We start from the raw sequence: 57,671 nt of genomic DNA on the forward strand, positions 1-57,671 counted from the left end.
AGCGTGGCGGTGAGCAGGCTGGTGGCAACCAGTAGCTCAGCCAGCACGTTTTTGACCGGCTGCGGGTAAGTATGATTTTCGAGGATCTGTTGCAGGGTTTCCGAAACGGTCACCAGTTCACCGCGCACGGCAAAGTTTTCAAACAGATAACGATGTAATTGGTCATGTTGCGGCATAATCATCTCTCTTGCAGGTGACAGTCACTCGCTGTCGCCGTGTTTAAATCGTAACAGGTCGCGGCGCTCTTTTTTGTCCGGTCGCCTGTCCGGGTGCGGCATGGTTAACGCGTTAAGTTTACGCGCCAGCGCCACTTTTTCGCGTTTTTCCACGCTTTCCGCGGTTTCTTCATACAGCGTAACGGCTTCCGTTGCCGGGCGACGCTGCTCGGTAATGGCCTTGATAATGACCGTTCGCTCGTCATTTCCCTGGCGCAGGGTGAGGGTGGCGTTCAGCTCGACAATCTTGCTTGGCTTACTGCGCTGGCCGTTGTAGTGCACCTTACCGCCTTCAACCATTTCGCGGGCTAGCGCACGCGTTTTGTAAAAGCGTGCAGCCCACAGCCATTTATCCAGCCTGACTTCAGCAGAGGGCTTTTCTTTCATGGCGTCTCCTTCACATCAGTGAGGGGATCAGTCGGCGGTAGTCATTCAGTGACGGATGGCGTGCGTACTGTTTTTCGGCGATGCCGGAGTCGGGATTGGTCACGCCGAGGCAGTAACGAATACCGTACAGAGCAGCGGCGTCGAGAATGGGTTCGCTGTCGTCAATAAACAGCGTCTTCTCTGCACTCATTCCCGTTTCTTCAGCCACAGCGTGCCATAACCGCTGATCCTCTTTGGGATAACCAAATGTGTGGGTGGAAAGTAATAAATCAAGGTGTGAGGCCAGACCGGTATGCTCAAGCTTCACCGCCAGATTATGCGGATGCGCGTTGGTGAGCAAAATGCGGCGCTTGCCGCTGGCTTTTAAGGCATCAAGAAACGGTACGGTATCTTTGCGCAAAACGGCGCGCGGTCCCTGTTCCGTGGTCATGGCGCAAATATCCAGATCCAGGCACTCGCTCCAGTAATCCAGGCAATACCAGTTTAGCGTATGCTGCACGGCATGATACTGCTGACGAATATAGTCCTGAGCTTCCTGAGGAGAGATACCCTGCTTCGCGCCATAGGTTTCCGGCACCAATTTTTGCCAGAAATAGTTATCGAATGCCAGGTCGAGCAGCGTGCCGTCCATATCTAACAACACGGTGTCGACATCCTGCCAGGCAATATTGATATGCATGGAAACTCCCCAGAAGAAAACATGATGCGCGACAGGGTAGCATATCCTGTCGCGCGAGCGTGTTATCGAATCAGGCTTTCCGGGTTGTCAATCAGTGTTGGATTGAGACAACTTTCGTAGTAGCTCTGAATTTCCGCGATGCGGGTGCGGTGACGCTGGTAGCGTCTGAATGCCTGTATGCTGTTGTAGATAGCGCATCCGAGCATGGAGAACATCAGCAGCGTCGTGCCAAGGTAGCGCCATAATCCTGAACGATCCGGAATACGATGCAGGCCAATGTGCTGGGTGCCATTGGCGTCAGTCGAAATATTGGTGACGATCCCCTCCGCGCGAAATGGTGTCTGCATTAGCATCTGCGCCAGGCGCTGGAAGGCGTTCCACTGTTCCTGGGGAGGATAGTCATATAGCGAGGTCGTCGGCCACGGCTGATCGACCAGATCGCTGCCTTCGTCGCTGATAATCAGGAAACCGCCAGGGGCAGGGCTATTCAGCGCCTGGGCTGCTCGCGCAGTCTCGCGTGAAATAAACGGCGCCGTAGAGGTATTCACCAGATTATCCAACGACTCTGCGCTTACCGGACGTAGCAGCACGTTCACGCCATCCAGTTTGCCTGCGTTCGCTCGCTTCACCAGCGCGGCCCAGTCTTTACTGTTACCGAGGTTAACCAGCGCATTTTTTAAGCGTACACATTCATCTTTGGCTGCACACAGATCGGCCGTTTTAAGGACTATCTCACCAAAATCGTCCAGTAACACCATGCCGGACTTTTGGATTGCCGAGCGTAGCGATGCGCTGACGCGAGAGTCATCGTCAGGTTTGGGATGCAGCTGACGGCTCACGGCCTGCGTGAGCGCGGTGGCCTTATTCACCAGGTCAGACTCAGGCAGCGGTAATGCGCGCGCATCATTCCAGATAATTTGCGAGCAATCGAAAGGCATAAACGGCGTGGCAGGCTGCGCATTCCAGCTCCCTTGGGTATGAATGTTACACATACCCGTACCACTCAGGTGCAGCGTGTCACCCACGCGAACGCCCGCGTTTTCGAGCTGTTTAACGCTGGTGGCTTCGATAGTTTGCGCGCCCTTCATCCAGGAGAGCGTGACCTTTATTGGCATATCCAGCGGGATCCAAAACAGCAGCATCAGCAGTACCAGCAACGAGCCGCCCGCGATGACGGCGTTGCGCAGCCAGTGCTGTAATGGGAAGTTTTTCACTTCATCGTGCAGAGATAAAAAACGCCCCTGGCGGACAACGTGGCGATCGAGATAAATATCGATATCCGTTTGCTGGCCAAGGTCTTGGGCGATGTAAGGTTGCCAGTGAGGTGGGTAGATCAGATCAATAATACCCAGCGAGATATTATTAATTTGCTCCTGGTCGTTTTCGCCAAACAACCCCCAGCGACGCGGCGTACCGCGCAGACAATGAATTTCCCGCAGGGCGCTTTTGGACGGCGGAGCGAATAATCCCCACAGTCCCGCAGCTAACAGCAACACCGCGCCACCGACTGCCCACGGCACAAACGTATTCGGGATAACCAAACAGAAAAAGAACAGCAGGAATGATGCGGTTATCAGCAACGCCTCGCGCAATCCCGAAGGGCGGCTGAGCGCATATTCTTCATGGGTTTCCTGGCGAATATTCAGCAGTTCAATCTGCTCACTTTCTTCACCACGAATGGATGCCTGGGTAGAAGCGGTGTGCTGCAACGCATAGCCACGCGCTTCCTGCATATATTCCTGTAGCGTATGGCCGTTCAACGAGATAACCAGTGGTATTGTATTGGTGTGGATTATCTCAACGCTGTTTTCGTCATTGATGTATTGTTCCCAGAAAGGGGGAAGATGTACCTCAACGGAATCAAGATAGTAGCGCCATTTGTTAGGATCGTCGGTGGTAATGCCGTAACGTGTAATCGAACGAGTAAGCACGATGACGCTATTACTTTGGGCATTCAACGTTAATGAGACCGGCGCAGAACTGGCTCCCGTTGGACCAGGTACTTGCTGAATTTGACTAAGGCTTTCGAGATAGTTTTCGACTGCACTGCGTTCTTCAGGCGCGAGTTTACGTTTCGAGGCGTCTGAGAAGACACTGCTCAAGGGTAAATTTTTCTGCCTGGATTTTGATTTGAGTAGCCATCCTGCAAGCAATGAGCAGGCCAGCAAAGCAGCTAAAAAAATCAGAATGGTGCTCATGCTTTCCCCATCTTACTTAGTCTGTCAGGCGTGGTCAGTCGCACCCTGTTCAATATTCGTGATTCTGTGGTTGGCTATCGGCAAGTGTGGAGTCGAACTTGAGCATCTTTAAGTACAGCCCAGTAAATGCGAATCATAGCAAAATCACTAAAAATGGAATATCAGCAAATTCCTGGAGTTATTTCAACCTATTGACTTTTAATTTGAAATAGGGACTAACTTTTAGTACGTTACATAAATGTAAATAAACGGCAATTCACATTGCCGAAACCGTGCGGTATATCGCACAATAACCCCAGATTTCACAGCAAAGATCCTCACAATGAGCAAATCATTACAGAAACCCACGATTTTGAAAGTGGAAACCGTCGCCCAATCCCGGCTTTTTAAGGTCGAAAGCGTGGACCTTGAGTTCAGCAATGGCGTACGCCGCGTTTATGAACGTATGCGTCCATCCACGCGTGAAGCGGTAATGATTGTGCCGATTGTTGACGACCATCTGATCCTTATTCGCGAATATGCGGTCGGGACCGAGTCCTACGAACTGGGTTTTTCCAAGGGATTAATCGACCCTGGCGAAAGCGTGTTTGAGGCGGCGAATCGGGAGCTGAAAGAAGAGGTGGGGTTTGGCGCAAAAGATCTGACGTTTTTAAAGAAACTCAGCATGGCGCCATCTTATTTCTCCAGCAAGATGAACATCGTGGTGGCAGAGGACTTATATCCTGAATCGCTGGAGGGTGATGAACCTGAGCCATTACCGCAGGTGCGCTGGCCGCTGGCGCATTTGATGGACCTGCTGGAAGATCCTGATTTTCATGAAGCACGTAATGTCAGTGCGCTGTTCCTCGTACGCGAATGGCTGAAAGGGCAGGGGCGGCTTTAATTACGATTGCCAACTGATACCTTATCCAGCCTACAAAATTCCGGAAGATCAAATAATTGTACCGAAATTGTAGGCCGGATAAGCGAAGCGCTATCCGGCAATCGATCAGAACAGTTCGTGTGTCTCACCATTATCAATAATGGTTGTTCCCACCTCATGCACCGCTTGTTGCGTCGGTTGTGTGCCTTCAATGAAGTACTCTGCGCGGCTATTGCCACCGCTTGCCAGCTGTCCTGTGCTGCGATCGATATTGACCGTCACGATACCCGGCGGCGGCGTCAGCGGCTGCTCAGGCACACCTTCCAGCACGGACTTCATGTAGGCATCCCATGCAGGCTGCGCACTCTTCGCGCCACCTTCGTAGCCGGAGATTTGGTCTTTGATCGCGCCTGAAGCTGTCGTATGACCAAGGTTGCGGCGATGGTCATCAAAGCCGATCCATACCGACGTCACTACCCCTGGTCCGTAACCGGAGAACCACGCATCTTTTGAGCTGTTGGTGGTCCCGGTTTTCCCGCCGATATCATGACGCTGTAAATCGCGACCTGCGCGCCAACCGGTTCCCATCCAGCCTGGTTCACCAAAGATATTGGTGTTCAGCGCGCTTTTAATCAGGAAAGCCAGCGGTGTGTTGATCACGTGCGGAGCGTATTCCTGTGTGCCGCTTTGCGCGACCAGTGCCTGGTTAGCCTGCTCAAGCTGTGGCATAGGCACGGCGGAATTTTGCTGTTCCTGCGAGACGGCGACATCTTCTACGTTACTGTTTTCCAGCACATTAGATTTCTGGGTATCGCCATATATCACCGGAATATCGCATTCCGGGCAGGCAATTTTCGGCTTCGCTTCGAAGATAACGCCGCCCATATCGCTTTCAATCTTACTGATGAAATACGGATCGACCAGGAAGCCGCCGTTAGACATCACTGCGTAACCGCGTGCCACCTGCAACGGTGTGAACGAAGCAGAACCCAGCGCCAGCGACTCGGTATGCACAATGTTCTGTGCCGGGAAGCCGAAACGTTGCAGATACTCTGCCGCGTAATCCACGCCCATGGCGCGCATGGCGCGTACCATGACTACGTTTTTCGACTGACCCAGCCCCTGACGTAAGCGGATAGGGCCGGCGTACTGCGGCGGGGAGTTCTTCGGCTGCCAGTCGGAACCAGCACCGGCATCCCAGCGGGAGATCGGCACGTCGTTGAGCATGCTCGCCAGCGTCAGACCTTTGTCCATCGCGGCGGTATACAGGAATGGCTTGATGTTGGAGCCCACCTGGCGTAACGCCTGGGTTGCACGGTTAAACTTGCTCTGGTTGAAGTCAAAACCACCCACCAGCGCCAGCACCGCGCCGTTTTGCGGATTGATGGAGACCAGTGCGGAGTTGACGTCTGGTACTTGCGCCAGCCACCAGGCATCGCCCACCTGGCGTACCCAGATTTGCTGGCCAGTCTGTACTACGTCAGTCACTTTACGCGGCGTTGGGCCTTGTTGAGTATCCGAACGGTAAGGACGCGCCCAGCGCATACCATCCATCCGTAATGACACTGATGTACCATCCGCCAGCGCGGCAATGGCTTCCTGTGGATTGGCGCTGGTAACAACCGCCGGCAGCAGGGGGCCATAAGTCGGCAGCGCTTTCAGCGTATCGGTAATTTTCTTGCTGTCCCAACTGCTTTCGCCCACTTTCCACAGCACGTTCGACGGGCCGCGGTAGCCGTGGCGCATGTCGTAATCCATCACGTTGTTACGTACTGCCTGCTGAGCTGCCTGCTGTACTTTGCGCGTAATGGTGGTGGTGATGCGATACCCGTCTTCGTAGGCTTTCTCGCCATAACGGTTATACATCTCCTGGCGCACCATTTCAGACAGATACGGTGCAGAGAAAGCGATTTCCGGCGCGTGGTAGTTAGCGTCAATGGCCTCGCCGCGCGCCTGATCGTACTGGGCCTGCGTGATGTAGTTTTCGCTCAACATACGCGACAGTACAACGTTACGTCGCGCGGTTGCACGGTCCATCGAATAGAGCGGGTTGAAGGTTGACGGCGCTTTTGGCAAACCGGCAATCACCGCAATTTCACTTAAGCTGAGTTGATCCACTGTCTTACCGAAATAGACCTGCGCGGCAGCACCCACGCCATAGGCGCGATACCCCAGATAGATCTTGTTCAGATACAGTTCGAGGATCTCATCTTTACTCAGCAGTTGTTCAATGCGGATCGCCAGGAACACTTCTTTGATCTTACGCATCAGCGTACGTTCCGGGCTCAGGAAGAAGTTTCTCGCCAACTGTTGGGTAATGGTACTCGCCCCTTGCGACGCGTGACCGGAGAACAACGCGACGCTGGCCGCACGGAAGATCCCCACCGGGTCTACCCCATGGTGCTCATAAAAGCGGCTGTCTTCTGTGGCGATAAAGGCTTTAACCATTACCGGCGGCATCTGATCCAGTGTGACCGGGATTCGACGTTTCTCGCCATATTGCGCGATTAGCTCGCCGTCAGCGCTGTAAACCTGCATCGGGATCTGTAAACGCACATCTTTGAGCGTCGCGACGTCAGGTAATTGCGGCTCGATATAGCGATAAAGGCCATAAATCGAGCCTGCTCCCAGCAGGATGCAACATACTGCAAGGATTAATAAATACTTTACGAACTTCACTGGAGATTTCCCATTTAGTGGCATTTGGGCAGTTTATAAACAAACGCGCGGTAGTATAAAGGCAAGCCAGACGCATTGATATACCCGTTAAAGCGACGGGTGATAAGGAGATCATCAGCAATGGCTTTCAATATCTGGAAAATTGGTCTGCATATTCAGCAACATGAAGCGCTGGCTGTCGCTATCGTTCGCGAAGCATCAGGTTGGTATCTGCAACGCTGGTGGCGTATACCGCTGACGCCTCAGGTTATCGTCGATGGCCACATTCGCGAGCCTGAACAGCTGGTCGCCGCGCTACTGCCGTGGAGCCGGGAGCTCCCTCGCCGACACCATATTCATCTCTCTTTTCCCGCCAACAGGACGTTACAAAAAAAGTTTCCTCGTCCGACAATGACGTTACGCGAGCCAGAGCAAACCGCATGGTTGTCCGGTTCGATGGCGCGTGAACTCGATATGGCGCCGGATGCGCTGCATTTTGATTATAGCGAAGACACGTTGAGCCCGGCGTTTAACGTCACTGCTGCGCAAAGCAAAGAGATTTCAGCGCTTCTGACGCTTATCCAAACCCTGAAGGTGCAGGTTACGGCGATTACACCGGATGCCAGCGCGTTACAGCGATTTATTCCCTTCTTGCCAGAGCATCAGCAGTGTCTGGTATGGCGTGATGACACCCAGTGGTTATGGGCGACCCGTTCGGCATGGGGACGTAAATCAACGGGCGATATTGGCAGTATCGATGAGCTTGCCACGACATTATCTCTGCCCACGACAGCCATTGCGCAATGCTCCCCTGGCGGCTTCGACCCTTTGAGCGCCGTGTCTGTACGCCAGCCGCCCATTCCAACGCAAAGCCATCACTTCGCCATTGCGCTGGGACTCGCTATGGGAGGCGCGTACTGATGATAGCGACCATTAATCTTCTGCCCTGGCGTCAGACTCGGCGTTACGCTTGCCTGCGCTTCTGGGGCATCTTATTTAGCGCTTCGCTACTGCTTAGTATTGGCGTGTTGTTGCGCTATTACAGCGTGTTGAGTGTAGAAAATCGGGCTGAATTGTTGCTGGCAGACGCCGAAAAGACGCGTGTCGAGGCCTTAATGGCGCTAAAGCCGCGTATGCAGCAGCGCCAGCAACGATGGCAACAGGTGCAGGCACGGAACAAACAGCGTGAGCAGACCCGAAGCTGGCAGTCGGTATTGCAAGAGCTGGCGGAATTTCTGCCTGAGCAGGCGTGGTTAACAAAAATGGCCTGGCAACAGGACACGCTGGAACTGACGGGAAACACGCTGAACTTTGCCGCGCTGCAGGCGCTGGAGGCGCAATTACGCCAGCAGCCATTGTTTCAGTTGAGCAGCCCCGGTGAAACGCAGCAGGATGCGCAGGGACGCTGGCAATTCCACTATCGACTGACACGGAGCGGTGCGCATGATAACGCTCTGTGATGTCTGGTTAGCGCAGTCGCCGCGCTTTCGACTCATCTGCTGGTGCGGCTGGATGTTAGGGCTACTCATACTGGTGACGTTATGTCTTTATCCCGTCGCGCGGGAGCGGACGATGCAACGCGAGACGCTGGTCCAACAACGGGCAGCTATTCAGATGCAATGGCGAGATGTCTATCTGCTGGCGGCATCACCAGCAGAGCCGGAAGAGAAACTGACCCTGTTCTCCCCGCTGCTGTTTCAGACTTCACTTACTCGTCTTATCCACTGGCAACCCTCCGCGCAAGGCGGAGAGATGGCGCTGATATCGGCCTGGGATGCTATCCCGCAGACGTTTGTCCAGTTGGCGGATCAGGGGATGAACGTCAGCCGATTTTCGCTTAGCGCAGAAGACACGGAGTTGCTGCTAACGCTACAGCTGGAGCGTCTGAATGACGGTTGAACGCTGGCTGTTGGCATGTATGAGCGTACTGATGCTCACCGGTATGCGTAATCCCTTCCTGCCGCCGGAGGACCGCTGCCAAATTGCTGAGATGTCGATATGGCGCTTTCAGGGCATGGTGAGCCAGGGCACGCGACCCATCGGCATCGTTCAGGATAGCCAGAAAAAATGGCGGCGGGTTAAGCCAAATGACGTCCTGAAAAACGGTTGGACGATTACGCAGATAACGGCCCAGAACATAACCCTCGATACAGAAAAAAACTGCGAACCGCCGCGATGGCAGTGGCAACGACAAGGAGCGGTAAATGAAGCGATGGATAGCGTGGATAGTAATAGCGCTGGCGGTCGGGATAACGAGCGCGCTGGCGACGAAACCGCAAAACGTGACGCTGGTGCTCGATGATGTGCCGGTTACGCAGGTATTGCAGGCGCTGGCTGAACAGGAACAGAAAAACCTGGTGGTTTCGCCAGATGTCAGCGGTGTGCTGTCGTTGCATTTGACGGATGTCCCCTGGAAGCAGGCATTGCAGACGGTGGTAAAAAGTGCCGGGCTGGTATTACGCCAGGAGGGCAATATCCTGCATGTGCATTCTGTTCAATGGCAGAGTGAAAATGCGGCCCGCCAGGACAATGAACAGGCGCGGATTCAGGCCAGTATGCCGCTGGAGCAGCGCAGCATTATTTTGCACTATGCCGATGCTGCCGAGCTGGCAAAAGCAGGAGAAAAGCTGCTCAGTGCCAAGGGAAGCATGACGGTGGATAAACGGACCAACCGCTTACTGCTGCGTGATAATAGCGTTGCGCTTAACACCCTGGAAAAGTGGGTATCGCAAATGGATTTGCCGGTTGCCCAGGTCGAACTGGCGGCGCATATCGTCACCATAAATGAAAAAAGTTTGCGCGAGCTGGGGGTGAAGTGGTCGCTGGCTGACGCACAACAATCGGGGGCGGTTGGGAATGTCACAACGCTTGCCAGCGATCTCTCTGTAGCCACCGCCACATCCCGAGTGGGATTTAACATTGGCCGTATTAACGGTCGTTTACTGGAACTGGAGTTGTCTGCGCTGGAGCAAAAACAGCAACTGGATATCATTGCCAGTCCACGATTACTGGCATCTCACCTGCAACCTGCCAGTATTAAGCAGGGCAGTGAGATCCCTTATCAGGTCTCCAGCGGTGAAAGCGGTGCGACATCCGTCGAGTTCAAGGAAGCGGTACTGGGGATGGAGGTAACACCAACAGTGTTGCAGAAAGGGAGAATCAGGCTGAAACTGCATATTAGCCAGAATGTTCCGGGACAGGTTCTACAACAGGCAGATGGCGAAGTGTTGGCTATCGACAAGCAAGAGATTGAAACGCAGGTCGAGGTAAAAAGCGGCGAGACGATTGCGCTGGGCGGGATTTTTTCACATAAGAACAAATCCGCAGCCGACAGCGTGCCGCTATTAGGCGACATTCCCTGGCTTGGCTCTCTTTTTCGCCATGATGGTAAAGAAGATGAACGGCGCGAATTAGTGGTCTTTATTACGCCCAGACTGGTTTCAACGGAATAACTTATGCATGAAAAGCCATTGTTTTTGCACTGAACACGTTTCAGGGATTTGACGTGAGGGTGTATTTAGCATACAAGGAGTACCGATTTGAGCGTCGGTACTTTTCTTTACTTATGCGGCAATGAATACGCTTTGCCTTTCCGGTGGTGTGCCATAGGCTTATTGGGTGTCATTTGGCTGCGCGATACGTCGCCAGGTCTGATGTTTGCAGGGTAGCATGCCTGCCACGACCAGAAATGCGTTAGGTTTGGTGATTTATTCAGTTGCCAAACCCGCTTGAGTATTGAGATAATTTTCAGTCTGACTCTCGCAATATCTTATGAGGTTTCAGTTCATGTCCTGCTGCGCTGGGTGTCTGCGAAGCGGGTTTACCATTAACGAATAGTCTTAGTAGTACCGAAAAAATGGCAGAGAAACGCAATATCTTTCTGGTTGGGCCTATGGGTGCCGGAAAAAGCACTATTGGGCGCCAGTTAGCTCAACAACTCAATATGGAATTTTACGATTCTGATCAAGAGATTGAGAAACGAACCGGAGCTGATGTGGGCTGGGTCTTCGATGTAGAAGGTGAAGACGGCTTCCGTGATCGCGAAGAAAAAGTCATCAACGAGTTGACGGAAAAACAGGGTATTGTGCTGGCAACTGGCGGTGGCTCTGTAAAATCACGTGAAACACGTAACCGTCTTTCCGCGCGTGGCGTCGTGGTCTATCTTGAAACGACAATTGAAAAACAACTTGCACGTACTCAACGTGACAAGAAACGCCCGCTGCTGCAGGTAGAATCACCGCCTCGTGAAGTTCTGGAAGCGTTGGCTGACGAACGCAATCCTTTGTACGAAGAGATTGCTGACGTGACCATTCGCACCGACGATCAGAGCGCAAAAGTCGTAGCAAACCAGATTATTCATATGTTGGAAAGCAACTAATTCTGGCTGAATACACACTCGTCTGCGGGTACAAGTAACTAAGGTGGATGTCGCGTAATGGAGAGGATCACAGTCACTCTCGGGGAACGTAGTTACCCTATCACCATCGCGGCTGGTTTGTTCAATGAGCCAGCTTCATTCTTACCGCTGAAATCGGGCGATCAGGTTATGTTGGTGACCAACGAAACCCTGGCTCCCCTTTATCTCGATAAGGTTCGCGGCGTACTTGAACAGGCGGGTGTTAACGTTGATAGCGTTATCCTTCCCGATGGCGAGCAGTATAAAAGCCTGACGGTTCTGGATACGGTTTTCACCGCGTTACTGCAAAAACCGCACGGTCGTGATACCACGTTAGTTGCCCTTGGCGGCGGCGTGATTGGCGATCTGACCGGTTTTGCGGCAGCCAGCTATCAACGTGGTGTTCGTTTTATTCAAGTCCCGACAACCCTGTTGTCGCAGGTCGACTCCTCCGTTGGCGGCAAAACCGCCGTAAACCATCCCCTCGGTAAAAACATGATTGGCGCGTTTTACCAACCGGCCTCCGTGGTGGTGGATCTCGATTGCCTGAAAACGCTTCCTGCGCGTGAGCTGGCATCGGGGCTGGCGGAAGTGATCAAATACGGCATCATTCTTGACGGTGAATTTTTCAGCTGGCTGGAAGACAATCTGGATGCGTTACTGCGTCTGGATGGTCCGGCAATGGCGTACTGTATCCGTCGTTGTTGTGAGCTGAAAGCAGAAGTTGTCGCAGCAGACGAGCGTGAAATGGGCTTACGTGCTTTACTGAATCTGGGACACACGTTTGGCCATGCGATCGAAGCTGAAATGGGTTATGGCAATTGGTTACATGGTGAAGCAGTCTCCGCAGGTATGGTAATGGCTGCCCGTACGTCAGAACGTTTGGGTCAGTTCACCTCCGCTGATACGCAGCGCATCATTACGCTGTTACAGCGAGCAGGCTTACCGGTGAATGGGCCGCGTGAAATGTCCACCGAGGCTTATCTGCCGCACATGCTGCGAGATAAAAAAGTGTTAGCGGGAGAGATTCGTTTGGTGCTTCCGCGAGCGATAGGGAAGAGTGAAGTGCGCGGCGGAGTGTCGCACGAGGTGGTTCTTAACGCTATTGCTGATTGCCAGCAGGCGTAACAACAAGAAAGGTCAGGCTTACGTTGCGAAACGTAGGTCTTTTAGCTTCAGGTTATGTGCAAAGTCGTAAGCATTAACCTTTGAGTGGGGTGTTAAATGGATGAATTCAAACCAGAAGACGAGCTGAAACCCGATCCCAGCGATCGTCGTACTGGTCGTTCTCGTCAATCGTCTGAACGCGATAATGAGCCGCAAATCAATTTTGATGATGTTGATCTGGATGCTGACGATCGCCGTCCTGCGCGCGCACGCAAAGAGCGTGATGAAGAGCAGGACATTGAAGAAGAGTATCAATCTGATGACGATGCGGTGGATGAAGAGCGTGTAGAACGTCGTCCGCGCAAACGTAAGAAAGCCGTCAGCAAGCCTGCCTCCCGCCAGTATATGATGATGGGCGTGGGTGTTTTGGTACTGCTGTTGCTGATTATCGGCATTGGTTCTGCACTGAAAGCCCCCTCATCTTCTTCCAATGAGCAGGCAGCATCTGGCGAGAAGAGCATCGATCTCTCTGGCAGCAATGCAACGGATCAGGCGAGTGCAACGACACCTGTAACGGGCGCTGAGCAGACCGCTGGCAATACCCAGCAGGATGTTTCCCTGCCACCGATTTCCTCTACCCCGACTCAAGGTCAGGCACCTGCGGCAACTGAAGGGCAGCAGCGTGTTGAAGTGCAGGGCGATTTGAACAACGCTCTGACGCAACCGCAAGGTCAGGAACAGGTTAACAACGTTGTGGTTAACTCTACGCTGCCGACCGAACCTGCGACCGTTGCGCCGATGCGTAATGGTAATGCTGTGCGCCAGACTGCGAAAACGGAAACGACTGAACGTCCTGCGGCTTCGCATCAGGAACGCAAACAGGCCGTCATTGAGCCGAAGAGCAAACCGCAAACTACGGTGAAAGCGACGCCGACAGAGCCGAAACCTGTTGCCCAGGCAAAACCAACCGTAACTGCTACCGCGCCGACCACCACAACTAAAGCACCTGTGGTAACCGCTACGCCGAAAGCGACCGCTGAGCCGAAAGCAACCACAACTGCGCCAGCACAGACTGCAACGCCTGCGCCAACGGCGACAGCAACAACGCCTGTTGCTGGCGGAGCGAAAAGTGCAGGTAATGTTGGAGCGTTAAAATCTGCGCCGTCCAGCCATTACACGCTGCAGCTCAGCAGTTCTTCTAATTACGACAACCTGAACGGTTGGGCGAAGAAAGAAAACCTGAAGAACTACGTGGTGTACCAGACGACGCGTAACGGTCAACCGTGGTATGTTCTGGTGACAGGCGTGTATGCGTCTAAAGAAGATGCGAAACGTGCAGTGTCTACGTTACCCGCTGATATTCAGGCGAAAAACCCGTGGGCAAAACCGCTGCATCAGGTTCAGGCCGATTTGAAGTAAGATAGGATATGTTCTGCAATGGTTTGATGTTTCGCCCAATTGCGGGACAAAGACTAAAGCGCAGGATGCTGTCGGAGCTTTCTCCACAGCCGGAGAAGGTGTAATTAGTTAGTCAGCATGAAAAAAAATCGCGCTTTTTTGAAATGGGCAGGGGGGAAATACCCCCTGCTTGATGATATCAAACGGCATTTACCTCAGGGTGAGTGCCTGATTGAACCTTTCGTGGGTGCCGGGTCGGTGTTTCTCAACACCGACTTTTCTCGTTATATTCTTGCCGATATCAACAGCGACCTTATCAGTCTCTATAACATCGTGAAGACGCGTACCGATGAGTATGTGCAGGCTTCGCGTGAGCTGTTTATGCCTGAAACCAACCAGGCTGAGGTGTACTATCGGTTCAGAGAAGAATTTAATGCCAGCGAGGATCCGTTCCGCAGAGCAGTACTGTTCTTGTATCTGAACCGCTTTGGTTACAACGGATTGTGCCGTTATAACCTGCGCGGCGAGTTTAACGTCCCGTTTGGGCGTTATAAAAAACCTTACTTCCCAGAAGCCGAGTTGTACCATTTTGCTGAGAAAGCGCAGAATGCGGAGTTCCATTGCCTCTCCTATGAAGAGTGCATGAACCGTGCGGATAGCAACTCTGTGGTCTATTGTGACCCGCCTTATGCACCGCTTTCGGCGACGGCAAATTTCACTGCGTATCACACCAACAGCTTTAGCCCGAAAGAGCAGGCGCATTTGGCCGAGATGGCAGAAAAGCTGGTCAGTAAGCAGATCCCGGTGTTAATTTCGAACCACGATACGCCCGATACCCGTGAATGGTACCGAGCGGCGAAACATTTTCAGGTCAAAGTGCGGCGCAGCATAAGCAGCAATGGCGGCACGCGTAAAAAGGTGAACGAACTGCTGGCACTGTATAAACCAGGAGTCGTAACGCCTGCGAAGAAATAAATCTCAAGGAGAAGCGGATGAAACAGTATTTGATCGCCCCCTCAATTCTGTCGGCTGATTTTGCCCGCCTGGGTGAGGACACCGCGAGAGCGCTGACTGCCGGTGCCGATGTCGTGCACTTCGACGTCATGGACAATCACTACGTACCGAACCTGACCATCGGACCGATGGTACTGAAATCGCTGCGTAAATATGGCATCACCGCCCCGATTGATGTTCACCTGATGGTGAAACCGGTCGATCGTATTGTCCCGGACTTCGCCGCCGCTGGCGCCAGCATCATTACTTTTCATCCGGAAGCCTCCGAGCATGTCGATCGCACTTTACAGCTGATCAAAGAGCATGGCTGTAAAGCGGGTCTGGTGTTCAACCCGGCAACACCGCTGAGCTATCTGGACTACGTCATGGATAAGCTCGATGTGATCCTGCTGATGTCCGTTAACCCAGGCTTTGGCGGACAGTCCTTCATCCCACAAACGCTGGATAAGCTGCGCGAAGTGCGTCGTCGTATTGATGAATCTGGCTACGATATCCGCCTCGAAGTGGACGGTGGCGTCAAAGTGAATAACATTGGTGAAATTGCCGCGGCAGGCGCAGATATGTTTGTCGCAGGCTCCGCCATTTTCGACCAACCAGACTACAAAAAAGTCATTGATGAAATGCGCAATGAACTGGCGAAGGTAAGTCATGGATAAGTTTCAGGATATTCGGGGCGCTGCATTTGACCTCGACGGCACGCTGGTCGACAGCGCGCCGGGATTAGCCGCAGCGGTGGACATGGCGCTATATGCGCTGGAACTGCCGGTTGCCGGAGAAGAACGCGTTATCACCTGGATTGGTAATGGTGCAGATGTACTGATGGAACGCGCGCTAACGTGGTCCCGTCAGGAGCGCGCAACATTACGTAAAACGATGGGTAAACCGCCCGTTGATGATGATATTCCCGCCGAGGAGCAGGTACGTATTTTGCGTAAGCTGTTCGACAGATACTACGGCGATGTCGCAGAAGAGGGGACATTCCTGTTCCCTGATGTTGCCGACACGCTGGGCGCACTGCATGCGAAAGGATTGCCGCTGGGTCTGGTGACCAACAAACCGACCCCGTTTGTCGCGCCATTGCTCGAAGCATTAGATATTGCCAAGTACTTTAGCGTGGTCATCGGTGGTGACGACGTGCAGAATAAAAAACCGCATCCGGATCCGCTGCTGCTGGTGGCAAGTAAGCTTGGCATCAAGCCTGAGCAAATGCTCTTCGTAGGGGATTCACGCAATGATATTCAGGCGGCAAAAGCTGCTGGCTGTCCGTCCGTTGGCCTGACCTATGGCTACAACTACGGCGAGTCAATCGCGCTGAGCCAGCCCGACGTTATTTACGACCGTATTAATGAACTACTGCCCGCTCTCGGGCTTCCGCATAGCGAAAATCAGGAATCAAAAAATGACTAAGCCCATCGTTTTTAGTGGCGCACAGCCCTCAGGTGAATTGACCATTGGCAACTATATGGGTGCGCTGCGTCAGTGGGTGAGCATGCAGGATGACTACCATTGCATCTACTGCATCGTTGACCAACATGCCATCACCGTTCGTCAGGATGCTCAGCAGCTGCGTAAAGCAACGCTCGATACGCTGGCGCTGTATCTGGCATGCGGTATCGATCCTGAAAAAAGCACCATTTTCGTGCAGTCTCACGTACCGGAGCATGCACAGTTAGGTTGGGCGCTGAACTGCTACACCTACTTCGGCGAGCTGAGCCGTATGACCCAGTTCAAAGACAAATCCGCGCGCTATGCGGAGAACATCAACGCCGGTCTGTTTGATTATCCGGTACTGATGGCGGCAGACATCCTGCTGTATCAGACCAACCAGGTACCGGTTGGCGAAGATCAGAAACAGCATCTGGAACTGAGCCGCGATATCGCCCAGCGCTTCAACGCCCTGTATGGCGACATCTTCAAAGTGCCTGAGCCGTTCATTCCTAAATCCGGCGCGCGCGTAATGTCGCTGCTGGAGCCGACGAAGAAAATGTCCAAGTCGGATGACAACCGCAACAACGTGATCGGCCTGCTGGAAGATCCGAAATCTGTGGTTAAGAAAATCAAACGCGCGATGACCGACTCTGAAGAGCCGCCTGTTGTACGCTACGACGTGCAGAACAAAGCGGGTGTTTCCAACTTGCTGGATATCCTCTCTGCGGTCACCGGTAAGAGCATTCCGGAGCTGGAGCAGCACTTCGAAGGCAAAATGTATGGTCATCTGAAAGGTGAAGTCGCAGAGGCCGTTTCCGGTATGCTGACCGAGCTTCAGGAGCGTTATCACCGTTTCCGTAACGATGAAGCTTTCCTGCAGAAAGTGATGAAAGAAGGTGCGGAAAAAGCCAGCGCCCGCGCATCTGTTACGCTGAAAGCCGTTTACGAAGCGATTGGTTTTGTCGCCAAGCCGTAATGCTCCCTGCAATACTGAAGAAACCGGGTTACGCCCGGTTTTTTTTCGCCTGTTGGTTTGTGAACCTCAAAAAATGTGAAGCGCCTCGCCATTTGCATATTTCCTCATTGCGTTATATTTTCACTTTAATGAAGATATAAATATTCAATTTACTGAAAATATAAAATGCGTCGGACATTTATCAAGAAAGAGGGGGTTGTGCTGACAACCCTGGCCCGCTACCTGCTCGGTGAGAAGTGCGGTAACAGATTGAAAACTATTGATGAACTGGCAGCCGAGTGTCACTCATCGGTAGGGTTAACCCAGGCTGCGTTGAAAACGCTGGAATCCTCAGGGGCGATCCGTATTGAGCGTCGCGGGCGTAACGGTAGCTATCTGGTGGAGATGGATAACCGTACGCTGCTGAAGCATGTGGATATTAATAACGTGGTCTGTGCGATGCCGCTGCCCTACACCCGTTTATATGAAGGACTGGCGAGTGGGCTGAAGGCGCAGTTCGATGGGATCCCGTTTTATTACGCACACATGCGTGGGGCTGATATTCGTGTGGAATGCCTGCTAAACGGCGTCTACGACATGGCGGTGGTTTCTCGTCTGGCGGCGGAAAGTTACCTTGCTCAGGACGGACTGCGCATCACGTTGGCGCTGGGACCGCATACCTACGTCGGCGAGCATCAGCTGATTTGTCGCAAGGGCGAATCTGCAGATGTAAAACGTGTCGGACTCGATAACCGTTCGGCGGATCAGAAAATCATGACCGAGGCCTGTTTTGGCAACCGTGACGTTGAATTGATCGATATGCCTTATCACGAAAGCTTGCAGCGCATCGCGAAAGGGGATGTGGATGCGGTTATCTGGAACGTGGTTGCAGAGGCCGAGCTGGCGGTACTGGGGTTAGAAGCCACGCCGCTCACCAACGATCCGCGATTTCTGCAGGCCACGGAGGCCGTGGTACTGACCCGCGCAGAGGATTATCCGATGCAGCAGCTACTGCGGGCGGTTGTTAACAAAGAGGCGCTGCTTGCCCACCAACAGCGTGTGGCGAACGGTGAACAGGAACCCAGTTATTAAGTGAAGGCAAACGACATGGAAAACAGGCTTAACCTGCTGTGTGAAGCAGGCGTTATCGACAAGGATATTTGTAGCGGCATGCTGCAGGTGGTCAGGCGGTTGGATGAAGAGTGGCGTTTGCCGATTTACAGTGAGCAAGGAACCATGGCGATGACCCATATGGCGAGTGCGTTAATGCGCAGTCGCCAGGGCGAAGTGATTGAAGCGCTGGATGGTGAGCTGCTGGAGGAGTTGGCGCAATCTCATCTCTGGCCAACTATTTTATTGGTACATCAGGCGCTGATGAAAGAGTTTACGGTGGCGCTGCACACCAATGAAGAAGGCTATATGCTGGCGAACTTGTATGGATTGTGGATGGCGGCGAACGAAGGCGTCTGAAATCAATGGGCAATGAGCTTATTGCACCTTAAATATTCAAAAAAATGAATATTTAACTGAAGGATTAGAAACGAGGCAGAGAAATGTTTATAGACGCATTGAAACGCCAGAACCCCGCGCTAATCTCGGCTGCTATCGCGTTATGGCAGCAGGGAAAGATCGCACCTGACAGTTGGGTCATTGATGTTGACCAGGTCATTGAGAATGGCAAACGTCTGCTGGATGTCGCCAGGCAACATGGTATCTCGCTGTATCTGATGACCAAACAGGTAGGACGTAACCCGTGGCTGGCGGAGAAGCTGTTGCAGCTTGGCTATGAAGGCATCGTGGTTGTCGATTACAAGGAGAGTCGCGTCATGCGCCGTGCCGGGTTGCCGGTTGCGCATCAGGGACATCTGGTGCAGATCCCGTCGCGGCTGGTCAATGAGGCTGTAGCGCAGGGTACTGAAGTCATCACATTGTTCTCACTGGAGAAAGCGCGCGAAGTTTCCGCTGCTGCAGTGAAGGCCGGTTGTGAACAGAACGTGATGCTGAAGGTGTACGACAAGGATGATTTTCTCTACCCGGGGCAGGAAAGCGGATTTCCGCTGATGTATCTGACGGATGTGGTCAATGAAATCCGCAGGCTTCCGGGTCTGCGTCTGAGCGGCCTCACTCATTTCCCCTGCCTGTTATGGGATGAAAACTCAGCGCAGACTATGCCGACGCCTAATCTGCATACGCTGGTAAATGCCCGACGTCAGTTGGCTGAGGCCGGGATTGCCATTGAGCAGCTTAATGCGCCGTCAGCCAGTAGCTGTTCGTCACTCCCCCTGCTGGCGGAATATGGCGTCACCCATGCGGAGCCGGGTCATGCGTTGACCGGCACCATTCCTTCCAATCAAAAAGGCGACCAGCCGGAGCGCATTGCGATGCTGTGGTTGAGCGAGGTATCGCACAATTTTCGTGGAGACAGTTATTGCTACGGTGGCGGCTATTACCGTCGCGGCCATGCGCAAAATGCGCTGGTCTTTACGCCAGAAAGTGACACGCCGATCGCAGCGAAGCTAAAACCCGTGGACGACAGCAGTATTGACTACTACCTGCCTGTTGCCGGGGAATTTCCGGTGAGCAGTGCGGTGATCTTCTGTTTTCGCACCCAGATCTTCGTGACGCGTAGCGACGTGGTGCTGGTATCGGGCATTCAGCGCGGTGCAGCTGAAATCGTCGCGCGTTACGACAGTCTCGGCAATATTCTGGAGGACTAATGGCCCGATTCGTGGTGTTAGTAATCGACAGTTTCGGCGTTGGCGCCATGAAAGACGTCACGCTGGTCAGGCCGCAGGATGCAGGAGCGAATACCTGTGGCCATATCCTGGGAGAACTCCCGCAGTTACGCCTGCCGACGCTAGAGAAGCTGGGGCTGATTAACGCTCTGGGCTTTGCCCCGGGCGTGATGAAACCGTCAGCATCGGCAGTCTGGGGCGTTGCAGAGCTACAGCATGAAGGGGGAGATACCTTTATGGGCCATCAGGAGATTTTAGGTACGCGGCCTCAGGCCCCGCTGCGGATGCCATTTAGCGACGTCATTGATAGCGTTGAGCAAGCGCTGAAAGCCGCGGGCTGGCAGGTGGAACGTCGCGGCGGCGATCTGGCGTTTCTTTGGGTCAACGATGCGGTTGCAGTGGGCGATAACCTCGAAGCGGATTTAGGTCAGGTCTACAACATTACCGCCAATCTTGCCGTTATCCCGTTTGATGAGGTGCTAAAGATAGGCCACGTGGTGCGTGAGCAGGTTCAGGTTGGGCGCGTGATTGCGTTTGGCGGTCAGCTTGCAGACAGCCAGCGCATTCTGGATGCCGCCGAGACCAAAGAGGGACGCTTTATCGGCATTAACGCTCCACGTTCCGGCGCCTATGAAAATGGCTTCCAGGTCAGGCATATGGGTTTTGGCGTCGATGAGCAGGTACAGGTACCGCAAAAACTGCATGACACCGGGATCCCTACCGTGCTGGTCGGTAAAGTGGCGGACATCGTTGGCAATCCACACGGGCGCAGCTGGCAAAACCTGGTGGATAGTCAGCAGATCATGGATATCACGCTTAACGAATTTAACGCGGAATCGACGGTATTTATCTGTACCAACATTCAGGAAACCGATCTCGCCGGGCACGCTGAAGACGTAGCACGTTATGCCGAACGGCTGCAGCTTGTTGATCTTAATCTTTCACGCCTTCTGGCCGCTATGGAGCCAAATGACTGTCTGGTGGTTATGGCCGATCACGGCAACGATCCGACCATCGGTCACAGCCACCATACCCGGGAAGTTGTACCGGTTCTGGTGTATCGGGAGGGGTTAGAGCCTGCGCAATTAGGCGTCCGGGCGACGTTATCTGACGTTGGCGCTACGGTATGTGAATTTTTCGGCGCGGCGGCACCACAAAACGGCAGCTCTTTTCTTTCGGCATTACGCCTTACAGGAGACACCTTATGAATTTTGATCCGACGGGCTACACCTGGGTCCACGAACATCTGCATATTGATCTCTCCGGGTTCAAGAATAATCTCGACTGCCGGTTAGATCAGTACGATCTCATTTGTCAGGAAATGAAGGATCTCCGGGCGTTGGGCGTCAGCAACATTATTGAGATGACCAACCGCTATATGGGGCGTAATCCGCAATTCATGCTCGACCTGATGCGCGATACCGGAATTAACGTGATGGCCTGCACAGGCTATTACCAGGATGCGTTCTTTCCTGAACATGTCGCGGCCCGCAGCGTGGAACAGCTCGCGCAGGAGATGGTCGATGAGATTGTCATCGGTATAGATGGCGCTGAATTGAAGGCCGGAATTATCGCCGAAATTGGTTCCAGCGAAGGGGTGATTACGCCGCTTGAAGAGAAGGTATTTATCGCCGCGGCGCGGGCGCACATCGAAACCGGACGCCCCATCTCGACCCACACCTCTTTTAGCACCATGGGCCTGGAACAGCTGGTGTTGCTACAGGCTCACGGTGTCGACCTTTCCCGCGTAACCGTTGGTCACTGCGACCTGAAAGATAACCTCGACAATATCTTACGCATGATCGATCTCGGTGCGTATGTGCAATTCGATACCATCGGTAAAAACAACTATTACCCGGACGAGAACCGCATTGGCATGCTGCATGAGCTACGTAATCGCGGGCTGCTTAATCGCGTGATGCTCTCCATGGACATTACCCGCCGCTCGCATTTAAAAGCCAATGGCGGCAATGGCTATGACTATCTGTTAACCACTTTTATCCCACAGTTGCGCCAGTCAGGATTCAGCCAGGCCGATGTGGACACGATGTTGCGTGATAACCCCTCACAATTTTTCCAATAAGGACAGAATCATGAAAAAGATTGGCGTTGCTGGCTTACAGCGTGAGCAGATTAAAAAGACCATCGAAACCGCAGCTCCGGGCTGCTTTGAAGTCTCCATTCATAACGATATGGAAGCGGCGATGAAGGTGAAATCCGGACAACTGGATTACTACATCGGCGCTTGTAACACCGGCGCGGGTGCAGCGCTGTCGATTGCCATTGCGGTGATTGGCTACAACAAAAGCTGCACTATCGCCAAGCCGGGTATTAAGGCGAAAGACGAACATATCGCAAAAATGGTTGCGGAAGGGAAAGTGGCTTTTGGTCTCTCCGTCGAACATGTTGAACATGCGATTCCGATGCTGGTTAACCACCTGAAATAAAAGGCATGACTATGGATCTGTATATTCAGATTGTGGTGGTGGCCTGCCTGACCGGCATGACGTCACTTCTGGCACATCGCTCGGCGGCTGTCTTTCATGACGGTATCCGTCCGATTCTGCCGCAGCTGATCGAGGGGTACATGAACCGCCGTGAGGCGGGAAGTATCGCGTTTGGTCTGAGTATTGGCTTTGTGGCGTCGGTGGGGATCTCTTTTACCCTGAAAACCGGCTTGCTCAACGCCTGGCTGCTGTTCCTACCGACGGATATTCTCGGCGTGTTGGCGATGAACAGCCTGCTGGCGTTCGGTCTGGGCGCTATCTGGGGCGTATTGATTCTGACCTGCCTGCTGCCGGTGAACCATCTGCTCACGGCGCTGCCGGTTGATGTACTGGGTAGCCTCGGTGAACTGAGTTCTCCGGTGGTTTCCGCATTCGCACTCTTCCCGCTGGTGGCGATTTTCTACCAGTTTGGCTGGAAGCACAGCATTATCGCGGCGGTGGTGGTACTGATGACCCGCGTGGTGGTGGTGCGTTACTTCCCGCATCTGAACCCGGAATCAATTGAGATTTTTGTGGGGATGATGATGCTGCTGGCGATCGCCATTACGCATGATATTCGCCACCGCGGCGATGACGAGATGGATGCCAGCGGGCTATCGGTCTTTGAAGAACGAACCTCGCGGATTATAAAAAACCTGCCGTACATCGCCATTGTCGGCGCACTGATTGCCGCCGTCGCCAGTATGAAGATTTTCGCTGGCAGCGAGGTTTCAATTTTTACGCTGGAAAAAGCCTATTCGGCGGGGATTACGCCGGAGCAGTCGCAGACGCTGGTGAATCAGGCTGCCCTGGCGGAGTTTATGCGCGGGCTGGGCTTTGTGCCGATGATTGCGACAACGGCGCTGGCGACGGGCGTTTATGCGGTAGCGGGTTTCACCTTCGTTTATTCCGTTGGCTACCTGGCGCCGAACCCGTGGATTGCGGCAATCCTGGGCGCGATCGTGATTTCAGCTGAAGTGCTGCTGCTGCGCTCTATCGGTAAATGGCTGGGGCGTTATCCATCGGTACGTAACGCATCGGACAATATTCGTAATGCGATGAATATGCTGATGGAAATGGCGCTGTTGATAGGCTCGATTTTTGCCGCTATCAAGATGGCAGGTTATACCGGCTTTTCGATTGCGGTAGCGATCTACTTCCTCAACGAATCGATTGGACGTCCGGTACAGAAGATGGCCGCGCCGGTCGTGGCGGTGATGATCACCGGTATTGTGCTGAATATTCTCTACTGGTTTGGTCTGTTTGTTCCGGCCTGAGGAGGCTAAAGCATGAAGACGTTTCCTCTGCAAAGCCTGACGCTCGCGCAGGCACAGCAAAAGCAGTTTGCGCTGGTGGATACGCTCTGCCGTCACTTTCCTGGCGCTGATTTTCTGGCGGGTGGTGATTTGGGGCTGGTCCCGGGGCTGAATCAGCCTCGGGTCACGCAGCGTGTGGAAAAGGTACTGGCTGAGGCGTTTCATGCTGAGGCCGCAGCGTTGGTTCAGGGGGCTGGCACCGGGGCTATTCGTGCCGGGCTGGCTGCGTTACTCAAACCCGGCCAGCGGCTGCTGGTTCATGACGCGCCTGTTTACCCCACAACGCAGGTGCTCATCGAGCAGATGGGTATTATCCTCGTCAGGGCAGATTTCAACGATCTTAAGACCATAAAGCAGGTCGTTGCGGAGCATCGCCCTGATGCCGCGCTGGTGCAGCATACGCGTCAGCAACCGCAGGATCGTTACGTGTTAGCCGAGGTGTTGGCGGAAATTGCGCGGTGCGGCGTACCGACATTAACCGATGATAACTACGCGGTGATGAAAGTTGACGGTATAGGCTGTGAATGTGGGGCGACGCTGTCTACTTTTTCGTGCTTTAAACTCTTCGGCCCGGAAGGCGTCGGAGCGGTGGTCGGCAAGGCGGAGGCTATCGCTAAAATCCGCGCGACGTTTTATTCCGGCGGCAGCCAGATCCAGGGGGCGCAGGCGCTGGAAGTGCTTCGTGGCCTGGTTTTCGCGCCAGTGATGCATGCAGTACAGGCTGGCGTTTCCGAACGGCTGCTAACGATTCTCAATAGCGGCGTGCTACCCGAGGTGAAAAAGGCGGTTATCGCTAATGCCCAGTCGAAGGTGCTGATTGTGGAGTTTCATCAGCCGATTGCCGCCCGTGTGCTGAAAGCGGCGCAAGAGAGAGGTGCGCTGCCATACCCGGTGGGGGCTGAGTCGAAGTATGAGATCCCTCCGTTGTTCTATCGCCTTTCGGGGACGTTTCGCGAAGCGAACCCGTCGTTGGGCGATTATGCGATTCGTATCAATCCAAACCGCAGTGGAGAAGAGACGGTGCTGCGTATTTTGCGAGAAAGCGTGAGTGCGATGACGTTTGAATGAGCATCTAATCTATAAATGCAAAAACCGGGAAGCTCCCGGTTTTTTGTATCTGCGCAATCGCTTCTATTACTGATCTGCAGCCGGGCCACAGCCACCAATAATTTTAGAAATTGAAATTGCTGGATGCAGGAAATAATCGTAGCTGCAGTTATTTTTTTTGTTTTCGATATGACCAGTACACGCGGTCAGTGTAGCCAGAACCCCAGCAACAATAGTGATCTTTGCAAATTTAAACATGTCAAAATCCTTGTTAGATATCTATTTCTAAATGGATGAAATCCATTTTTCGACGGTTAAGATATCAACTAACATAAACTTTAAGTAGTCCAGAAAAGGACATGTCTGTTTATATATAAAACATACGATTAGTGAATTGGATTCAAATAAAAAAGCCTGGTATTAATAAATAATACCAGGCTGCTGGGTTTAATTAATTAGCGGAATGTTTTTCTGAAATTCAACATAAAGCCTTTATCGCTGATGTTGTCCTCTTTCCACTGGTAAGCGTCCAGATTCAGGCTGGCATCTTTGGTGCTGTACTTCACGCCGACCGTCGCCAGACCGTTGACGCCGCCGCCTTTTTGGTCGTCGTCTACGCTAAAGGACTGGCCTGCGGCACCTTGCAACGACGCGGTACGCTGGCTTTTCGCATAGCTCAGGTTCGGTCCACCTTCCAGTGTGGCGCTGGCACTCCAGCCATTTTCACCGGTGTAGTCGAACTTCATTCCGACAATGGAATCTACGGCGGTTTCGCTGCCAGCGTTCATCGACAGGTTGAAGTCCCCCGCGCTGCGCTCTTTGTAGCCGCCTTCCAGCGTGTGACGGAATTTCACCCCGGCGTACGGCGTGACTTTCAGCGTATCATTCATCAGCGTGAAGGTTTTCGCCCCTTCGCTGCGGAACTCAAGATACTGTTGGTGTACGTCGGAGTCCGCTACTTTGTTGGTATCGCCATAAGAGACAGAGCGGCTGCTGTCGAGGTTGTGGAGGTCATAACGCAGGCTGTTATTCCAGGCCAGACCTTCATTAAACGCCATGCTGTGCTTCAGACCAAAGAACTGGCTGTAGCCACCGGTCAGGCCGTTGTCGCCCGCCGTCTGCGAACCGTCACCGTCCAGACGCGCTATACCGTACTCCAGCGTCAGATTCTCGCTGGCGGTCAGATCCAACGTCTGGCGCAATGCGAGCATGTCGTACTGGGTATCGTTGCCCAGCTCGGCGCGTGGATCTCCTTTTGCCACCACGTTGAACGCCAGACCATCTTTAATTTGCGGCGCGGCATCGGCCAGCATCGTAAAGCGGTTGCTTAATACCCGTGCTTCCCGGAACACGGTTGTCGCCTGTCTGCCGCTGACCTGCTTCAGTGCGCTGTTGAGTTCGGCGGTCGTGCCGACGTTGAGGCTGGTGTACAGCTCGTTGTTGGTGTAGCCCGCATCCAGGGCGCTTGCCACATCGGATACGCTGCTGTCGGTTGCGACATCCGCGTAGGCGTTTTTGGTCATGGTGACGTCCACATTACCGTCGGCGTCCTGGCTGCCGTTAGCGTTCCACACGACAGAAGTGGACTGGATTGCGCTGGCATCTGACAAGTTGTTGCCTTCGACCACGTTGTCAAAGCTGACGGTAGTATCGGCGGTGCCTGCGGTAAAGCCAGTATTGATACCGACGCCATTCATGCTGGCGTTGCTCACTTTCAACTGGCCTGCGCTGCCGTCGGCGCTGGTACCGACCACGTAGCCGGAGAGATCGTTCGTCCCTGACGATGCGGCGGTGCTGTCAGCGGTCACGGTTGTCGTGCCGTTGTTAACGGTGGGCTCTGTCGGGGCGGTAAAATCAACATAATGCACTTCCGTGCCGTCGCCGTTTTCGCCGCTGCCTTCGATGGTTTTACCTTGCTGCTTGATAAAGCCGGAGTTTGTCACGCTGTCGTCGATATAAACCGTGCCGTTGTTGACAATATGACCGTTGCTGCCCAACTGGCTAAAGGCGTAGGAGTTGCTGGCATAGATATTAATCGCACCATTGTTTTCGATGACGGCATCGGATTTGGCGTTGGATTCCAGCTGCATCGCTACCATGCCGGTATCACTGGTGCCTTCGGCACCCAGATTAATTACGCCGTTGTTTACCATTTTTGCGCTGCCGGAAGCTGACATGGCGACGGTGTTATTGCCGCTGGCGTTGATAACGCCATCATTAATTACCTTACCGCCATTTGCGCTGGCGGTTTTAACCTTACCGTTGAACGTTCCTGCGTTATAGAAGGTAAACGCACTGCTGGCGATATTTATCGTGCCATCAACTTCGCCCCAGTTGTTCAGCGTTCCTTTCCACATATCTTCCGGCACGCTGAGCACGCCACTGCTCAAATTATTGAAGGTGGCACCCTGGGCTATGGCTGCATCATTTACCGTACCGTTGTTGTTAAATACGGTGGCAGCGTTGAAATTGATTTTGTTAATCGTACCTTCATTGCTCACTACGCCAGTAGTGTTTTCCAGCATCAGTGTGCCAATATACCCTTGGTTATCCAGCGTCCCTTTCCACATCTCGACTTTGTTAACAGAGGCTGTGTTACCGTTAATGACCGTTGAGCCGCCACCTACGGTTAATGTGCCGGTAACTTCGCCACCGTTCGTGAATGTGCTCCCGCCTTCCGCATCAACAGAGCCTATTTTACCGCTGTTGGTAATCGTACCGCCCTGGGAGGAAACCGTACCGGAAATCTCTCCGTTATTAGTTAGCATTCCCTTATCAAGACTGATATCGCTATTAAGCGTACCGCTGGTGTTATTCGAAAGATTGCCACTCTCAATAACAGAGATATTATCGGTGTTGACCGTGCCATCATTACCCACTTTACCGGAAACATATATGTTATTGGGTGACGTCATGTTTTCACCCTCGGCGGTGATAAGACCGTCAGCATAGTTCAACGAGACATTTGTATCGGTTGGGTTATATTCCGCGCTGTCCTGGCAATCATCGCCGATACAGACCGTACCGTAGTTAATTACCATGCTGCTGCTATCGGCAAAAAATGGTTTGCCATAATCAGCATAAATATTGATAACCCCGGTCGTGTCGTTCACCACCGTACCACCGTTTAATGCCGCCATGCCAACCAGTTGGTTTTCATCGGTTTTTGTTACGCCTTCGTCTGCGGTCAGCGTAATGATGCCCTGGTTAATCGCCGTCCCGCCATTGAGCGCCATCATGCCGAAGCCTGCGTTGTTGACGGTTATCGTGCCAGTATTGGTTGCCGTGGCGTCGCCGTTTCCTTTATCCGTTGAGCCTGCGACCATGCCGGAACTGGTCAGATAAAGGGATGACGGGTGCCAGTACGTACTGCCGAGGGTATTGCCTTCTTCATCGAGCGTCGGGACAAAGCCGTCCAGGTCGATATCACCTGCATTCAGCGCCGTTCCTTTACTGGCTGAGACACCATATACGCCAGCCCCCTGCAGGTGAATGGTTGCGCCTTTATCGTTAATGACGTTGCCGTATGCGGAGGCCAGCATTGCATAGAAGGTGTGGGTGTACCAGACTATGGGATATGAGGAAGTACCGTCGTCGCCTGCTGGCGTCTGATCGGTTATGACGGTGATATCACCGCCGGATTTGTTATGAACAACACTCTCTTTGCCACTGGCGGAAGCAATAGCGATATTATCATCGCCGCCGCTGCTGGTAGCATAGACCAGAATATTTCCGTTGTTGGTTATTTCAGCGCCATTATCAGCACGCATAACGGAATATACGCCGTTGCTGGTAATATCGCCTCGGTTATCAATAGATGTGCCTTCCCCATTAGCCATGAGCAGGGCATTGTCGGTGTAATAGTTCGAGTTTTTGTAACTGACATTAATATCAATAGCGGAATCTTCATCCAGAACCAGAGAACCGCCGTTGGCTACCTGCGCCAGTATGACACTACCACCTGCTATAGTGGTGGTATCCACAGTAGATTGACCGCTCAGCACAACTTCGCTGTTGCCATCAATCTCAATGCCCGTGATAGTTACAAAATCATAACCCGGGGTTCCGCTGTTGTGGGTGATGTCAATACCGCCAGTAATGTTAGCGCTGTTACCGTCGCCCGTTACGTTCAGGCCAACAGCGTCCAGATACTGCCCATTGCCCGTGGCCAGGTCGTTAACGTCAATGTTAAGTTCGCCGTCAAGAGCAATAGTATTATTGTTGCCGCTGATGCTGACGCCGGTCAGTGGCGTATTACTGGTAATTTTTGAATCCGGCGCATAGTCGGCACTCATGTTGACGTCGCCTACGATATTCACCGTATTGCTGTTGCCGCTAATGCTCACGCCGGTTGCGCCGCGAAATATATCATCGCTGTCCTGGGCGGAGATAACGTTGATATTGCCGTCCAGAGAAACCAGTGAACCCTCACCACTTACCTGTGCGCCCGTACCGTTGAGGCTGGTATTGATATCACCGTTGCTGTTAAATGTATTTTGTTTACCGGCAATAACGAAACCAACAGAACCTTCGCCACTCACCGTTGTTTGACCGCTGTTTACGAGTTTGCCATCCTCTCCGTTGATGGTGAGCCCTGCTGCTCCATTGATCACCAGCAGCTCACCATTCTGCGTCAGTCTCGCATTATTGCCTGTAATGGTGGAGATGGTTGAACCTGCGCCATCAACGGTCATATTACCTGTATTGATTATTCGGGCGTTGTCGCCATCAATATAGGTACCCGTTGCACCGTCAGCAATAACCTGATCCCCTTCATTGATAACGAGCGCATTATCACCGTCGATATACAGGCCCGTTGAGCCTTCGCCGCTGACGGTGGAAGTACCTGTGTTATCGACAATGGCGCCATCACCGATGATTTTTGCTCCGGTGGCGCCGTCCAAAATGTTCAGGTTACCGTCGTTGGCGACTTGTGCATTATTACCGTTAATAATCGAGCCAGTGGAGTCTTTGCCGCTAATGTCGGAGATACCTGTATTGCTAATCGACATATTGTCGCCATCGAAAACGATGCCGGTGCCGCCACCGCTGACGGTAACGTCGCCGGAAAAGGTGGAGGAGGTGCTATTACCGGAAATCAGCGCGCCTGTTGCCCCATCTACTGTCGTATGGCCTGAAATCGTATTGGTCGTGTTATCGCCGGTAATCACCAGACCCACAGCGCCGCCAGTAACGGTGGAATCGCCAGTCAGCGTGTTGTGGGTCTTATCGCCGGAAATAATTGCAGCGGTATTGTTTGCGCCACTGATCTCCAACCCGCGATCGGTGATATTGGTCGTGCCATCGCCAGCAATGACTTGTGTGTTCTCATTGGCAAGGATTAAGTATCCCCGGCTGTCATACTTCCAGTACTGACCGTTTTCCTGCGTCCCTTCAATTACGGCGGCATTATCGCTGGTAACGTGCCAGCCGGTAATTTGCAGCGTTTTGCCATCCGGCGTGGTGAGTTGCCATTGATCGTTTTGCTGGCTGTAACTGACCGTAGCTTCGCCGAGGCTGGTACCGTTATCCAGTTTGATGTTGTCAAAATGGAGCGTATCTGCACCTTTATCGAGGGTGACGCCGTTGCTGAAGGTAATGACTGAGGTGTCGGGAGGAGTTACATCACCGCCGCCATCGTCGGGAGGAGTTACATCACCGCCGTCATCGTCGGGAGGAGTTACATCACCGCCGTCATCGTCAGGAGGAGTTACATCACCGCCGTCATCGTCGGGAGGAGTCACGTCACCACCGTCGTCGTCGGGAGGGGTCACATTACCTCCACCATCGTCGGGAGGAGTCACGTCACCACCGTCGTCGTCGGGAGGGGTCACATTACCTCCACCATCGTCGGGAGGGGTCACATTACCTCCACCATCGTCGGGAGGAGTCACATTACCTCCACCATCGTCTGGAGGGGTAACGTCGCCGCCATCGGGTATTGCTGGCGTACTGCTATGATGAGCATCGTGGTCATTGCTGTCTACGCCAATTGCTACTCCTGCGGCAAGCGCCGCAATACCGCCAATGGCCCATCCCCAGTGGTTATCTTGTGTTTTATAATCGGCAAGGCAACGTTTTGAAAGTTTGTCGCGTTCTATTTTAGATAATACGAATACATCAGTAGGGCAATCGTTGTCATCGTCGCTGCTATCTGCGGCTATCGCCGGGAGATAGTAAGTTTGCAACGCAAGAGCAATACCCACGGCAATGAGTTTTTTCCTTTGCATAATCGACATCCTTAAATAAATACGTGCAGAATATGCCATTGAAGGCATAAAGTTATTTTTAGGTATTTTTTGATTTTGCCACTGAATGACCATACTTCGTCAAATTATTCAATGATCATGTATTATTTAGGATGTGAATCCTATTGGTGAGTTACAGGGATATAAATGATTTTTTTACGCGATTTTTATAAATTATAATATAAATGTATTTTAATGGTGAATAAAATGAATATTTCTTAATGCAGATTTAAGAATAAATAATGATAAACAGGCGAGAAAAATAAATGCCCTGAATTGGACTGCACCTTACTCAGTTGGGTGTCCAACTTTTGGGGTGCAGCCCAATATCAGGGCATTTTTCAGCGTTCAATTAATAGTTCGAGAACCAGTTCAGCTTATCGCGAAGGCCTACCACACGACCGACGATAATCAGCGCCGGACTTTCAACCTGTTGCGCCAGTTCGCCGAGTTGGGTCAGCACGCCATTGACGACGCGTTGCTTCACGGAAGTCCCGTTTTCTACCAATGCGACGGGCATATCAGGCTGCATACCAAATTCGATCAGTTTTTCCTGAATGGTGGCCGCCTGATTCAGACCCATATAGAACACCAGCGTCTGTTTCTCTGCCGCCAGGTTTTCCCAGTCCAGCTCACCACCGGTTTTCAGGTGTCCGGTAACCAGACGTACGCTCTGGGCGTAATCACGATGGGTCAGTGGAATGCCGGAATAGGCGGAACAACCGGAGGCTGCGGTAATACCGGGTACTACAGAGAATGGAATACCGGCATGGCACAGGGTTTCCAGCTCTTCGCCACCGCGGCCAAAGATGAACGGGTCGCCACCTTTCAGTCGAACCACGCGTTTACCCTGTTGCGCTTCACGCAGCAGGATCTGGTTGATCTCTTCCTGCGGTACGCAGTGATAGCCCGCACGTTTACCGACGAACACCCGGTCTGCATCGCGGCGTACAAGGTTCATGATGTCGTCGGAAACCAGACGGTCATAGACCACGACATCCGCTTGCTGGATCTGCTGTAGCCCTTTCAGCGTCAGCAGGCCGGCATCGCCAGGACCAGCGCCAACCAGTACCACTTCACCACGGTGATCCAGTGGTTCGCTGAGCATGTGCTCGGTGGTTTCCTCGACGGCTTTCAGGTCATTGTTCGCCAGCGACTGCGCCAGGCGGTCATTCACGAACAATTTTTCCCAGAAGCGGCGACGCTCACCCATGCTGGCAAACTGCTGCTTCACGCGGGAGCGCAACTTGCCGGCATACTGTGCGACCTGGCCCAAATGCTGAGGCAGTACGGATTCAAGCCTTTCACGCAGCAGACGGGCAAGCACCGGCGATGTCCCGCCGGAGGAGACCGCCACCATCAGCGGCGAGCGGTCGATGATGGACGGCATGATAAAACTGGCTGCTTTTGGCGCATCGACCACGTTGCAGAAGATACGACGTGATTCTGCGGCGGTGCTGACGCTTTGGTTGACGGCATCGTCATCGGTGGCGGCAATAGCCAGCCAGCAGGTGTCGAGCAGGGACTCATCGAACGGCCCCTCAACCAGCGTCAGCATGCCTTCATCTGCCCATACGGTGAACTGCGGAATAAACGCCAGCGCATTAACTGTTAAACGAGCGCCCGCTTCCAGCAGTAACCGCGCTTTGCGTTCTGCGACATCACCACCGCCGACGATCAAGCAGTCGCGGTCACGTAGTTGACAAAATATAGGCAAATGATCCACGACATTACCCCTTAATTATTGGCAGCAGCCTCAGAATCTACCCATTAGGCTATCTTATTTGTCAGTTTGTCCCTGGGCAGTGCTCGCAATCCTCACGTACTGCATGTACGTTCCGGTTGTTCCGCGCTGTCCGTGTTCAAACTGCCTGCATCGAATACGCCTACTGGGCAAGATTTTCAGCTTGATTGATTTTTACCGGAGCCGGACGCTCCGATTTTGGCGTAGCATACCAATAACCTAATCCCATGAATACGACACCGGACAAAGTATTACCGAGTGTCACCCACAGCAGGTTATGACCAATTCCTGACAGGGTATAGGCTTCGCTGTGGTGGCCGAACCAGGAGAGGGCAAACAGCGTCATGTTGGCAACGGAGTGCTCGTAGCCGGAAGCAATAAACGCCAGCAGACACCACCAGATAGCGAGGAATTTTGCCGCGCCTTCGGTACGGATTGCCATCCAGATTGCCAGACAAACCAACCAGTTACACAGTGCCCCTTTAAAGAACAGCACCATCGCAGGCGCGGTGGTTTTCGCCAGAGCAACAGAATGGACGATGCTGGTATCGACCGGCAGCAGGCTACCGCCGCCCCAGCTGTAAAGCAGAGCGACAAACACGGAACCGACCAGGTTACCCAGCCAGGTTTTTGGCAGGATTGCCCACATCTGGCCGTGACTTATGGTGCCCGCTTTGACGCCGAGCGTCAGGAACATGGTATGTCCGGTGAACAGTTCAGAACCGGCAATAATGACCAGTGTTAAGGCAATACCAAAGGTTGCACCCATCACCAGAGGACGAACGGACGGGTCGAGCAGATTACCGAGGGTGAAAATAAGAATGATGCCGAGACCAACATAGGCTCCCGCCATTGCCGAACTGATCCAGAATCCGAGCGGGTTATTAGCCGACAGGCGTGCGATGCGCGCAGCGTTAGCCGCACACTTATTAATAGTGTCAGTGAACATGTGTTGATTATCCTTGAAGTACAAACAATAAAAAGAAATCGTAACCGTAGGCCGGATAAGGCATTTATGCCGCCATCCGGCAATGTGCTTGTGCAATTGCCTGATGGCGCTACGCTTATCAGGCCTACTAATAAAAGACCTACAAATACGTCAAAAAAGGGGAGGCGTTGCGCCTCCCAAAAATTTATTAACCGCGCAGTTGCACCGTGCCGTCTTTCACTCGCGCTTCGTAATGTTTCACGGAGAACTGTTCGTCTTCCATGCACAAACCGTCGCTTAAGCGAAAACGCTGCTTTTTCAGCGGGCTGGCAACCCACAATTCGCCCTGATGTTCAGCAATCAGCCCACGAGAAAGCACGCTGGACTCAAAGAACGGGTCGATGTTGCTGATCGCAAACACCTGGTCGCTGTGATACGGGCGGAAAATCGCAACCTGCTCGTTACCTAACAGGGCGCAGACGCCTGTTGCAGGCAGAATGTCATCGATTTTGCAGATGTTTTTCCACTGGCTCATGCGTTTTCCTCCACCAGAGTCACCGGGATACGCTCATAAGGCGTGGCCGGACGATGTTGTTCACGTTCAGGCACAACCTGGACATTCGGATCGCGTTTTTCGCTGTTGATAAAGTGTTTGAAGCGAACCTGCGCGGATGGGGTGTTAACGGTTTCTGTCCACTCACACACCACTGCTTCACGCAGACGAGCCATCTCTTCTTCCAGGTGCTGGTTCAGGCCCAGCTTGTCGTCGATGATGACGGACTTCAGATACTCGATACCGCCTTCCAGATTGTCTAACCACGGTGCGGTACGGGTCAGTTTGTCAGCGGTACGGATGTAGAACATCATGAAACGGTCAAGGTACTTGAGCAGAGTTTCGCGATCGATATCCGCGGCCAGCAGGTCCGCATGACGAGGTTTCATCCCGCCGTTACCGCAAACGTACAGGTTCCAGCCTTTCTCAGTGGCGATGATACCCACGTCTTTGCCCTGAGCTTCCGCACATTCACGGGTACAGCCGGAGACGCCGAATTTCATTTTGTGCGGGGTACGGATGCCTTTGTAGCGATTTTCCAGCTCCACGCCGAAGCCAACGCTATCGCCGACGCCGTAACGGCACCAGGTGCTGCCTACGCAGGTTTTCGCCATACGCAGCGCTTTGGCATACGCGTGACCGGTTTCAAAACCGGCTTCAATCAGCTGACGCCAGATTTCCGGCAGGTCATCTTTCTGCGCGCCGAACAGACCGATACGCTGAGAACCGGTAATTTTGGTGTACAGGTTAAACTCACGCGCGATACGGCCCACAGCCACCAGGCCTTCAGGGGTAATTTCGCCACCCGCAGAGCGCGGGATCACGGAGTAAGTACCGTCTTTCTGGATGTTCGCCAGGAAGTTGTCGTTGGTGTCCTGCAACGGCGTGTGCTGTGGTTTGAGGATGTACTCATTCCAGCAGGAAGCCAGCAGGGAACCGACGGTCGGTTTACACACTTCGCAGCCGTAGCCTTTCCCGTGTTTTGCCAGCAGCTCTTCGAAGGTTTTGATGCCTTCTACGCGGATGAGATGGAACAGTTCCTGACGTGAGTACGGGAAGTGTTCGCACAGATTGTTGTTAACTTCGATACCCTGTTTCGCCAGTTCGGCGTTCAGGACCTGCGTTACCAGTGGGATACACCCACCGCAACCGGTACCCGCTTTGGTTTCCGCTTTCAGCGCCGCAACGGTATGACAGCCTTTGTTGATAGCGGCAATCAGCATGCCTTTGGTGACATCGAAGCAGGAGCAAATCTGCGCGCTATCCGGCAGTTTATCGACACCGATAGACGGCTTACCGCTGCCCGCGTGTGCTGGCAGAATCAGTGAATCCGGGTTTTCCGGCAGCTCGATGGCGTTCAGCACCAGTTGCAGCAGATTGCCGTAATCGCTGGTATCGCCCACCAGAACCGCGCCGAGCAGGGTTTTGTTATCTTCGCTAACGATGAGGCGTTTGTAGACTTCTTTGCTTTCGTCGAGATAGACATAGCTACGTGCGCCCGGCGTGCGCGCATGCGCGTCGCCAATACCGCCGACGTCAACGCCGAGCAGCTTCAGCTTGGCGCTCAGGTCCGCGCCTTCAAAGGCGTTTTCGGTCTCGAGAATATGGTCAACGGCAACCTGCGCCATTTTGTAGCCTGGAGCGACCAGACCATACACGCGGTTGTTCCAGCTGGCGCATTCGCCGATAGCATAGATGTCCGGGTCAGAGGTCTGGCAGGTGTCGTTAATGACGATACCGCCGCGTGGCGCGACGTCCAGACCGCACTGGGTGGCCAGTTTGTCGCGTGGACGAATACCGGTAGAGAAGACGATGAAATCGACTTCCAGTTCGCTACCGTCGGCAAAACGCATGGTTTTGCGCGCTTCGGTGCCTTCCTGAACGATCTCTTTGGTGTTTTTGCTGGTGTGCACACGCACGCCCATGCTTTCAATTTTGCGACGTAACTGCTCGCCACCCATATGATCCAGCTGTTCAGCCATCAGCATTGGGGCGAATTCAATCACGTGGGTTTCAACGCCGAGGCTTTTCAGCGCACCGGCGGCTTCCAGGCCCAGCAGACCACCGCCGACCACGGCACCGCGTTTGCTGCGGCGTGCGCAAGACTCAATGGCGTTGAGGTCTTCGATGGTGCGGTAAACGAAGCAGTCCTGGGTTTCCGAACCTTTAATCGGTGGGATCCACGGGTAAGAGCCCGTCGCCATGATCAGCTTATCGTAGTAAACCGTACGACCTGCGCTGGAGTGGATCACCTTCTCCTGGCGGTTAATGGTAATTGCGCGCTCGCCCACTAACACCTTAACGCCGTGCTTCTCGTAGAATCCTTCACGCACCAGAGAAAGCTCTTCAGCGGTGTGGTGGGAGAAGTAGGAAGACAGGTGTACGCGGTCGTACGCTTTGCGGGGTTCTTCACAGAAGACGGTAATATCAAAATTGGCAGCGTCGGATTTATCAAGAAGATCCTCAATAAAGCGATGGCCGACCATACCATTACCGATAATAGCGAGTCTGACTTTGCTCATTTTTGCCTCGATTTCTTTTCTATTACTGCCTACCTTAACGATTCAGCAACCGCGCTTATTGATACAAATCAAATTCGCCCTTATATACTCCTTAAGAGGTATATAACTGATTTGTCAGCATTTTTATAAGTGACGGAATTATTTGGGTTTTCGTGTTTGTATAAATAGCGTACAAATTAAGGGGTTTTTGTAAGAATTGGCCTACATGACCAGTGAAAGAAGAGAGGAGGAGAAAATATGCCGGATGATGTGGATACCATCCGGCAGTGAGATTAATGCGCTGCTGGGGCGTTATGCTGGCGATGACGCGTGACAAACCCAAGAGTAAAGCACATCACGAATACAACCGCATACAAGCCGTTAGCCGTTTGCAATGCCGCCTGCGGGCCGCTGTGTGCCACGATAGGGCCGGTGACGACGAAAGTGAGCATAGTGCCGATGGTGCCGCAGGTCAGAACGAAGTTAACCAGTTTGGGTGAGGCGACCTTCGTCTGCTGGGAGCCAAGGGTAATGATGGTGGTATAAATCGCGCTGGAGAAGAAGCCCAGCGTCATAATAAACCACGGCATATGCTCTGGCGTACCGGTGATAAACAGATACATCAGGACGGTAGCCAGACCCGCCAGTACGGTCAGGATGCGCTGCAAATCGAAGAAACGCAGAATAAAGCTAAATGCCCACATGCCAACCATGTAAGACATCCAGAAGTCGCTGACCAGTTTACCCGCATCGTTCAGGCTCATGCCCAGACTTTTGGCGTACTCCGGGACCCAGGAGATAAAACCCAACTGACCGAGGATGTAGCACAGTGCAGCGATCGCCAGAAACAGCACGCCAATCCCCCATTTTTCTTTTACTACCGGCGCGTCTGACTGCTGAGCGTGTTTACCCAGTGCCGGGAATTCACAACCGAAGGTCAGCAGGAAAATGGCGACGTATACGAGGCCGATGCAGGCATAGACCCAATACCATTCGATGCTGCGCGCTAACAGGAACGCGGCAACCATCGGGAAAATCATGCCGGCCATGCTGAAGAAAGAGTCAGTAAACAGCAGGCGGGAACCGCGCTGGCGACCTTCGTACATTTGAGTTACCAGGAACGTACCAATCGACATGGTAATACCGCTCACCAGACCCAATACAAACATGGCGGCGGAGAACAAGGCCAGGCTATGGCTGAACATCAGTCCGGCAACGGCCAGTACCATCAGGATAAAGCCGAAGCGCAACTGGGTTTTCAGTGGCACGATTTCCATTAACCATGCATTCAGAAAGATAGAGATCAGAATGCCGGCATTCAGGAAGGTGAAGGTGTTACTCATGCTGGAAACGGGCAAATGGAAGTAATCTGCGATGTTTCCCATCACCATCCCGGTGACAATTACCAACGCACCTGTCAGGGCGTAGGAGAGAAAGCTAATCCATGTGAGCTTGATGCGATTGCTGTTAGTCATGACTGGCCTGTATAGAAGTGTAAGGCGCATTGACTGCGCCGTGAGCGGGCAGATTTTAGGCGCTTTAGTGACGCATTTAAATATTTATTGGTAATAACTTGGTGCGTTACATTTTTCTATGTGATCTTGATCACATAGATACTTGCAGCCATGAGGTTACATTTGTTTCAGGTACGTAAAATTAAGTAAAGGGATGGCCTTGTCCTTGAAGGCTCTTTAGAATCAATTCACTTGCTTCATTTCTGCTCTTGTTAAGGAATTCTCATGCTCAAATCGACTCTGGCGGCTGTTGCAGCTGTTCTCGCTCTTTCTGCTCTCTCTCCCGCAGCACTGGCAGCAAAAGGTGATCCACATGTTCTGCTGACAACCTCTGCTGGTAACATTGAGCTGGAGCTGAACAGTCAGAAAGCCCCGGTTTCAGTGCAAAACTTTGTCGATTATGTCAACAGTGGTTTCTATAACAACACCACGTTCCACCGTGTGATCCCAGGCTTCATGGTGCAGGGCGGCGGTTTTACCGAGCAGATGCAGCAGAAGAAACCTAATCCGCCAATCAAGAATGAAGCCGATAACGGACTGCGTAACACTCGCGGCACGATTGCTATGGCGCGTACAGCGGATAAAGACAGCGCGACCAGCCAGTTCTTTATCAACATTGCAGATAACGCTTTTCTCGATCACGGCCAGCGCGACTTTGGCTACGCTGTTTTTGGTAAAGTTGTGAAAGGTATGGATGTCGCGGATAAGATCTCTCAGGTACAGACCCATGATGTCGGTCCATACCAGAATGTCCCGTCAAAACCGATTGTTATCCTTTCTGCTAAAGTCCTGCCGTAATCGTATCTTGCGCGGGTAGTTCTTGCCCGCGTTCACCCCTCTCTCTGCGTAACCCTAAATTGCTGCTTATACTTGTGGCAAGTGTCGGCTCATTCAGGGAGGTCACGTGAAAAAACTCACCGATAAACAAAAGTCCAGGCTGTGGGAACAACGGCGAAACGCCAATTTCCAGGCCAGCCGACGGCTGGAAGGCGTAGATATTCCGCGGGTTACTCTGAGTGCTGAAGACGCTCTGGCGCGTCTTGAAGAGCTGAGGAGGCACTATGAGCGATAAATTCGGTGATGGTCGCGACCCGTATTTATATCCGGGCCTGAATGTCATGCGTAACCGTCTGGGGATTCATCAGGCGCAGCGTTTAGCGCAGGCGGCTTATGAACTGACAGCGCTGCGTGCGGCGACTATCGAATTGGGGCCGCTTAAACGGGGCTTACCGCACCTGTGCGCCATTCATCGCCAGCTGTATCGGGATATTTTTGACTGGGCGGGACTCCTGCGCGAAGTCGATATTTACCAGGGCGATACTCGCTTTTGCCATTTCGCCTATATCGAGAAAGAGGGCAATGCGCTGATGCAGGACCTGGAAGATGAGTCCTGGCTGGTGGGATTGCCGGAAGACAAGTTTGTCGATCTTCTTGCGCACTATTATTGTGAAATCAATGTGCTGCATCCGTTTCGCATTGGCAGTGGCCTGGCGCAGCGTATTTTCTTCGAACAGTTAGCGATTCATGCCGGGTATATGCTGAGCTGGGATGGCATTCCGGTTGAGGAGTGGAATCAGGCTAATCAGAGCGGGGCGATGGGTGACCTGTCTGCATTGCGGGCGATATTTCGTAAAGTGGTAAGCGAAGCCCCGGAAACTGAGTAGAATAGCGCGGTTCTTATGTACCGGAGCCGCCATGATCCTGCTTATTGATAACTATGATTCTTTTACCTGGAACCTGTACCAATACTTCTGCGAACTGGGCGCTGATGTCCTTGTCCGGCGCAACGACGATCTGACGCTGGCGCAAATCGATGCGCTGAACCCGCAAAAAATCGTGATTTCCCCTGGGCCATGCACGCCGGATGACGCCGGTATCTCACTGGACGTTATTCGTCATTTCGCCGGTAAGCTTCCCTTGTTGGGTGTTTGTCTTGGTCACCAGGCGATGGCGCAGGCCTTTGGCGCGAACGTAGTTCGGGCGGCTAAAGTGATGCACGGTAAAACCTCGCCGATTACCCATACCGGGCAGGGTGTTTTTCAGGGACTCGCTAACCCATTAACGGTGACGCGCTACCACTCTCTGGTGGTTGCCCCTGAGACGCTTCCCGAGTGCTTTGAGGTAACAGCCTGGAGTGAAACGCAGGAGATAATGGGCATTCGTCACCGCGAGTGGGATATGGAAGGGGTACAGTTTCACCCGGAGAGTATTCTCAGCGAACAGGGGCATCAGCTACTGGCTAATTTCCTCAATCGCTGATTTGTAGTTGCTATTCAGTGATTTTTTATTCATATTTTGTGATTATAATTTCACTGGCGTTTCTGCTTAACAGGGTGGTAATGACATGGCAACTGAACAAACTGCAATTACGCGCGCGACATTCGATGAAGTGATTCTGCCGATTTATGCACCGGCTGAGTTTATCCCGGTAAAAGGAAAAGGGAGTCGAGTGTGGGATCAACAGGGCAAAGAGTATGTTGATTTCGCGGGCGGCATTGCAGTGACCGCGTTAGGGCATTGCCATCCGGCATTGGTTGAGGCGTTAAAAACTCAGGGCGAAACCCTGTGGCATACCAGCAACGTTTTCACCAACGAACCGGCGTTGCGCTTAGGCCGTAAAATCATTGATGCGACCTTTGCCGAGCGCGTGCTGTTCATGAACTCCGGTACTGAAGCCAACGAAACCGCCTTTAAGCTGGCGCGCCACTATGCCTGCGTGCGTCATAGCCCGTTCAAAACCAAAATCATTGCCTTCCATAATGCGTTTCACGGCCGTTCGCTGTTTACCGTATCCGTTGGTGGGCAGCCGAAATACTCCGACGGCTTTGGACCAAAACCGGCGGATATCATCCATGTCCCGTTTAACGATCTGCATGCGGTCAAAGCGGTGATGGACGATCACACCTGCGCGGTGGTGGTTGAGCCTATTCAGGGTGAGGGCGGCGTCACTGCGGCAACGCCGGAATTCCTGCAAGGTTTACGTGAACTCTGCGACCAGCACCAGGCACTGTTGGTATTTGATGAAGTGCAGAGTGGGATGGGGCGTACCGGCGATTTGTTTGCCTATATGCACTACGGCGTGACGCCGGATATCCTCACCAGCGCGAAGGCGCTCGGTGGCGGCTTCCCGGTGAGCGCGGTGTTGACCACTCAAGAGATTGCCTCCGCGTTCCACGTGGGTTCGCACGGCTCCACTTACGGCGGTAACCCGCTGGCCTGCGCGGTAGCGGGGGCAGCGTTTGATATCATCAACACGCCGGAAGTGCTGGGAGGCATTCAGGCCAAACGTCAGACGTTTGTCCAGCATTTGCACAAGATTGATCAACAGTTCGACATTTTCAGCGATATTCGCGGGATGGGGCTGCTGATTGGCGCCGAGTTGAAGCCGCAGTTTAAAGGCCGGGCGCGCGATTTCCTCTATGCCGCCGCGCACGAAGGGGTGATGGTGCTGAACGCCGGGCCGGACGTGATGCGTTTCGCGCCGTCGCTGGTGGTGGAGCAGGAGGATATCGATGAAGGGATGCAGCGCTTCGCGCAGGCGGTAGCGAAAGTGGTGGGCTGATTGCCGGATGGCGTACAGGGTAAGCTGTGATTCGTAGGCCGGATAAGCGTAGCGCATCCGGCAGTCGAGCTTAACCCTTCATGTCCCGCAGTCGGCGGCTCAGCCAGATCCCGTGGTGCGGTCGCTGACGCCATGCTACCGACGAAATGGTATGCATGGTGTTCAGGTGCCCAAGAACCCGCTGCAGATGCTGCTCAAGAGTGCTTAACGGACCATGGGACAGCATCTCTGGCGCTTCGAGAATATTCACATCTCCCGAGCTTCCCGGCCCATCATATTCCAGCCGTTGCTGACAGCGCTGGAGCGCAATTTCACAGGACTCCAGATACCGCTGTGCCAAATCCGGCGTCAGCATCGTATGTTCCCTTGCCAGCGTGGTCATCGCGTTGATGTGTTCGACGATGAACTGGCTGTGCGTGACCCACAGTTTCATGTCTGCAAGGTAGTGCGAGTTAAATCCTGGCTCCTGCATTGCCTGGTTCAGCGAGTTGAACAGCGTGTTTTGCGTCTGGTTGACGCGCATGCGCTGATACGCCAGCGGCGTGGCCTGTGGATCGTTGCTGAGGATCAGACGAATGGCCTCCTGGTCGGCTTCTAACGCATCGTGGGCGTTCTTACGCAGCAGACCGCTCTGCCACTGTGGCCACAGCCAGAGCGTGCCGCCAAAGGCGATTAAGCAGCCAATGACCGTATCGACAAACCGCGGCACGATAAACTCTTCCCCGTTCAGCGTCAGCAGTTGCAGGGTGTATACCGCCGTTACCGTAAAACCGACGGTAGCCCAGCCGTAGTTTTTACGGATGATCAGATAGCTCACCAGGGTGATCAGCAGCATGGCCGCCAGCGTGAAACCTTCGGGAATATGAAAGTGCAACGTGACGCCGGCAATAACCAGTCCAACTAGCGTACCTACGGAACGGTGTAAGATGCGCACCCGGGTCGCCCCGTAGCCATTTTGCGTAACAAACAGGATCGTCATCAAAATCCAGTAAGGCTTTGGCAGGTGTAAGGCACTGCCCATCAGGCTTGCGATACTCAACATAACGCTGATGCGTCCGGCATTGCGCAGCGCCGGGGATTTCAACGACAGGTAGTTTTTCAGGGCAGGGATCAGCGGCAACCGACGCTGCTTGTCAGCCATTAAGTCACGGGCATACAGCGGGCGCTGGGTCCGTAGCACGCGGGCAATACGGCTGAAGTGCCAGTAGCAAAATTGCCCCACCGGATTGTCCGGATGCTGCCTGGCGATTTTCTCCAGCGTGCCAATCTGCTTTTCCATCGAGAAACGGGTTGGCAAGCGGTGATACAAAATATCATCGGCCAGTACCCGAAGGCGTTCGGCGACGGTTCGCGCGTTCCAGCGAATCACCTGTTCGGCGTGGCTACGCTCAACCAGTTTTTGCACTTCTTCCGGCTGGTGGAGGCTAACGGAAATATGTTCCTGTAAATCCAGCGCCTCCTGAAAGGCACGCAGCAGGCGTTTGTATTCGTTGTTGTGATGCGCCGACAGCATATGCATTTGCTGATAGCACTGGGTAATCAGATCCACTGCCTTTTGTTGGCGAACCAGCAGGGGAGGCAGCGCTTTTTCTGGGTCGGCATGCTGGGTCAGCATGCTGTACTTGGCTTCACAGTAATCGGCTAATTCACGGTACAGCAAGCTGAGCGATTCGCGGAGCGGTTGCTCGCGCCACATCCAGAACCAGAACCAGTTGAACAGGCCGTACCATAACGTGCCCAGCGCGTAGATCAGCAGCGGCTCCCAGACGGGCATATTCCCGGCCAGGCTGAGCGTGAAAATCGCCGCGATAAGCGAGGCTGGCAGTAATCGCGCATGCAAAGGGCTTAGCTCGGCGGTTACGCCAAGAATCAGCGTCAGGCCGGTGAGGATCAATGGTAACGGTATAGTTTGCGCAAGCAGTAACTGCATGATCAAACTGCACCCGGCAAACAGCGATGCACCAATGACTAAGCGTTTGAAAAAGCGCTTGTGCGGAGTATCAAGACCGGCAATATTGCAGCAGGCAGGGACGAGGGAAAAGAGAAGCCCCAAATGAAGCTGACCGATGATCAGACCAACAGCCACAGGTAAACATAGCACCAGCGTTTGTCGTAGTGCGTAGTTGATCTCTGGGTGGTATATCAGTCTTCGCCACATCGGAGTAAACAAAAGTGGCGCATTACTGGGTAACGCGCCACTTCGATGGGGTTAACGCGTGCCGTAGACGACGATGGTCTTACCGTGTGCGGAGATCAGGTTCTGATCTTCCAGCATCTTCAGAATACGACCGACGGTCTCACGGGAGCAGCCAACGATCTGGCCGATTTCCTGACGGGTAATTTTAATCTGCATGCCGTCCGGGTGGGTCATCGCATCAGGCTGTTTCGCCAGATTCAGCAGAGTCTGCGCGATACGACCGGTTACGTCGAGGAAGGCAAGGTTGCCCACTTTTTCAGACGTGACCTGCAGACGACGAGCCATCTGAGAAGACAGGCGCATCAGAATATCCGGGTTGACCTGGATTAATTGGCGAAATTTTTTGTAGGAAATTTCAGCGACTTCACATGCGGTTTTGGCACGTACCCAGGCGCTACGTTCCTGACCTTCTTCGAAGAGGCCTAATTCACCAATAAAATCGCCCTGATTCAGATAAGAAAGGATCATTTCTTTCCCTTCTTCATCTTTGATCAGCACTGCCACGGAGCCTTTAACGATGTAATACAACGTTTCCGCTTTTTCACCCTGGTGAATCAGCGTGCTCTTCGATGGGTACTTATGAATATGGCAATGAGACAAGAACCATTCGAGAGTCGGGTCTGTTTGCGGTTTGCCAAGCACCATGCGCGGTTATCCTCTGTTATAAGCTGTCTCCAGAGCCAGAAAACGACGCTGCCTCTGGGTTTGCAAAAATATGCTTCCCGCTACCTGGGAAAGGGGCTGTCAAAAATATACTGCAGCCTGTAATGTGATGTCCTCTGCATACATGCAGTACGTCAATGTATTACTGTAGCATCCCGTCTGTTTTAGCATAGCTTTCGCCGTGTGTCTCCTGGTGTCTCGCTTCAGCATGACGCAGGTCGCCTTCCGTTGCGAGAATTGTTATGTGCGCGTAATCTGTCAGGAAAATTGAAACATTGGAGTTACGAAATATGCAAGCGCGTGTAAAGTGGGTTGAGGGGTTAACCTTCCTCGGTGAGTCCGCCTCTGGTCACCAAATTTTGATGGACGGTAACTCCGGTGATAAAGCGCCGAGCCCGATGGAAATGGTATTAATGGCTGCTGGCGGTTGTAGCGCGATTGATGTGGTATCGATCCTGCAAAAGGGTCGTCAGGATGTGACCAACTGCGAAGTGAAACTGACTTCAGAGCGTCGTGATGAAGCGCCGCGCCTGTTTACCCACATCAACCTGCATTTCATCGTAACGGGTAACGATCTGAAAGATGCGTCTGTCTCCCGCGCCGTCGATCTTTCAGCGGAAAAATACTGCTCCGTAGCGTTGATGCTGGAAAAGGCAGTGAATATTACCCATTCCTATGAAGTGGTTGCTGCGTAATCTCTGATGCCGGATGGCGGCGTTGCCTTATCCGGCCTACAGGATGATGTTGATTCGTAGGCCCGATAAGCGAAGCGTCATCGGGCACTTTCCACACCTCACTCTATCTTCTTACCTTCCATCAGTCGCTGCACCAGCGGCAGCATAATCAATTCCATCGCCAGACCCATTTTGCCACCCGGTACGACTAACGTATTGATATGGGAAATGAATGAGCCCTGCAGCATGGCCAGTAACCACGGGAAGTCGATCCCTTCCAGGTTACGAAAATGAATCACGACAAAGCTTTCATCCAGTGACGGAATACTCTTAGCGGCAAAGGGATTAGAGGTATCGACGGTCGGTACGCGCTGGAAGTTAATATGCGTCCGGGAAAACTGCGGCGTGATGTAATTGATGTAATCGTCCATTGAGCGCACCACCGAGTCCATCACCGCTTCACGCGAATGGCCACGCTCGCTGGTATCGCGAGTCAGCTTCTGGATCCATTCCAGGTTTACAATAGGTACCACGCCAACCAGCAGATCGACATGCCGGGCCACGTTTTGCTGCGGGGTGACGACACCACCGTGCAGCCCTTCGTAGAACAGTACATCCGTCGGTTCAGGCAGCGGCTGCCAGGGCGTGAATGTCCCCGGAACCTGGTTCCATGGTACGGCCTCATCGTAAGTGTGCAGATATTTTCGCGACTGGCCTTTGCCCGTCTGACCGTATTCGATGAAGGTTTGTTCCAGCAAGCCGAAGTCATTAGCTTCGGGGCCAAAATAGCTGATATGCCGTCCGGCATCGCGTGCTTTGCGAATCGCCATATCCATTTCCGGACGGGTATAGCGATGAAAACTGTCACCTTCCACCTCGGCGGCGCGCAGATTTAACTGCGCGAAAATTTTACGAAACGCGAGGCTGGTGGTAGTGGTCCCCGCGCCGCTGGATCCTGTTACCGCAATCACCGGATGTTTGGCAGACATAACAACTCCATGAAATGGTTGTAATTATAGTAAAGTCGGCCGGCGGCTACGGATTACTCGTGAATCTGCTTCCTCGGCATAATGTTGACCGTTTCATGCAGTTCGGACCACACCAGCACGGCTTCACCTGATTGTAGTTGGCGTTTGACGTCGGCGACTTTTTGTTCGAGCGAGCGTTCATGTTCACCATAATCGGTGCCTTCGCGCAAGACAAAGCTTTCAATCAAATTGTCCAGCGCGTCCGGGGAGATATCTTGCCATGGGATAATCATGATGATGCCTCCAGATACGTTGTCAGCCAGTCCGGAATTCTTGATTCCAGCCACATCTCAGGACGGCGCACCGTGCCACCTATAAATCCAACGTGGCCGCCGTGTTCAGTAAGCTGGTACTCCACCTGTGAGGGCAGATTTTCCGGTTTCGGGATCACATGATGATCCATAAACGGATCGTCTTTCGCATGGATAATCAGCGTTGGTTTGGCGATCCGATTGAGCAACGGCATGGCGCTGCACTGGCGGTAATAGTCTATAGCATCGGCGAAACCGTGGATTTTGGCGGTGATTAGATCGTCAAAATCGCGAATGCGGCGTAAAGATTTCAACTGGGCCAGACTCACCGGCAGCGAACCTGGATAAGCTTCAAGCTTACGTGAGGCATTGGCTTTCAACAGATTGAGCAGGTAGCGCTGGTAGACCCGGGAGAAGCCCTTGTCCATATGGTAGCTACAGGCTTCGAGCACGAAAGGTGCAGAAACGATAACCGCCGCATCTATCGGAATATCGTTGCCTTCTTTTGCCAGCAGGCAAGCCAGCATGTTTCCACCGAGTGAATAACCTACCGCCGCGGTCGGTACGCGACCGAACTCACGCTCCAGCCAGTGTAAAAACCAGGTGCCATCTTCTGTTTCGCCCGAGTGATAAATGCGGTTCAGACGATTGGGTTCGCCGCTGCAGCCGCGAAAATGCATTACCACGCCCAGCCAGCCGCGCTTTTGTGCTGCTTCAATCAGGCCATGTGCGTAGGGGCTGTTTAGACTGCCTTCCAGACCGTGAAAAACCACCAGGCGCGGTTTGTGTTTCGCCTGTTGCGGATCTTCGCTCCACGCCAGATCGACGAAATCACCGTCGGGCAATTCCAGACGCTGCCAGTGGGCGTCGAACTTCACCTTGCGGCGAATTAAACGCGGCAGCATCGTCTGCAGATGGCGGTTACTGATACCGCGCATCGGGCGGAATTCTCGCGAATCGTCGGTAGGTGGGGTCATTTCTGTGGACGTGATTTCAACCATAACACCGGAGCAATTAATAATCGGAAAGAGTAACTATACCGCGCACAGCGCGTGCGGGTTAGCCAATATGTGATTTTGTCGCTAGTCAGTCAGCAGGTTACGCGAGATTGGGTCACAACTACGTCAACGAAACGTAGGCCTGATAAGACGCGCGAGCGTCCTCATCAGGCATTTTCGGCTCTGGCGCCGGATGGCAGCTTCGCCTTCTCCGGCAATCATGACTACTCGGCGAGCATTTGCTCAAGCTGCTCCTGAGCCTCCAGCCAGGCCATTTCACACTCTTCCAGCCCGGATTTCGCACTGGCCTGCTGCTGCAAACAGGCGGTAAGTTCGGCTTTGCGACTTTGGTCGTACAGTTCGCTGTCGCCGAGTTTTTCTTCCGCCTGCGCCAGCTGTGCGTGCAGTTTCTCCATCTCTTTTTCCAGACGGGTAATCTCTTTACGCAGCGGCTGCGTCAGGGAGCGCAGTTCCGCTTCGCGGCGCTTCTGGTCTTTACGCGCCTGGGCGCTGTTAACGCTCTCTTTCGCCGGTTCGTCGCCCTGGTTTTCCTGTTTCTGGACATCGCTCAGCCACTGCTGATAATCCTCCAGATCGCCATCAAACGGCTCGACTTTCTTGTCGTGTACCAGATAGAGGTCGTCGGTGGTGGAGCGGATCAGGTGACGGTCGTGCGAGACGACAACCAGCGCGCCTTCAAAATCGATCAGCGCCTCGGTCAGCGCCTGACGCATATCCAAGTCCAGGTGGTTGGTCGGTTCATCGAGCAGCAGTAGGTTAGGGCGCTGCCAGACGATCAACGCCAGCACCAGACGCGCTTTTTCGCCACCGGAGAAGCGGCGTGTCTCTTCGCTGACTTTATCGCCCTGGAAGCCGAATCCACCCAGGTAGTCACGCAGTTTCTGCTCCAGTTCCTGCGGTGCCATGCGTGCCAGATGCTGAATGGGTGATTCATCGGCGCGTAAAAACTCCAGCTGGTGCTGCGCGAAGTACCCCAGCTTGATGCCTTTCGCCAGGCCAATCTCGCCGCTGATAGGGGCCAGTTCGCCGGCCAGCAGCTTAATCAGCGTCGATTTACCCGCGCCGTTGCGACCGAGCAGGCCGATGCGGGAACCCGGCACCAGATTCAGTTTGATCGAATCGAGAATGACGCGATCGCCGTAGCCAGCGCTGACCTTTTCCATCTTCAGCAGCGGGTTTGGCAGGCTTTCCGGCTCACGGAAGCTGAAGTGGAACGGGTTGTCCACGTGCGCTGGGGCAATCAGCTCCATGCGTTCCAGCATTTTGATACGGCTCTGTGCCTGCTTCGCTTTCGTTGCTTTAGCGCGGAAACGATCGATATAGCTTTGCAGATGCGCCACGCGCTCCTGCTGGCTTTCGTACATTGCCTGTTGCTGTGCGAGGCGCGTCGCACGCTGGATTTCAAACGCGCTGTAGTTGCCGGTGTACTCGAACATGGTTTGCTGTTCGATATGAATAATTTTATCTACAACCGGATCGAGGAAGTCGCGATCGTGGGAGATCAAAATCAGCGTACCCTGATAGCTTTTCAGCCATCTTTCCAGCCAGATCACCGCGTCGAGATCGAGGTGGTTGGTGGGTTCATCGAGCAGCAGTAGGTCTGAACGGCAAATCAGCGCCTGGGCCAGGTTGAGACGCATACGCCAGCCACCGGAGAAGTCGCTGACCGGGCGCTCAAGCTGTTCGTTGGAGAAGCCGAGGCCATGCAGCAGGCTGGCGGCGCGTGAGCGCACAGTCCAGGCGTCGATGGCATCCAGCTTGCCATGGACAGTGGCAATGGCATGTCCATCGTTACGTTCGTTAGCGTCGTTCAACTGCGCTTCCAGTTGACGATACTCGCGGTCGCCGTCAATGACGTACTCCAGCGCGGGCTGTGGTAACGCAGGCGTTTCCTGATTCACCCACGCGAGCTGCCAGTTTCCCGGATAGGTAAATCCTCCAGCGTCGGCGCTGAGTTCATTTTTCAGCAATGCCAGCAGGGTAGATTTACCGCAGCCATTTTTACCCACCAGGCCAACCTTCTGCCCTGGATTAATGGTGGCCGTGGCATTGTCCAGCAAGACGCGCACGCCGCGACGAATTTGTAACGATGAGAAAACAATCATAAGGCGCCGTATGTTCAGACTATGTTAATTTATCATTATGATAATGTAATGTGCGGGCCGTTTGCCGCACCGAGGCGCAATGGTAGCCCAAAACGTCGAAAATAGACAAAAGACAAAACCGGGAGGGGGATGATGTTCCAGCCAGCGAAAGTCTTGCTGCTGTATGCCCATCCGGAATCTCAGGACTCGGTCGCGAACCGTGTTCTGCTTAAACCGGCCATGCAGCTCAGCAATGTTACCGTGCACGACCTTTACGCGCACTATCCTGATTTTTTTATCGATATTCCGCATGAACAGGCGCTGCTGCGTGAGCATGATGTGATTGTTTTTCAGCACCCACTCTATACCTATAGCTGTCCGGCGCTGTTAAAGGAATGGCTTGACCGCGTACTGAGCCGCGGATTTGCCAGCGGTCCCGGAGGGAATCAACTGGCGGGAAAGTACTGGCGTAGCGTTATCACTACCGGAGAACCGGAAAGTGCCTACCGCTATGACGCGCTAAACCGTTATCCAATGAGCGATGTGCTGCGTCCTTTCGAGCTAACGGCCGGTATGTGCCGCATGCACTGGATGAGCCCAATTATCGTTTACTGGGCCAGACGGCAAACGAAGCAGGAGCTGGACAGCCATGCGAAAGCGTATGGTGACTGGCTGGCGAATCCAATCCCTGTGGGAGGCCGCTAATGGAAGGTTCTGATTTATTGACAGCGGGAGTGTTGTTCCTCTTCGCGGCGGTGGCTGCAGTTCCCCTGGCCTCAAAGCTGGGTATCGGTCCTGTGCTGGGTTACTTGCTGGCGGGTATTGCTATCGGCCCGTGGGGATTAGGATTCATCAGCGATGTGGATGAAATTCTGCACTTCTCCGAGCTGGGCGTAGTCTTTCTGATGTTCATCATTGGGCTGGAACTTAATCCCGCCAAACTGTGGCAACTGCGGCGTTCAATTTTTGGCGTCGGTGCCGCGCAGGTGATGCTGAGCGCGGTGGTGCTGGCCGGATTATTGATGCTCACTGCGTTCTCCTGGCAGGCGGCAGTGGTTGGCGGCATTGGTCTGGCGATGTCATCGACCGCTATGGCGCTACAGTTGATGCGCGAAAAAGGCATGAACCGCAGTGAATCCGGACAACTGGGTTTTTCGGTACTGCTGTTTCAGGATCTGGCGGTGATCCCCGCGCTGGCACTGGTTCCGCTGCTGGCGGGTTCTGCTGACGAACATTTTGACTGGATCAAAGTGGGAATGAAGGTGCTGGCTTTTGCCGGCATGCTGATTGGCGGTCGCTATTTGCTGCGACCGGTTTTCCGCTTTATTGCGGATTCTGGCGTGCGGGAAGTGTTCACCGCTGCCACGCTGCTGTTGGTGCTGGGTTCTGCTCTATTTATGGATGCGCTGGGGCTGTCAATGGCGCTGGGAACGTTTATCGCGGGCGTGCTGCTGGCGGAAAGCGAATACCGACATGAGCTGGAAACGGCAATCGATCCGTTTAAAGGCCTGTTGCTCGGGCTGTTTTTTATCTCCGTTGGCATGTCGCTCAACCTCGGCGTGCTCTACACCCATATTCTGTGGGTGGCAGCGAGCGTGATAGTGCTGGTGGTCGTAAAAATGCTGGTGCTGTATGTGCTGGCGCGTCTTAACGGCATGAGAAGCTCTGAACGGATGCAATTTGCCGGGGTTTTAAGTCAGGGTGGTGAATTCGCTTTCGTGCTGTTTTCAACGGCATCCTCGCAACGGCTGTTTCAGGGCGACCAAATGGCGTTGCTGCTGGTGACCGTCACGCTGTCGATGATGACCACACCGCTGGTGATGACGCTGATTGATAAATGGCTCTCCCGCCAGTTTAACGGCACGGATGAGGAAGATGAAAAACCCTGGGTGGAAGATGATAAACCGCAGGTGATTGTGGTGGGGTTTGGGCGTTTTGGTCAGGTTATTGGTCGCCTTTTGATGGCCAATAAAATGCGCATTACCGTTCTGGAGCGGGATATCAGCGCGGTGAATCTGATGCGTAAATATGGCTATAAGGTTTATTACGGTGATGCCACGCAGGTGGAACTGTTGCGCTCCGCAGGGGCAGAGGCGGCGCAATCTATTGTTATTACGTGTAATGAGCCTGAAGACACCATGAAACTGGTGGAACTGTGCCAACAGTATTTTCCGCATTTGCATATTCTTGCGCGAGCGCGCGGACGTGTAGAGGCACATGAGTTATTACAGGCTGGTGTGACGCAGTTTTCCCGCGAAACGTTCTCCAGTGCGCTGGAGTTGGGGCGTAAAACGCTGGTTACACTGGGAATGCATCCGCACCAGGCTCAGCGCGCTCAGCTGCATTTTCGGCGGCTGGATATGCGCATGCTGCGGGAACTGATCCCCATGCATACAGATACGGTACAAATCTCTCGAGCCAGGGAAGCCCGACGCGAGCTGGAGGAAATTTTCCAACGAGAGATGCAGCAAGAGCGACGTCAGTTGGATGGCTGGGATGAATTTGAGTAGAGGATAACCATGGCAATTCGTAAACGTTTTATCGCAGGTGCAAAATGTCCGTCCTGCCAGTCGCAGGATACGCTGGCGATGTGGCGCGAAAATAATATCGATATTGTTGAGTGTGTTAAGTGCGGTCATCAGATGCGGGAAGCGGATAAAGAGGCGCGCGAGCACGTTCGCAAAGAAGAGCAAGTGATCGGGATTTTTCATCCGGACTAGCGATATGGCGCAGCTTTTTTTAAGCTAGAGGGTACACGGGTGCAGAATTCCGCTACAATCTGCGCCACTATTCTTTCCATGCTCAGGAGATATCATGAAAGTAGCAAAGGACCTGGTGGTCAGCCTGGCCTATCAGGTACGTACAGAAGACGGTGTGTTGGTTGATGAGTCTCCGGTGAGTGCACCGCTGGACTACCTGCATGGTCACGGTTCCCTGATTTCTGGCCTGGAAACAGCGCTGGACGGTCATGAAGTTGGCGACAAATTCGATGTTGCTGTTGGCGCAAACGACGCATACGGTCAGTACGACGAAAACCTGGTGCAGCGCGTTCCTAAAGACGTCTTCATGGGCGTTGACGAACTGCAGGTTGGCATGCGTTTCCTGGCTGAAACTGACCAGGGTCCAGTACCGGTAGAAATTACCGAAGTGGAAGACGACCACGTTGTGGTTGACGGTAACCACATGCTGGCTGGCCAGAATCTGAAATTCAACGTAGAAGTTGTTGCTATCCGCGAAGCGACCGAAGAAGAACTGGCTCACGGCCACGTTCACGGTGCGCACGGTCACGACCACGATCATGACCACGGTCATGACGGTTGCTGCGGTGGTCACGGCCACGGTCACGACCATGGTCACGAGCACGGCGGCGAAGGCTGCTGCGGCGGTGGCGGTAAAGGTAACGGCGGCGGCTGCGGTTGCCACTGATCGGTATGATTGCCTGATGGCGCTACGCTTATCAGGCCTACCGTAGGCCGGATAAGACGTTTACGTCGTCATCCGGCACAAAAAAGCGGGGATATCCCCGCTTTTTTTACGTCTCAATAATGTGGCGGCGGGGTCTCTTCAGACTGCGACGCAATGTGGGACGGCTGCGTTGCTTTGAGCTTTTCTGTCAGCAGACGCAGATGGTCGCGCAGTTTGGCCATTTCCAGTTCATGCGCGGTCACCGTCACGTTGAGCTCTTCAATGGTTATCTCCTGAAATGCCAGGCGACTTTCCAGTTCAGCCAGGCGAGTTTCCATTGTTGTATCCTGCATGATTCACCTCTTTCTTTTTTCTCCGGCAGATCGCGGACTGCGGCGAATTCTACTTAACTTTGCCTGTTTGCACAGCACTCAATCTTCGGTAACGAAACTAATTTAAACAAAAAGAGTCTGAAAAGTGGTGATAATAGGGCGTGCCTGTATGTTGATTTGTTCTGCAACGCTTTATAGTACATTTTTATGTTAGCTAACCCTGGGGTGAGATGCCCCGGCCCTGGAGATATGGATGAAATCACTGTTTAAAGTAACGCTGCTGGCGACCACAATGGCTGTTGCTCTGCATGCCCCGATCACCTTCGCTGCTGATGCTGCGAAACCAGCCGCTACTGCTGACAGCAAAGCAGCATTCAAGAATGACGACCAAAAAGCCGCTTACGCGCTGGGCGCGTCCCTGGGTCGTTATATGGAAAACTCTCTGAAAGAGCAGGAAAAACTGGGCATCAAACTGGATAAAGATCAGCTGATCGCTGGTGTTCAGGATGCGTTTGCAGACAAGAGCAAACTGTCTGACCAGGAAATCGAACAAACTCTGCAGGCGTTTGAAGCGCGCGTGAAGAGCTCCGCTCAGGCGAAAATGGAAAAAGACGCGGCTGACAACGAAGCCAAAGGTAAAGTTTACCGCGAGAAATTTGCTAAAGAGAAAGGCGTTAAAACCTCTTCTACTGGCCTGGTCTACAAAGTAGAGAAAGAAGGTACTGGCGCTGCACCGAAAGACAGCGATACGGTGGTAGTCAACTACAAAGGTACGCTGATCGATGGTAAAGAGTTTGATAACTCCTACACCCGTGGTGAGCCGCTGTCTTTCCGTCTTGACGGTGTAATCCCTGGTTGGACTGAAGGCCTGAAAAACATCAAGAAAGGCGGCAAAATCCAGCTGGTTATCCCACCGGATCTGGCTTACGGCAAAACCGGCGTCCCGGGTATTCCGGCCAACTCTACGCTGGTCTTTGATGTTGAACTGTTAGACATCAAACCGGCACCGAAAGCTGACGCGCAGCCAGATGCTGCACCGGCAGATAAAGCTGCAGACAGCAGCAAAAAATAAGCTAACAAAAACCGCCGCCCACAGGGCGGCGGTTTTTTATTATCGACAGGATATAATTAATACTGGAAAGCGCCTTGTGCGCTGTATTACTTTAGATGCCCCTATAATAGTGATGAGCCTGCCCTGACAACATAACGACAGGCTCCTGAAAAGGAGTGCTTTTTTTCATGTCCAGGTCGCTTTTAACCAACGAAACCAGTGAGCTAGATTTGCTGGATCAACGTCCTTTCGATCAAACCGACTTCGATATCCTCAAATCCTATGAAGCGGTAGTGGACGGGTTGGCGATGCTCATTGGTTCCCATTGTGAAATCGTATTGCACTCTTTGCAGGATTTGAAATGCTCGGCCATCCGCATTGCTAACGGTGAACACACGGGCCGTAAAATTGGCTCACCGATTACCGACCTTGCGTTGCGTATGCTGCATGATATGACGGGTGCGGATAGCAGCGTGTCGAAGTGTTACTTCACACGTGCGAAAAGCGGTGTCTTGATGAAGTCGGTGACGATTGCCATTCGCAACCGTGAGCATCGCGTGATTGGTCTGCTGTGCATCAACATGAACCTTGATGTTCCTTTCTCGCAGATAATGAATACCTTTATCCCACCGGAAACCCCGGAAGTGGGCTCTGCCGTCAACTTCGCTTCTTCGGTGGAAGATCTGGTTACCCAGACGCTGGAATTCACGATCGAAGAAGTGAATGCCGATCGCAATGTTTCCAACAACGCGAAGAACCGCCAGATCGTCCTGAATTTATATGAGAAAGGCATCTTCGATATTAAAGATGCCATCAACCAGGTCGCCGATCGGCTGAACATCTCCAAACATACGGTCTACCTCTATATTCGTCAGTTCAAAAGCGGCGATTTCCAGGGGCAAGACAAGTAATGCGTTTTGCCATCATGGTGACAGGGCCTGCTTATGGCACGCAGCAGGCGAGTAGCGCGTTGCAATTTGCTCATGCGCTTCTCGAAGAAGGGCATGAGTTATGCAGCGTCTTTTTCTATCGTGAAGGTGTATATAACGCCAATTTCCTGACTTCACCCGCCAGTGATGAATATGATCTGGTGCGGGCCTGGCAACAGCTGAACCAACAGCATGGTGTAACGCTGAATATCTGCGTGGCGGCGGCGTTGCGTCGCGGCGTTGTTGATGAAACTGAGGCAAAGCGGCTGGGGCTGGCAGGGGCTAATTTACAACCAGGTTTTAACCTCAGCGGGCTTGGATCGCTGGCTGAGGCATCCCTGACCTGCGATCGCGTGGTGCAGTTCTGATGAAACGTGTTGCTTTTGTTTTTTCTACCGTACCGCACGGCAGCGCATCAGGCCGTGAAGGATTAGATGCATTGCTGGCGACATCTGCATTAACGGAAGACCTCGGCGTGTTTTTTATCGGCGATGGCGTCTTTCAAATCCTCCAGGGACAACAACCGGATGCCGTGCTGGCGCGAGACTATATCGCAACCTTCAAGCTGTTAGGGTTGTACGATATCGATCAATGTTGGCTGTGCGCCGCTTCATTACGCGAGCGGGGCCTTCAGCAGGGGGTTAATTTTGTGGTCGATGCGACAGCGCTTGAACCGGAAGATTTACGCCGTGAGTTAGGCAACTTTGACGTCATTTTAAGGTTTTGAGACTCTCATGCTGCACACACTACATCGCTCCGCGTGGCTTACCGATTTCTCCTCTCTTCTTCGCCTGATAGATAAAGACGATGAACTTTTATTGCTCCAGGATGGTGTGACGGCGGCAATTGAAGGCAGCCGTTTCCTTGAAAGTCTGCAAAATGCCTCCATTAAGGTCTATGTACTGGAAGAAGACATTAAGGCCCGCGGGTTGAGTGGTCAAATTTCAGACAGTGTCGTCAGGGTTAGCTATACTGACTTCGTCAGACTTACGGTGAAGCATCCCAGCCAGATGTCCTGGTAATTGTGGGATCGTTGTATATTTCTTGACACCTTTTCGACACCGACCTAAAATTCTGCGTCCTCATATTGTATGAGGTCGTTTTATTACGTGTTTACGAAGCAAAAGCTAAAACCAGGAGCTATTTAATGGCAACAGTTAACCAGCTGGTACGCAAACCACGTGCACGCAAAGTTGCAAAAAGCAACGTGCCTGCGCTGGAAGCATGCCCGCAGAAACGTGGCGTATGTACTCGTGTATATACTACCACTCCTAAAAAACCGAACTCCGCACTGCGTAAAGTTTGCCGTGTTCGTCTGACTAACGGTTTTGAAGTGACTTCCTACATCGGTGGTGAAGGTCACAACCTGCAGGAGCACTCCGTGATCCTGATCCGTGGCGGTCGTGTAAAAGACCTCCCGGGTGTTCGTTACCACACCGTTCGTGGTGCGCTTGACTGCTCCGGCGTTAAAGACCGTAAGCAATCACGCTCCAAGTATGGCGTGAAACGTCCTAAGGCTTAATGGTTCTCCGTTAAGTAAGGCCAAACGTTTTATATTAATGTCAAACTAAACTCTTAGAGTTTTGGACAATCCTGAATTAACAACGGAGTATTTCCATGCCACGTCGTCGCGTCATTGGTCAGCGTAAAATTCTGCCGGATCCGAAGTTCGGATCAGAACTGCTGGCTAAATTTGTAAATATCCTGATGGTAGATGGTAAAAAATCTACTGCCGAAACTATCGTATACAGCGCGCTGGAGACCCTGGCTCAGCGTTCTGGTAAAAACGAACTGGAAGCTTTCGAAGTAGCTCTCGAAAACGTGCGCCCGACTGTCGAAGTTAAGTCTCGCCGCGTTGGTGGTTCTACTTATCAGGTACCAGTTGAAGTCCGTCCGGTCCGTCGTAATGCTCTGGCAATGCGTTGGATCGTTGAAGCTGCTCGTAAACGCGGTGATAAATCCATGGCTCTGCGCCTGGCGAACGAACTTTCTGATGCTGCAGAAAACAAAGGTACTGCAGTTAAGAAACGTGAAGACGTTCACCGTATGGCAGAAGCCAACAAGGCGTTCGCACACTACCGTTGGTAATCCCTTCGGAGTTTTAGTC

Annotated in this window: 57 protein-coding genes (1 of these 57 only partly in view); 38 read left to right on the forward strand and 19 right to left on the reverse strand. The window is 53.1% G+C overall.

Annotated features, from left to right (window positions below; translation table 11 throughout):
- The 4 genes from hslO to igaA all read right to left on the reverse strand — a co-directional run.
- Window positions 1–176 carry the start of an Hsp33 family molecular chaperone HslO gene (gene hslO / locus IB222_RS01615; protein ID WP_003023531.1) on the reverse strand. Its footprint begins 703 nt before the window's first position, so 176 of the gene's 879 nt are visible here — the first part of the coding sequence; its start codon is at window positions 174–176; its stop codon lies off the left edge, out of view.
- Window positions 177–200: 24 nt separating this feature from the next.
- Window positions 201–602 (reverse strand): ribosome-associated heat shock protein Hsp15, encoded by a 402-nt coding sequence (gene hslR, locus IB222_RS01620; protein WP_016157639.1) that lies wholly within the window; start codon window positions 600–602, stop codon window positions 201–203.
- Window positions 603–612: 10 nt separating this feature from the next.
- The gene (gene yrfG, locus IB222_RS01625; RefSeq protein ID WP_149384415.1) at window positions 613–1,281 is read right to left on the reverse strand and encodes a GMP/IMP nucleotidase; all 669 of its coding nucleotides are present in this window, start codon (window positions 1,279–1,281) and stop codon (window positions 613–615) included.
- 62 nt (window positions 1,282–1,343) lie between these two features.
- The gene (igaA, locus tag IB222_RS01630; protein WP_149384416.1) at window positions 1,344–3,479 is read right to left on the reverse strand and encodes an intracellular growth attenuator protein IgaA; all 2,136 of its coding nucleotides are present in this window, start codon (window positions 3,477–3,479) and stop codon (window positions 1,344–1,346) included.
- 322 nt (window positions 3,480–3,801) lie between these two features.
- On the opposite strand from igaA, the gene nudE reads away from it, so the two are divergent.
- Entirely contained in the window at window positions 3,802–4,362 is a 561-nt protein-coding gene (gene nudE, locus IB222_RS01635) for an ADP compounds hydrolase NudE (RefSeq protein ID WP_003827667.1), read from the forward strand.
- A 105-nt stretch (window positions 4,363–4,467) separates the two neighbouring features.
- On the opposite strand, the gene mrcA is transcribed toward nudE, so the two are convergent.
- On the reverse strand, window positions 4,468–7,020 hold the full coding sequence (mrcA, locus tag IB222_RS01640) for a peptidoglycan glycosyltransferase/peptidoglycan DD-transpeptidase MrcA (RefSeq protein ID WP_166465280.1): 2,553 nt from the start codon (window positions 7,018–7,020) through the stop codon (window positions 4,468–4,470).
- Between the two features lie 120 nt (window positions 7,021–7,140).
- On the opposite strand from mrcA, the gene IB222_RS01645 reads away from it, so the two are divergent.
- From IB222_RS01645 to IB222_RS01740, 20 genes are all read left to right on the forward strand, one after another.
- Window positions 7,141–7,920: a DNA utilization protein HofM gene (locus tag IB222_RS01645; protein WP_149384417.1), complete on the forward strand. Its 780-nt coding sequence runs from the start codon at window positions 7,141–7,143 to the stop codon at window positions 7,918–7,920.
- Window positions 7,920–8,459 carry a PilN domain-containing protein gene (locus IB222_RS01650; RefSeq protein WP_149384418.1) on the forward strand — a complete coding sequence of 180 codons (540 nt, stop codon included), beginning with the start codon at window positions 7,920–7,922 and terminating at the stop codon, window positions 8,457–8,459. Before IB222_RS01645 ends, IB222_RS01650 begins: the two co-directional genes overlap by 1 nt.
- Window positions 8,443–8,898 carry a hypothetical protein gene (locus tag IB222_RS01655; protein ID WP_032945211.1) on the forward strand — a complete coding sequence of 152 codons (456 nt, stop codon included), beginning with the start codon at window positions 8,443–8,445 and terminating at the stop codon, window positions 8,896–8,898. The genes IB222_RS01650 and IB222_RS01655 overlap by 17 nt, the downstream gene beginning before the upstream one ends.
- Window positions 8,888–9,301 carry a HofP DNA utilization family protein gene (locus tag IB222_RS01660; RefSeq protein WP_063941383.1) on the forward strand — a complete coding sequence of 138 codons (414 nt, stop codon included), beginning with the start codon at window positions 8,888–8,890 and terminating at the stop codon, window positions 9,299–9,301. The genes IB222_RS01655 and IB222_RS01660 overlap by 11 nt, the downstream gene beginning before the upstream one ends.
- Window positions 9,204–10,451, forward strand: coding sequence for a DNA uptake porin HofQ (gene hofQ / locus IB222_RS01665; protein WP_149384419.1), 1,248 nt, complete (start codon window positions 9,204–9,206; stop codon window positions 10,449–10,451). The genes IB222_RS01660 and hofQ overlap by 98 nt, the downstream gene beginning before the upstream one ends.
- 404 nt (window positions 10,452–10,855) lie before the next feature.
- On the forward strand, window positions 10,856–11,377 hold the full coding sequence (gene aroK, locus IB222_RS01670; protein ID WP_003023552.1) for a shikimate kinase AroK: 522 nt from the start codon (window positions 10,856–10,858) through the stop codon (window positions 11,375–11,377).
- Between the two features lie 57 nt (window positions 11,378–11,434).
- Window positions 11,435–12,523, forward strand: coding sequence for a 3-dehydroquinate synthase (aroB, locus tag IB222_RS01675; protein WP_063941382.1), 1,089 nt, complete (start codon window positions 11,435–11,437; stop codon window positions 12,521–12,523).
- A gap of 96 nt (window positions 12,524–12,619) precedes the next feature.
- The gene (gene damX, locus IB222_RS01680) at window positions 12,620–13,921 is read left to right on the forward strand and encodes a cell division protein DamX (RefSeq protein WP_149384420.1); all 1,302 of its coding nucleotides are present in this window, start codon (window positions 12,620–12,622) and stop codon (window positions 13,919–13,921) included.
- A gap of 117 nt (window positions 13,922–14,038) precedes the next feature.
- Window positions 14,039–14,875, forward strand: coding sequence for an adenine-specific DNA-methyltransferase (dam, locus tag IB222_RS01685; protein ID WP_003827684.1), 837 nt, complete (start codon window positions 14,039–14,041; stop codon window positions 14,873–14,875).
- Window positions 14,876–14,892: 17 nt separating this feature from the next.
- A complete protein-coding gene (gene rpe, locus IB222_RS01690) occupies window positions 14,893–15,570 on the forward strand; it encodes a ribulose-phosphate 3-epimerase (RefSeq protein WP_003023561.1) in 678 nt (225 codons plus the stop codon).
- Window positions 15,563–16,321, forward strand: a complete 759-nt coding sequence (gene gph, locus IB222_RS01695) for a phosphoglycolate phosphatase (RefSeq protein ID WP_003827686.1) — start codon at window positions 15,563–15,565, stop codon at window positions 16,319–16,321. The genes rpe and gph overlap by 8 nt, the downstream gene beginning before the upstream one ends.
- Window positions 16,314–17,318, forward strand: a complete 1,005-nt coding sequence (trpS, locus tag IB222_RS01700; RefSeq protein WP_003827687.1) for a tryptophan--tRNA ligase — start codon at window positions 16,314–16,316, stop codon at window positions 17,316–17,318. The genes gph and trpS overlap by 8 nt, the downstream gene beginning before the upstream one ends.
- Before the next feature lie 165 nt (window positions 17,319–17,483).
- Complete coding sequence (gene yhfZ, locus IB222_RS01705) at window positions 17,484–18,389, forward strand: GntR family transcriptional regulator YhfZ (RefSeq protein WP_126317303.1); 906 nt, start codon at window positions 17,484–17,486, stop codon at window positions 18,387–18,389.
- Window positions 18,390–18,404: 15 nt separating this feature from the next.
- Window positions 18,405–18,767, forward strand: a complete 363-nt coding sequence (locus tag IB222_RS01710; RefSeq protein ID WP_126317304.1) for a PRD domain-containing protein — start codon at window positions 18,405–18,407, stop codon at window positions 18,765–18,767.
- Between the two features lie 83 nt (window positions 18,768–18,850).
- Complete coding sequence (locus IB222_RS01715; protein ID WP_126317305.1) at window positions 18,851–20,014, forward strand: YhfX family PLP-dependent enzyme; 1,164 nt, start codon at window positions 18,851–18,853, stop codon at window positions 20,012–20,014.
- Entirely contained in the window at window positions 20,014–21,240 is a 1,227-nt protein-coding gene (locus IB222_RS01720) for a phosphopentomutase (RefSeq protein ID WP_149384421.1), read from the forward strand. Before IB222_RS01715 ends, IB222_RS01720 begins: the two co-directional genes overlap by 1 nt.
- Window positions 21,237–22,115, forward strand: a complete 879-nt coding sequence (locus tag IB222_RS01725) for a phosphotriesterase-related protein (protein WP_149384422.1) — start codon at window positions 21,237–21,239, stop codon at window positions 22,113–22,115. The genes IB222_RS01720 and IB222_RS01725 overlap by 4 nt, the downstream gene beginning before the upstream one ends.
- Window positions 22,116–22,125: 10 nt before the next feature.
- Window positions 22,126–22,479, forward strand: coding sequence for a DUF2620 domain-containing protein (locus IB222_RS01730; RefSeq protein WP_003023576.1), 354 nt, complete (start codon window positions 22,126–22,128; stop codon window positions 22,477–22,479).
- A gap of 11 nt (window positions 22,480–22,490) precedes the next feature.
- A complete protein-coding gene (locus tag IB222_RS01735; RefSeq protein ID WP_126317308.1) occupies window positions 22,491–23,795 on the forward strand; it encodes a YhfT family protein in 1,305 nt (434 codons plus the stop codon).
- A gap of 12 nt (window positions 23,796–23,807) precedes the next feature.
- Complete coding sequence (locus tag IB222_RS01740; RefSeq protein ID WP_148361399.1) at window positions 23,808–24,902, forward strand: aminotransferase class I/II-fold pyridoxal phosphate-dependent enzyme; 1,095 nt, start codon at window positions 23,808–23,810, stop codon at window positions 24,900–24,902.
- A gap of 66 nt (window positions 24,903–24,968) precedes the next feature.
- Here the strand turns inward: IB222_RS01740 and IB222_RS01745 are convergent, their stop codons facing one another.
- From IB222_RS01745 to tsgA, 7 genes are all read right to left on the reverse strand, one after another.
- Window positions 24,969–25,139 (reverse strand): YhfL family protein, encoded by a 171-nt coding sequence (locus IB222_RS01745; protein ID WP_042311973.1) that lies wholly within the window; start codon window positions 25,137–25,139, stop codon window positions 24,969–24,971.
- A 197-nt stretch (window positions 25,140–25,336) separates the two neighbouring features.
- Complete coding sequence (locus IB222_RS01750) at window positions 25,337–31,111, reverse strand: autotransporter domain-containing protein (protein ID WP_149384423.1); 5,775 nt, start codon at window positions 31,109–31,111, stop codon at window positions 25,337–25,339.
- A gap of 370 nt (window positions 31,112–31,481) precedes the next feature.
- Window positions 31,482–32,855 (reverse strand): siroheme synthase CysG, encoded by a 1,374-nt coding sequence (gene cysG, locus IB222_RS01755; RefSeq protein WP_148361401.1) that lies wholly within the window; start codon window positions 32,853–32,855, stop codon window positions 31,482–31,484.
- A 160-nt stretch (window positions 32,856–33,015) separates the two neighbouring features.
- The gene (gene nirC, locus IB222_RS01760) at window positions 33,016–33,822 is read right to left on the reverse strand and encodes a nitrite transporter NirC (protein WP_003827698.1); all 807 of its coding nucleotides are present in this window, start codon (window positions 33,820–33,822) and stop codon (window positions 33,016–33,018) included.
- 187 nt (window positions 33,823–34,009) lie between these two features.
- Entirely contained in the window at window positions 34,010–34,336 is a 327-nt protein-coding gene (gene nirD, locus IB222_RS01765) for a nitrite reductase small subunit NirD (RefSeq protein ID WP_003023590.1), read from the reverse strand.
- Window positions 34,333–36,876 carry an NADPH-nitrite reductase large subunit gene (nirB, locus tag IB222_RS01770; protein ID WP_003827704.1) on the reverse strand — a complete coding sequence of 848 codons (2,544 nt, stop codon included), beginning with the start codon at window positions 36,874–36,876 and terminating at the stop codon, window positions 34,333–34,335. The genes nirD and nirB overlap by 4 nt, the downstream gene beginning before the upstream one ends.
- Before the next feature lie 272 nt (window positions 36,877–37,148).
- The gene (tsgA, locus tag IB222_RS01775; RefSeq protein ID WP_149384424.1) at window positions 37,149–38,330 is read right to left on the reverse strand and encodes an MFS transporter TsgA; all 1,182 of its coding nucleotides are present in this window, start codon (window positions 38,328–38,330) and stop codon (window positions 37,149–37,151) included.
- Window positions 38,331–38,594: 264 nt separating this feature from the next.
- Here tsgA and ppiA point away from each other — a divergent pair, with 264 nt between their 5' ends.
- The 5 genes from ppiA to IB222_RS01800 all read left to right on the forward strand — a co-directional run bounded on the left by ppiA (window position 38,595) and on the right by IB222_RS01800 (window position 41,931).
- A complete protein-coding gene (ppiA, locus tag IB222_RS01780; RefSeq protein WP_003023595.1) occupies window positions 38,595–39,167 on the forward strand; it encodes a peptidylprolyl isomerase A in 573 nt (190 codons plus the stop codon).
- A gap of 106 nt (window positions 39,168–39,273) precedes the next feature.
- A complete protein-coding gene (locus tag IB222_RS01785; protein ID WP_003827708.1) occupies window positions 39,274–39,441 on the forward strand; it encodes a YhfG family protein in 168 nt (55 codons plus the stop codon).
- Window positions 39,431–40,033, forward strand: a complete 603-nt coding sequence (locus IB222_RS01790; protein WP_149384425.1) for a putative adenosine monophosphate-protein transferase Fic — start codon at window positions 39,431–39,433, stop codon at window positions 40,031–40,033. Before IB222_RS01785 ends, IB222_RS01790 begins: the two co-directional genes overlap by 11 nt.
- Window positions 40,034–40,064: 31 nt before the next feature.
- Window positions 40,065–40,628 carry an aminodeoxychorismate synthase component 2 gene (gene pabA / locus IB222_RS01795; protein WP_003827711.1) on the forward strand — a complete coding sequence of 188 codons (564 nt, stop codon included), beginning with the start codon at window positions 40,065–40,067 and terminating at the stop codon, window positions 40,626–40,628.
- Between the two features lie 85 nt (window positions 40,629–40,713).
- Complete coding sequence (locus tag IB222_RS01800; RefSeq protein ID WP_149384426.1) at window positions 40,714–41,931, forward strand: aspartate aminotransferase family protein; 1,218 nt, start codon at window positions 40,714–40,716, stop codon at window positions 41,929–41,931.
- A gap of 70 nt (window positions 41,932–42,001) precedes the next feature.
- On the opposite strand, the gene IB222_RS01805 is transcribed toward IB222_RS01800, so the two are convergent.
- Window positions 42,002–44,089, reverse strand: a complete 2,088-nt coding sequence (locus tag IB222_RS01805; protein ID WP_126319743.1) for a YccS/YhfK family putative transporter — start codon at window positions 44,087–44,089, stop codon at window positions 42,002–42,004.
- A gap of 51 nt (window positions 44,090–44,140) precedes the next feature.
- Window positions 44,141–44,773 (reverse strand): cAMP-activated global transcriptional regulator CRP, encoded by a 633-nt coding sequence (crp, locus tag IB222_RS01810; protein ID WP_000242758.1) that lies wholly within the window; start codon window positions 44,771–44,773, stop codon window positions 44,141–44,143.
- Between the two features lie 308 nt (window positions 44,774–45,081).
- Here crp and IB222_RS01815 point away from each other — a divergent pair, with 308 nt between their 5' ends.
- A complete protein-coding gene (locus tag IB222_RS01815; protein WP_043018552.1) occupies window positions 45,082–45,486 on the forward strand; it encodes an OsmC family protein in 405 nt (134 codons plus the stop codon).
- A gap of 98 nt (window positions 45,487–45,584) precedes the next feature.
- Here the strand turns inward: IB222_RS01815 and IB222_RS01820 are convergent, their stop codons facing one another.
- The 4 genes from IB222_RS01820 to IB222_RS01835 form a co-directional block, all read right to left on the reverse strand.
- Complete coding sequence (locus IB222_RS01820) at window positions 45,585–46,454, reverse strand: phosphoribulokinase (RefSeq protein ID WP_003827751.1); 870 nt, start codon at window positions 46,452–46,454, stop codon at window positions 45,585–45,587.
- Between the two features lie 53 nt (window positions 46,455–46,507).
- A complete protein-coding gene (locus IB222_RS01825; protein ID WP_003023615.1) occupies window positions 46,508–46,726 on the reverse strand; it encodes a YheU family protein in 219 nt (72 codons plus the stop codon).
- The gene (locus IB222_RS01830; protein WP_003827753.1) at window positions 46,723–47,745 is read right to left on the reverse strand and encodes a hydrolase; all 1,023 of its coding nucleotides are present in this window, start codon (window positions 47,743–47,745) and stop codon (window positions 46,723–46,725) included. The genes IB222_RS01825 and IB222_RS01830 overlap by 4 nt, the downstream gene beginning before the upstream one ends.
- A gap of 221 nt (window positions 47,746–47,966) precedes the next feature.
- Window positions 47,967–49,868: an ABC transporter ATP-binding protein gene (locus tag IB222_RS01835; protein ID WP_003827754.1), complete on the reverse strand. Its 1,902-nt coding sequence runs from the start codon at window positions 49,866–49,868 to the stop codon at window positions 47,967–47,969.
- A 132-nt stretch (window positions 49,869–50,000) separates the two neighbouring features.
- Between IB222_RS01835 and kefG the strand changes: the two genes are divergently transcribed.
- The 4 genes from kefG (at window position 50,001) to slyD (ending at window position 53,273) form a co-directional block, all read left to right on the forward strand.
- Window positions 50,001–50,552: a glutathione-regulated potassium-efflux system ancillary protein KefG gene (kefG, locus tag IB222_RS01840; protein WP_003023629.1), complete on the forward strand. Its 552-nt coding sequence runs from the start codon at window positions 50,001–50,003 to the stop codon at window positions 50,550–50,552.
- A complete protein-coding gene (kefB, locus tag IB222_RS01845; protein ID WP_149384427.1) occupies window positions 50,552–52,357 on the forward strand; it encodes a glutathione-regulated potassium-efflux system protein KefB in 1,806 nt (601 codons plus the stop codon). The genes kefG and kefB overlap by 1 nt, the downstream gene beginning before the upstream one ends.
- A 9-nt stretch (window positions 52,358–52,366) precedes the next feature.
- Entirely contained in the window at window positions 52,367–52,567 is a 201-nt protein-coding gene (locus IB222_RS01850; RefSeq protein ID WP_003023632.1) for a YheV family putative zinc ribbon protein, read from the forward strand.
- A gap of 94 nt (window positions 52,568–52,661) precedes the next feature.
- A complete protein-coding gene (slyD, locus tag IB222_RS01855) occupies window positions 52,662–53,273 on the forward strand; it encodes a peptidylprolyl isomerase (RefSeq protein WP_008786294.1) in 612 nt (203 codons plus the stop codon).
- A 113-nt stretch (window positions 53,274–53,386) separates the two neighbouring features.
- On the opposite strand, the gene IB222_RS01860 is transcribed toward slyD, so the two are convergent.
- A complete protein-coding gene (locus tag IB222_RS01860; protein ID WP_003023639.1) occupies window positions 53,387–53,605 on the reverse strand; it encodes a protein SlyX in 219 nt (72 codons plus the stop codon).
- Window positions 53,606–53,837: 232 nt separating this feature from the next.
- Between IB222_RS01860 and fkpA the strand changes: the two genes are divergently transcribed.
- From fkpA to rpsG, 7 genes are all read left to right on the forward strand, one after another.
- A complete protein-coding gene (gene fkpA / locus IB222_RS01865; RefSeq protein ID WP_003827768.1) occupies window positions 53,838–54,656 on the forward strand; it encodes an FKBP-type peptidyl-prolyl cis-trans isomerase in 819 nt (272 codons plus the stop codon).
- A gap of 167 nt (window positions 54,657–54,823) precedes the next feature.
- Entirely contained in the window at window positions 54,824–55,546 is a 723-nt protein-coding gene (locus IB222_RS01870) for a transcriptional regulator (RefSeq protein ID WP_003023643.1), read from the forward strand.
- Complete coding sequence (gene tusD, locus IB222_RS01875) at window positions 55,546–55,932, forward strand: sulfurtransferase complex subunit TusD (protein ID WP_003827770.1); 387 nt, start codon at window positions 55,546–55,548, stop codon at window positions 55,930–55,932. The genes IB222_RS01870 and tusD overlap by 1 nt, the downstream gene beginning before the upstream one ends.
- A complete protein-coding gene (gene tusC / locus IB222_RS01880; RefSeq protein WP_003827771.1) occupies window positions 55,932–56,291 on the forward strand; it encodes a sulfurtransferase complex subunit TusC in 360 nt (119 codons plus the stop codon). The genes tusD and tusC overlap by 1 nt, the downstream gene beginning before the upstream one ends.
- Before the next feature lie 7 nt (window positions 56,292–56,298).
- Window positions 56,299–56,586, forward strand: a complete 288-nt coding sequence (tusB, locus tag IB222_RS01885) for a sulfurtransferase complex subunit TusB (protein ID WP_003023651.1) — start codon at window positions 56,299–56,301, stop codon at window positions 56,584–56,586.
- 125 nt (window positions 56,587–56,711) lie between these two features.
- A complete protein-coding gene (gene rpsL / locus IB222_RS01890) occupies window positions 56,712–57,086 on the forward strand; it encodes a 30S ribosomal protein S12 (RefSeq protein ID WP_003023654.1) in 375 nt (124 codons plus the stop codon).
- A gap of 95 nt (window positions 57,087–57,181) precedes the next feature.
- Window positions 57,182–57,652, forward strand: a complete 471-nt coding sequence (rpsG, locus tag IB222_RS01895; RefSeq protein WP_003023657.1) for a 30S ribosomal protein S7 — start codon at window positions 57,182–57,184, stop codon at window positions 57,650–57,652.
- The last annotated feature ends 19 nt before the right edge of the window (window positions 57,653–57,671 follow it).

This window comes from Citrobacter sp. C13 (assembly GCF_014596815.2).
Classification (GTDB): domain Bacteria; phylum Pseudomonadota; class Gammaproteobacteria; order Enterobacterales; family Enterobacteriaceae; genus Citrobacter; species Citrobacter portucalensis.

Coding starts and splice junctions, on each gene's coding strand:
- IB222_RS01645 (WP_149384417.1), top strand. CDS start 7,141: ATGGCTTTCAATATCTGGAAAATTGGTCTGCATATTCAGCAACATGAA.
- pabA (WP_003827711.1), top strand. CDS start 40,065: ATGATCCTGCTTATTGATAACTATGATTCTTTTACCTGGAACCTGTAC.
- IB222_RS01870 (WP_003023643.1), top strand. CDS start 54,824: ATGTCCAGGTCGCTTTTAACCAACGAAACCAGTGAGCTAGATTTGCTG.
- igaA (WP_149384416.1), bottom strand. CDS start 3,479: ATGAGCACCATTCTGATTTTTTTAGCTGCTTTGCTGGCCTGCTCATTG.
- IB222_RS01825 (WP_003023615.1), bottom strand. CDS start 46,726: ATGATTATCCCATGGCAAGATATCTCCCCGGACGCGCTGGACAATTTG.
- IB222_RS01815 (WP_043018552.1), top strand. CDS start 45,082: ATGCAAGCGCGTGTAAAGTGGGTTGAGGGGTTAACCTTCCTCGGTGAG.
- IB222_RS01660 (WP_063941383.1), top strand. CDS start 8,888: ATGACGGTTGAACGCTGGCTGTTGGCATGTATGAGCGTACTGATGCTC.
- rpsG (WP_003023657.1), top strand. CDS start 57,182: ATGCCACGTCGTCGCGTCATTGGTCAGCGTAAAATTCTGCCGGATCCG.
- IB222_RS01655 (WP_032945211.1), top strand. CDS start 8,443: ATGATAACGCTCTGTGATGTCTGGTTAGCGCAGTCGCCGCGCTTTCGA.
- tusC (WP_003827771.1), top strand. CDS start 55,932: ATGAAACGTGTTGCTTTTGTTTTTTCTACCGTACCGCACGGCAGCGCA.
- IB222_RS01740 (WP_148361399.1), top strand. CDS start 23,808: ATGAAGACGTTTCCTCTGCAAAGCCTGACGCTCGCGCAGGCACAGCAA.
- gph (WP_003827686.1), top strand. CDS start 15,563: ATGGATAAGTTTCAGGATATTCGGGGCGCTGCATTTGACCTCGACGGC.
- IB222_RS01860 (WP_003023639.1), bottom strand. CDS start 53,605: ATGCAGGATACAACAATGGAAACTCGCCTGGCTGAACTGGAAAGTCGC.
- IB222_RS01720 (WP_149384421.1), top strand. CDS start 20,014: ATGGCCCGATTCGTGGTGTTAGTAATCGACAGTTTCGGCGTTGGCGCC.
- trpS (WP_003827687.1), top strand. CDS start 16,314: ATGACTAAGCCCATCGTTTTTAGTGGCGCACAGCCCTCAGGTGAATTG.
- tusD (WP_003827770.1), top strand. CDS start 55,546: ATGCGTTTTGCCATCATGGTGACAGGGCCTGCTTATGGCACGCAGCAG.
- IB222_RS01710 (WP_126317304.1), top strand. CDS start 18,405: ATGGAAAACAGGCTTAACCTGCTGTGTGAAGCAGGCGTTATCGACAAG.
- IB222_RS01835 (WP_003827754.1), bottom strand. CDS start 49,868: ATGATTGTTTTCTCATCGTTACAAATTCGTCGCGGCGTGCGCGTCTTG.
- yrfG (WP_149384415.1), bottom strand. CDS start 1,281: ATGCATATCAATATTGCCTGGCAGGATGTCGACACCGTGTTGTTAGAT.
- nirD (WP_003023590.1), bottom strand. CDS start 34,336: ATGAGCCAGTGGAAAAACATCTGCAAAATCGATGACATTCTGCCTGCA.
- IB222_RS01730 (WP_003023576.1), top strand. CDS start 22,126: ATGAAAAAGATTGGCGTTGCTGGCTTACAGCGTGAGCAGATTAAAAAG.
- IB222_RS01850 (WP_003023632.1), top strand. CDS start 52,367: ATGGCAATTCGTAAACGTTTTATCGCAGGTGCAAAATGTCCGTCCTGC.
- rpsL (WP_003023654.1), top strand. CDS start 56,712: ATGGCAACAGTTAACCAGCTGGTACGCAAACCACGTGCACGCAAAGTT.
- rpe (WP_003023561.1), top strand. CDS start 14,893: ATGAAACAGTATTTGATCGCCCCCTCAATTCTGTCGGCTGATTTTGCC.
- IB222_RS01805 (WP_126319743.1), bottom strand. CDS start 44,089: ATGTGGCGAAGACTGATATACCACCCAGAGATCAACTACGCACTACGA.
- nirB (WP_003827704.1), bottom strand. CDS start 36,876: ATGAGCAAAGTCAGACTCGCTATTATCGGTAATGGTATGGTCGGCCAT.
- IB222_RS01800 (WP_149384426.1), top strand. CDS start 40,714: ATGGCAACTGAACAAACTGCAATTACGCGCGCGACATTCGATGAAGTG.
- nirC (WP_003827698.1), bottom strand. CDS start 33,822: ATGTTCACTGACACTATTAATAAGTGTGCGGCTAACGCTGCGCGCATC.
- crp (WP_000242758.1), bottom strand. CDS start 44,773: ATGGTGCTTGGCAAACCGCAAACAGACCCGACTCTCGAATGGTTCTTG.
- aroK (WP_003023552.1), top strand. CDS start 10,856: ATGGCAGAGAAACGCAATATCTTTCTGGTTGGGCCTATGGGTGCCGGA.
- IB222_RS01830 (WP_003827753.1), bottom strand. CDS start 47,745: ATGGTTGAAATCACGTCCACAGAAATGACCCCACCTACCGACGATTCG.
- IB222_RS01820 (WP_003827751.1), bottom strand. CDS start 46,454: ATGTCTGCCAAACATCCGGTGATTGCGGTAACAGGATCCAGCGGCGCG.
- tsgA (WP_149384424.1), bottom strand. CDS start 38,330: ATGACTAACAGCAATCGCATCAAGCTCACATGGATTAGCTTTCTCTCC.
- dam (WP_003827684.1), top strand. CDS start 14,039: ATGAAAAAAAATCGCGCTTTTTTGAAATGGGCAGGGGGGAAATACCCC.
- yhfZ (WP_126317303.1), top strand. CDS start 17,484: ATGCGTCGGACATTTATCAAGAAAGAGGGGGTTGTGCTGACAACCCTG.
- slyD (WP_008786294.1), top strand. CDS start 52,662: ATGAAAGTAGCAAAGGACCTGGTGGTCAGCCTGGCCTATCAGGTACGT.
- kefG (WP_003023629.1), top strand. CDS start 50,001: ATGTTCCAGCCAGCGAAAGTCTTGCTGCTGTATGCCCATCCGGAATCT.
- tusB (WP_003023651.1), top strand. CDS start 56,299: ATGCTGCACACACTACATCGCTCCGCGTGGCTTACCGATTTCTCCTCT.
- IB222_RS01745 (WP_042311973.1), bottom strand. CDS start 25,139: ATGTTTAAATTTGCAAAGATCACTATTGTTGCTGGGGTTCTGGCTACA.
- IB222_RS01715 (WP_126317305.1), top strand. CDS start 18,851: ATGTTTATAGACGCATTGAAACGCCAGAACCCCGCGCTAATCTCGGCT.
- ppiA (WP_003023595.1), top strand. CDS start 38,595: ATGCTCAAATCGACTCTGGCGGCTGTTGCAGCTGTTCTCGCTCTTTCT.
- IB222_RS01750 (WP_149384423.1), bottom strand. CDS start 31,111: ATGCAAAGGAAAAAACTCATTGCCGTGGGTATTGCTCTTGCGTTGCAA.
- IB222_RS01650 (WP_149384418.1), top strand. CDS start 7,920: ATGATAGCGACCATTAATCTTCTGCCCTGGCGTCAGACTCGGCGTTAC.
- nudE (WP_003827667.1), top strand. CDS start 3,802: ATGAGCAAATCATTACAGAAACCCACGATTTTGAAAGTGGAAACCGTC.
- IB222_RS01725 (WP_149384422.1), top strand. CDS start 21,237: ATGAATTTTGATCCGACGGGCTACACCTGGGTCCACGAACATCTGCAT.
- kefB (WP_149384427.1), top strand. CDS start 50,552: ATGGAAGGTTCTGATTTATTGACAGCGGGAGTGTTGTTCCTCTTCGCG.
- damX (WP_149384420.1), top strand. CDS start 12,620: ATGGATGAATTCAAACCAGAAGACGAGCTGAAACCCGATCCCAGCGAT.
- hofQ (WP_149384419.1), top strand. CDS start 9,204: ATGAAGCGATGGATAGCGTGGATAGTAATAGCGCTGGCGGTCGGGATA.
- IB222_RS01790 (WP_149384425.1), top strand. CDS start 39,431: ATGAGCGATAAATTCGGTGATGGTCGCGACCCGTATTTATATCCGGGC.
- fkpA (WP_003827768.1), top strand. CDS start 53,838: ATGAAATCACTGTTTAAAGTAACGCTGCTGGCGACCACAATGGCTGTT.
- hslR (WP_016157639.1), bottom strand. CDS start 602: ATGAAAGAAAAGCCCTCTGCTGAAGTCAGGCTGGATAAATGGCTGTGG.
- IB222_RS01735 (WP_126317308.1), top strand. CDS start 22,491: ATGGATCTGTATATTCAGATTGTGGTGGTGGCCTGCCTGACCGGCATG.
- aroB (WP_063941382.1), top strand. CDS start 11,435: ATGGAGAGGATCACAGTCACTCTCGGGGAACGTAGTTACCCTATCACC.